Origin of the sequence: Mycolicibacterium vulneris (genome assembly GCF_002104765.1) — a bacterium.
GTDB lineage: Bacteria > Actinomycetota > Actinomycetes > Mycobacteriales > Mycobacteriaceae > Mycobacterium > Mycobacterium vulneris.
In genome coordinates this window covers 1-42,547 of record NZ_NCXM01000042.1, presented here as the reverse complement: position 1 = coordinate 42,547, position 42,547 = coordinate 1, and the positions used below count along the sequence as shown (strand labels likewise).

The 42,547-nt window shown below is 67.9% G+C and carries 39 protein-coding genes and 4 pseudogenes; 26 read left to right on the top strand and 17 right to left on the bottom strand.

Annotated elements, in window-relative coordinates; genetic code table 11:
- The 3 genes from B8W69_RS27100 to B8W69_RS27090 all read left to right on the top strand — a co-directional run.
- Window positions 1-834: hypothetical protein (locus B8W69_RS27100; protein ID WP_181447496.1), on the top strand; the 834-nt coding region annotated here is incomplete at its 5' end.
- A gap of 83 nt (window positions 835-917) precedes the next feature.
- A complete protein-coding gene (locus B8W69_RS27095; protein ID WP_085292773.1) occupies window positions 918-4,253 on the top strand; it encodes a transglutaminase family protein in 3,336 nt (1,111 codons plus the stop codon).
- Window positions 4,253-6,910 (top strand): circularly permuted type 2 ATP-grasp protein, encoded by a 2,658-nt coding sequence (locus tag B8W69_RS27090; RefSeq protein WP_085292772.1) that lies wholly within the window; start codon window positions 4,253-4,255, stop codon window positions 6,908-6,910. The genes B8W69_RS27095 and B8W69_RS27090 overlap by 1 nt, the downstream gene beginning before the upstream one ends.
- A gap of 250 nt (window positions 6,911-7,160) precedes the next feature.
- On the opposite strand, the gene B8W69_RS27085 is transcribed toward B8W69_RS27090, so the two are convergent.
- Together B8W69_RS27085 and B8W69_RS27080 are read right to left on the bottom strand one after the other, a co-directional pair.
- A complete protein-coding gene (locus B8W69_RS27085; RefSeq protein WP_085292771.1) occupies window positions 7,161-8,216 on the bottom strand; it encodes a zinc-binding metallopeptidase family protein in 1,056 nt (351 codons plus the stop codon).
- Window positions 8,209-9,180: a transglutaminase family protein gene (locus tag B8W69_RS27080; protein WP_085292770.1), complete on the bottom strand. Its 972-nt coding sequence runs from the start codon at window positions 9,178-9,180 to the stop codon at window positions 8,209-8,211. Before B8W69_RS27080 ends, B8W69_RS27085 begins: the two co-directional genes overlap by 8 nt.
- Window positions 9,181-9,278: 98 nt before the next feature.
- On the opposite strand from B8W69_RS27080, the gene B8W69_RS27075 reads away from it, so the two are divergent.
- A complete protein-coding gene (locus B8W69_RS27075) occupies window positions 9,279-9,668 on the top strand; it encodes an MmcQ/YjbR family DNA-binding protein (protein ID WP_085292769.1) in 390 nt (129 codons plus the stop codon).
- Between the two features lie 5 nt (window positions 9,669-9,673).
- On the opposite strand, the gene B8W69_RS27070 is transcribed toward B8W69_RS27075, so the two are convergent.
- The 3 genes from B8W69_RS27070 to aspS are packed head-to-tail and all read right to left on the bottom strand — an operon-like array spanning window position 9,674 to window position 13,016.
- Entirely contained in the window at window positions 9,674-10,753 is a 1,080-nt protein-coding gene (locus B8W69_RS27070) for an FUSC family protein (protein WP_085292768.1), read from the bottom strand.
- A gap of 3 nt (window positions 10,754-10,756) precedes the next feature.
- On the bottom strand, window positions 10,757-11,194 hold the full coding sequence (locus tag B8W69_RS27065; RefSeq protein WP_085292767.1) for a nitroreductase family deazaflavin-dependent oxidoreductase: 438 nt from the start codon (window positions 11,192-11,194) through the stop codon (window positions 10,757-10,759).
- A gap of 55 nt (window positions 11,195-11,249) precedes the next feature.
- Window positions 11,250-13,016, bottom strand: a complete 1,767-nt coding sequence (gene aspS, locus B8W69_RS27060) for an aspartate--tRNA ligase (protein ID WP_085292766.1) — start codon at window positions 13,014-13,016, stop codon at window positions 11,250-11,252.
- A gap of 62 nt (window positions 13,017-13,078) precedes the next feature.
- Here aspS and B8W69_RS27055 point away from each other — a divergent pair, with 62 nt between their 5' ends.
- The 4 genes from B8W69_RS27055 (at window position 13,079) to B8W69_RS32050 (ending at window position 15,797) form a co-directional block, all read left to right on the top strand.
- On the top strand, window positions 13,079-13,978 hold the full coding sequence (locus B8W69_RS27055) for an oxidoreductase (RefSeq protein ID WP_181447498.1): 900 nt from the start codon (window positions 13,079-13,081) through the stop codon (window positions 13,976-13,978).
- A 9-nt stretch (window positions 13,979-13,987) separates the two neighbouring features.
- On the top strand, window positions 13,988-14,497 hold the full coding sequence (locus B8W69_RS27050) for an SRPBCC family protein (protein WP_085292764.1): 510 nt from the start codon (window positions 13,988-13,990) through the stop codon (window positions 14,495-14,497).
- A gap of 9 nt (window positions 14,498-14,506) precedes the next feature.
- Complete coding sequence (gene ypfJ, locus B8W69_RS27045) at window positions 14,507-15,385, top strand: KPN_02809 family neutral zinc metallopeptidase (RefSeq protein ID WP_085292763.1); 879 nt, start codon at window positions 14,507-14,509, stop codon at window positions 15,383-15,385.
- A 127-nt stretch (window positions 15,386-15,512) separates the two neighbouring features.
- The gene (locus tag B8W69_RS32050; protein ID WP_342744722.1) at window positions 15,513-15,797 is read left to right on the top strand and encodes a helix-turn-helix domain-containing protein; all 285 of its coding nucleotides are present in this window, start codon (window positions 15,513-15,515) and stop codon (window positions 15,795-15,797) included.
- Here B8W69_RS32050 and B8W69_RS27035 read toward each other — a convergent pair whose 3' ends face one another.
- A complete protein-coding gene (locus tag B8W69_RS27035) occupies window positions 15,798-16,226 on the bottom strand; it encodes an Rv2576c family protein (protein WP_085292762.1) in 429 nt (142 codons plus the stop codon).
- An 88-nt stretch (window positions 16,227-16,314) separates the two neighbouring features.
- Between B8W69_RS27035 and B8W69_RS27030 the strand changes: the two genes are divergently transcribed.
- Window positions 16,315-17,916: a purple acid phosphatase family protein gene (locus B8W69_RS27030; RefSeq protein ID WP_085292776.1), complete on the top strand. Its 1,602-nt coding sequence runs from the start codon at window positions 16,315-16,317 to the stop codon at window positions 17,914-17,916.
- A 101-nt stretch (window positions 17,917-18,017) separates the two neighbouring features.
- Here the strand turns inward: B8W69_RS27030 and B8W69_RS27025 are convergent, their stop codons facing one another.
- Window positions 18,018-19,046 (bottom strand): Rv2578c family radical SAM protein, encoded by a 1,029-nt coding sequence (locus B8W69_RS27025; protein WP_085292761.1) that lies wholly within the window; start codon window positions 19,044-19,046, stop codon window positions 18,018-18,020.
- Window positions 19,047-19,158: 112 nt separating this feature from the next.
- Between B8W69_RS27025 and B8W69_RS27020 the strand changes: the two genes are divergently transcribed.
- Window positions 19,159-19,644 (top strand): SRPBCC family protein, encoded by a 486-nt coding sequence (locus B8W69_RS27020; RefSeq protein ID WP_085292760.1) that lies wholly within the window; start codon window positions 19,159-19,161, stop codon window positions 19,642-19,644.
- 119 nt (window positions 19,645-19,763) lie between these two features.
- A complete protein-coding gene (locus tag B8W69_RS27015) occupies window positions 19,764-19,988 on the top strand; it encodes a deoxyribodipyrimidine photolyase (RefSeq protein WP_065026686.1) in 225 nt (74 codons plus the stop codon).
- A 3-nt stretch (window positions 19,989-19,991) separates the two neighbouring features.
- On the opposite strand, the pseudogene B8W69_RS31665 reads toward B8W69_RS27015, so the two are convergent.
- Window positions 19,992-20,351 (bottom strand): annotated as a pseudogene (locus B8W69_RS31665) (hypothetical protein); the annotation flags it as partial.
- A 29-nt stretch (window positions 20,352-20,380) separates the two neighbouring features.
- Between B8W69_RS31665 and B8W69_RS27005 the strand changes: the two are divergent.
- The 13 genes and pseudogenes from B8W69_RS27005 to B8W69_RS26950 all read left to right on the top strand — a co-directional run bounded on the left by B8W69_RS27005 (window position 20,381) and on the right by B8W69_RS26950 (window position 28,680).
- Entirely contained in the window at window positions 20,381-21,766 is a 1,386-nt protein-coding gene (locus B8W69_RS27005; protein ID WP_085292758.1) for a recombinase family protein, read from the top strand.
- A gap of 169 nt (window positions 21,767-21,935) precedes the next feature.
- Window positions 21,936-22,100, top strand: a pseudogene (locus tag B8W69_RS32375) (helix-turn-helix domain-containing protein); the annotation flags it as partial.
- Window positions 22,101-22,157: 57 nt separating this feature from the next.
- Window positions 22,158-22,259: pseudogene (locus tag B8W69_RS32370) on the top strand (hypothetical protein); the annotation flags it as partial.
- A gap of 114 nt (window positions 22,260-22,373) precedes the next feature.
- Window positions 22,374-22,778, top strand: coding sequence for a hypothetical protein (locus B8W69_RS31660; protein ID WP_085292756.1), 405 nt, complete (start codon window positions 22,374-22,376; stop codon window positions 22,776-22,778).
- A 231-nt stretch (window positions 22,779-23,009) separates the two neighbouring features.
- Entirely contained in the window at window positions 23,010-23,246 is a 237-nt protein-coding gene (locus B8W69_RS26990) for a hypothetical protein (RefSeq protein ID WP_085292755.1), read from the top strand.
- Window positions 23,243-23,704: a hypothetical protein gene (locus B8W69_RS26985; RefSeq protein ID WP_085292754.1), complete on the top strand. Its 462-nt coding sequence runs from the start codon at window positions 23,243-23,245 to the stop codon at window positions 23,702-23,704. Before B8W69_RS26990 ends, B8W69_RS26985 begins: the two co-directional genes overlap by 4 nt.
- A complete protein-coding gene (locus tag B8W69_RS26980) occupies window positions 23,697-24,128 on the top strand; it encodes a hypothetical protein (protein ID WP_085292753.1) in 432 nt (143 codons plus the stop codon). The genes B8W69_RS26985 and B8W69_RS26980 overlap by 8 nt, the downstream gene beginning before the upstream one ends.
- The gene (locus B8W69_RS26975; protein ID WP_085292752.1) at window positions 24,115-24,408 is read left to right on the top strand and encodes a hypothetical protein; all 294 of its coding nucleotides are present in this window, start codon (window positions 24,115-24,117) and stop codon (window positions 24,406-24,408) included. Before B8W69_RS26980 ends, B8W69_RS26975 begins: the two co-directional genes overlap by 14 nt.
- 418 nt (window positions 24,409-24,826) lie before the next feature.
- On the top strand, window positions 24,827-26,044 hold the full coding sequence (locus B8W69_RS26970) for a phage major capsid protein (protein ID WP_165762706.1): 1,218 nt from the start codon (window positions 24,827-24,829) through the stop codon (window positions 26,042-26,044).
- A complete protein-coding gene (locus tag B8W69_RS26965) occupies window positions 26,041-26,277 on the top strand; it encodes a hypothetical protein (RefSeq protein ID WP_085292750.1) in 237 nt (78 codons plus the stop codon). Before B8W69_RS26970 ends, B8W69_RS26965 begins: the two co-directional genes overlap by 4 nt.
- Window positions 26,270-26,449 (top strand): hypothetical protein, encoded by a 180-nt coding sequence (locus B8W69_RS26960; RefSeq protein ID WP_085292749.1) that lies wholly within the window; start codon window positions 26,270-26,272, stop codon window positions 26,447-26,449. Before B8W69_RS26965 ends, B8W69_RS26960 begins: the two co-directional genes overlap by 8 nt.
- 620 nt (window positions 26,450-27,069) lie before the next feature.
- Window positions 27,070-27,771 (top strand): hypothetical protein, encoded by a 702-nt coding sequence (locus tag B8W69_RS26955; RefSeq protein WP_085292748.1) that lies wholly within the window; start codon window positions 27,070-27,072, stop codon window positions 27,769-27,771.
- A 57-nt stretch (window positions 27,772-27,828) separates the two neighbouring features.
- A complete protein-coding gene (locus tag B8W69_RS26950; protein WP_085292747.1) occupies window positions 27,829-28,680 on the top strand; it encodes a hypothetical protein in 852 nt (283 codons plus the stop codon).
- Between the two features lie 37 nt (window positions 28,681-28,717).
- On the opposite strand, the gene B8W69_RS26945 is transcribed toward B8W69_RS26950, so the two are convergent.
- From B8W69_RS26945 to B8W69_RS26930, 4 genes and pseudogenes are all read right to left on the bottom strand, one after another.
- Window positions 28,718-29,827, bottom strand: coding sequence for a hypothetical protein (locus tag B8W69_RS26945; RefSeq protein WP_085292746.1), 1,110 nt, complete (start codon window positions 29,825-29,827; stop codon window positions 28,718-28,720).
- 62 nt (window positions 29,828-29,889) lie between these two features.
- Window positions 29,890-31,029 (bottom strand): annotated as a pseudogene (locus B8W69_RS26940) (HNH endonuclease signature motif containing protein); the annotation flags it as partial.
- 32 nt (window positions 31,030-31,061) lie between these two features.
- Window positions 31,062-32,342, bottom strand: coding sequence for a histidine--tRNA ligase (hisS, locus tag B8W69_RS26935; RefSeq protein ID WP_085292744.1), 1,281 nt, complete (start codon window positions 32,340-32,342; stop codon window positions 31,062-31,064).
- A 3-nt stretch (window positions 32,343-32,345) separates the two neighbouring features.
- Window positions 32,346-33,002 carry an MBL fold metallo-hydrolase gene (locus tag B8W69_RS26930; RefSeq protein ID WP_085292743.1) on the bottom strand — a complete coding sequence of 219 codons (657 nt, stop codon included), beginning with the start codon at window positions 33,000-33,002 and terminating at the stop codon, window positions 32,346-32,348.
- Window positions 33,003-33,112: 110 nt separating this feature from the next.
- Between B8W69_RS26930 and B8W69_RS26925 the strand changes: the two genes are divergently transcribed.
- Window positions 33,113-34,006, top strand: coding sequence for a peptidylprolyl isomerase (locus tag B8W69_RS26925; protein WP_085292742.1), 894 nt, complete (start codon window positions 33,113-33,115; stop codon window positions 34,004-34,006).
- Window positions 34,007-34,081: 75 nt separating this feature from the next.
- Entirely contained in the window at window positions 34,082-35,839 is a 1,758-nt protein-coding gene (locus B8W69_RS26920; protein ID WP_085292741.1) for a protein kinase domain-containing protein, read from the top strand.
- A 7-nt stretch (window positions 35,840-35,846) separates the two neighbouring features.
- Here B8W69_RS26920 and B8W69_RS26915 read toward each other — a convergent pair whose 3' ends face one another.
- From B8W69_RS26915 to secD, 5 genes are all read right to left on the bottom strand, one after another.
- On the bottom strand, window positions 35,847-38,225 hold the full coding sequence (locus tag B8W69_RS26915; RefSeq protein WP_085292775.1) for a RelA/SpoT family protein: 2,379 nt from the start codon (window positions 38,223-38,225) through the stop codon (window positions 35,847-35,849).
- Between the two features lie 87 nt (window positions 38,226-38,312).
- Window positions 38,313-38,855, bottom strand: coding sequence for an adenine phosphoribosyltransferase (locus tag B8W69_RS26910; RefSeq protein WP_085292740.1), 543 nt, complete (start codon window positions 38,853-38,855; stop codon window positions 38,313-38,315).
- Window positions 38,856-38,862: 7 nt separating this feature from the next.
- The gene (locus tag B8W69_RS26905; protein WP_181447497.1) at window positions 38,863-40,512 is read right to left on the bottom strand and encodes an ABC transporter substrate-binding protein; all 1,650 of its coding nucleotides are present in this window, start codon (window positions 40,510-40,512) and stop codon (window positions 38,863-38,865) included.
- Between the two features lie 49 nt (window positions 40,513-40,561).
- Entirely contained in the window at window positions 40,562-41,836 is a 1,275-nt protein-coding gene (gene secF, locus B8W69_RS26900; RefSeq protein ID WP_085292738.1) for a protein translocase subunit SecF, read from the bottom strand.
- 3 nt (window positions 41,837-41,839) lie between these two features.
- Window positions 41,840-42,547 (bottom strand): protein translocase subunit SecD (gene secD, locus B8W69_RS26895; protein ID WP_085292737.1); only part of this gene is annotated, 708 nt, incomplete at its 5' end.

Genomic DNA, 42,547 nt, shown 5'->3' with positions numbered 1-42,547 from the left:
GGCTACGGCGGACCCCCGCCGCCTCCTCCGGGTTACGGACCGCCCCCGGGATATGGCGCGCCCCCTCCCGGCTACGGACCACCGCCCGGCTACGGCGGCCCGCCCGCGTTCAGCATCGGGGACGCGTTCGGCTGGGCCTGGAACACGTTCACCAAAAACGCTGTGGCACTTATCGTTCCGACCCTGGTGTACGCGGTGCTGTTTGCCATCGCGTCCACCCTGATCGGCCTGAGCCAGAACATGGGCACCACGACGAGCAACTCCGACGACGACTACTTCACCTTTACCGCGAACCTCAACGGCGGCGGGATGGCGCTGCTTATCCTCGGCTATCTCGCCGCCTACCTCGTGGGCGCGTTCGCCCAGTCCGCGTTCCTGTCCGGCTGCCTGGATCTGGCCGACGGTCGCCCGGTGACCATCGGGTCCTTCTTCAAGCCGCGCAACTTCGCCATGGTGTTTCTGGCGGCGCTGCTGGTCGGGATTCTCACCTCGATCGCCTCGGTGCTGTGCTTCCTGCCCGGCCTGATCCTGGGGATCTTTGCCCAGTTCACCATCCCGTACGCGATCGATCGGTCCGAGCAGCCCGTCAAGGCGCTCACCTCCAGCTTCTCCACCGTCGCGTCGAACTTCGGCAACGCCCTGCTGGTGTGGCTGGTCGAGGTGGCCGCCGTCGTGGTGGGTTTCCTGGCGTGTGGCGTCGGCGTGTTGGTGGGGGTCCCGGTCGCCGCCTTGGTCGGGATCTACGCGTACCGCAAGTTTTCCGGTGGCCAGGTGGCCGCGCCGCGGCAGGCGGGGTACGAGGCCGGCCCGCCGCCGGGACACGCACCGGCCTAGCGCTGCGCGCAAGGATTACGGCGGGGGAAGCCGCGATTGCGGCGCGCTGCGCCGTGTCCGCGGGTGTGATGGGATCAGCGATTATGAGCATCAAAGTTGCGCTGGAGCACCGCACCAGCTACACCTTTGACCGGCTGGTCCGGGTGTATCCGCACATCGTGCGGCTGCGCCCGGCGCCCCACACCCGCACGCCCATCGAGGCGTACTCGTTGCGCATCGAGCCCGACGAACACTTCATCAACTGGCAGCAGGACGCGGTGGGCAATTTCCTTGCCCGGCTGGTGTTTCCGACTCCGATGCAACAACTGAGCATCACCGTCGGGCTGATCGCCGACCTCAAGGTCATCAACCCGTTCGACTTCTTCATCGAGGACTGGGCCGAACGGTGGGTCCCAGGCAAGGGACGGGCCGGGCTGACCTACCCCAAGGAGGTGGCCGAGGACCTGGAGCCCTACCTGCGGCCGGTCGACGAAGAGGGCGACGGCTCGGGCCCGGGCGAGCTGGTGCGGGCCTGGCTGAGTAATTTCTCGGTGCGCGACGGCACTCGCACCATCGACATGCTGGTCGAGCTCAACCGTGCGATCAACGCCGACGTCGCCTACAGCCTGCGGATGGAACCCGGTGTGCAGACGCCGGACTACACGCTGCGCGCCGGGGTCGGCTCGTGTCGCGACTCGGCGTGGCTGCTGGTGTCGATCCTGCGCCAGCTGGGGCTGGCCGCCCGCTTCGTGTCCGGCTACCTGGTGCAGCTGGCCTCCGACGTCGAGGCGCTCGACGGGCCGTCGGGACCAGCCGCGGACTTCACCGACCTGCACGCCTGGACCGAGGTGTACATCCCGGGGGCAGGGTGGATCGGGCTCGATCCGACGTCCGGGCTGTTCGCGGGCGAGGGCCACATTCCGCTGGCGGCCACGCCGCACCCGACGTCGGCGGCGCCGATCAGCGGGGGCACCGAACCCTGTGCCTCGACGCTGGAGTTCTCGAACACCGTCACCCGGGTGCACGAGGATCCGCGCGTCACACTGCCGTACTCCGACGATGCGTGGCGGACGATCCGCGACGTCGGCCGGCTCGTCGACGAGCGGCTGGCCGCGGCCGACGTCCGGCTGACCGTCGGCGGTGAGCCGACCTTCGTTGCGGTGGACATCCACCCCAAGTCGGCGAAGGAATGGACCACCGCCGCCGACGGTCCGCACAAGCGGCAATGCGCCTCCGATCTGGCCGCCCGCCTGAAATCCGTGTGGGCGCCGGGCGGTGTGATCCAGCGCGGTCAGGGTCGCTGGTATCCCGGAGAACCGTTGCCCCGCTGGCAGATTGCGCTGCATTGGCGCACCGACGGGCGTCCGCTGTGGACCGACGAGGCCCTGCTGGCCGACCCCTGGAGCGACCGGCAGCGGCGCCCCGTCGACGGCGAGGCGGCCCATCGGGTGCTCGCCGGGATCGCCGACGGCCTGGGGCTGCCGGCCTCGCAGGTGCGGCCGGCCTACGAGGACCCGCTACATCGGCTGTCCGCCAAAGTCCTTGAGCCCGAAGGGGTTCCGGTGGACGCCGCCGACGACCTGGAAACCGACTCCCCCACGAGCCGCGCGGCGCTGCTGGCCCGTTTGGACGAATCCGTCACGGCCCCGGCGGCGTTCGTGCTTCCGCTGCACCGGCGAGACGATGACCTCGGATGGGCCAGCGCCGACTGGCGGCTGCGCCGCGGCCGTATCGTGTTGCTGCCCGGGGATTCTCCGGCGGGGCTGCGACTGCCGCTGGACTCGATCAGCTGGACACCGCCGCGCCCGTCGTTCGAGGCCGATCCCCTGTCAGTAAGACCCGAGCTGGCGGCGAAAGCCGCCGCGAGCGCAGTAGTCGTCGACGCCGACGGCGCGCCGCCGACCGCGCTGGTCACCGAGATTCGGGACGGGCTGCTCTACGTCTTCCTGCCGCCCACCGAGGCGCTGGAGCACTACGTCGATCTCATCGCGCGGGTCGAGGCCGCGGCGGCGAAGGCGGACTGCCCGGTGGTGATCGAGGGTTACGATCCCCCGCCGGACCCGCGGCTGCGCTCGACCACCATCACCCCGGACCCCGGCGTCATCGAGGTCAACGTCGCGCCCACCGCCAGCTTCGACGAACAGAACCAGCAGCTGGAAACGCTGTACGCGCAGGCCCGGCTGGCCCGCCTGTCCACCGAGTCCTTCGAGGTCGACGGCACGCACGGCGGCACCGGCGGCGGCAACCACATCACCCTGGGTGGCGTGACGCCCGCGGACTCACCGTTGCTGCGCCGCCCCGACCTGCTGGTGTCGCTGCTGACGTACTGGCAGCGCCACCCGTCGCTGTCATACCTGTTCGCCGGCCGGTTCGTGGGCACCACGTCGCAGGCGCCGCGGGTGGACGAGGGCCGCGCCGAGGCCCTCTACGAGCTCGAGATCGCGTTCGCCGAGATAGCCCGGCTGGGCGGCGGTGGCGCCACCAAGCCGTGGGTGATCGACCGCGCGCTGCGGCACCTGCTCACCGACATCACCGGCAATACCCACCGCGCCGAGTTCTGCATCGACAAGCTCTACAGCCCCGACAGCGCCCGCGGCCGGCTCGGCCTGCTGGAGCTGCGCGGCTTCGAGATGCCGCCGCACCTGCGCATGGCCATGGTGCAGTCGCTGTTGGTGCGCTCTTTGGTCGCGTGGTTCTGGGACGAGCCGCTGCGCGCGCCGCTGATCCGCCACGGAGCCAACCTGCACGGCCGATACCTGTTGCCGCACTTCCTGATTCATGACATCGCCGACGTCGCGGCGGACCTGCGAGCGCACGGCATCGCGTTCGAGACCAGCTGGCTGGATCCGTTCACCGAGTTCCGGTTCCCGCGCATCGGGACCGCGGTGTTCGACGGCGTGGAGATCGAACTGCGCGGGGCCATCGAGCCGTGGACCACGCTGGGCGAGGAGTCGACCGCCACGGGCACCGCGCGCTACGTCGACTCCTCGGTCGAGCGCATCCAGGTCCGCATCATCGGGGCCGACCGCCACCGTTATGTGTTGACGGTCAACGGCTATCCGGTGCCGTTGCTGGCCACCGACAATCCCGACATCCACGTGGGCGGGGTTCGGTTCAAGGCCTGGCAGCCGCCCAGCGCGCTGCACTCCACCATCTCGGCCGACGGGCCGTTGCGGTTCGAACTGATCGACCTCACCACCGGCACGTCGCGCGGGGGCTGCACGTACCACGTCGCCCACCCCGGCGGGCGGGCCTACGACACGCCGCCGGTCAACGCCGTGGAGGCCGAGGCACGCCGCGCCCGCCGCTTCGAGGCGACCGGCTTCACCCCCGGCAAACTCGACCTGTCCGGCATCCGCGAGAAGCAGGCCCGGATCCTCACCGATGTCGGCGCGCCAGGCATCCTCGACCTGCGCCGCGTGCGTACCGTTGCGCAGTAATGGCGTTTGCGGACATGACATTCGGGACCGGTGCACCGTCAGCGGCCGGCACCGCGCGCTATGACGCCGACCGCCTGCTCGCCGGTTACCGCGCCGCGCGGGCCCAGGAAGCGCTCTTCGACCTGCGGCACGGCCCGGCGAGCGGCTATGACGAGTTCGTCGACCAAGACGGCAACGTGCGCCCGGCGTGGGCGGAGCTGGCCGACACCATCGCCGAGCGCGGGCGCGCCGGGCTGGACCGGCTGCGCTCGGTGGTGCACGACCTCATCGACAACGACGGCATCACCTACACCGACGTCAAGCCCGGCGGTCGCGGGCAGGAGCCCCGGCCTTGGCAGCTGGACACCCTGCCGATCGTGCTGTCCGCGGCCGACTGGGAGGTGCTCGAGGCCGGCCTGCTGCAACGTTCGCGGGTGCTCGACGCCGTGCTGGCCGACCTGTACGGTCCGCGCAGCCTGCTCACCGAAGGCGTCCTGCCCCCCGAGTTGCTGTTCGGCCACCCCGGGTACGTGCGCGCGGCCAACGGCATCGAAATCCCGGGCCGCCACCAGCTTTTCATGCACGCCTGCGACGTCAGCCGGCGACCGGACGGCGAATTCGTCGTCAACGGCGACCGCACCCAGGCGCCCTCGGGAGCCGGGTACGCGCTGGCCGACCGGCGCGTGGTCGCGCACTCGATTCCCGAGCTCTACGAGCGCATCGCGCCGCGGCCGACGACGCCGTTCGCCCAGGCGCTGCGGCTGGCTCTGATCGACGCGGCACCCGATGACGCCCGGGACCCGGTCGTAGTGGTGCTGTCCCCGGGCATCTACTCCGAGACCGCGTTCGACCAGGCGTATCTGGCCACGCTGCTGGGTTTTCCGTTGGTGGAAAGCGCCGATCTGGTGGTGCGTGACGGCATGTTGTGGATGCGCTCGCTGGGCACGCTGAAGCGCGTCGACGTCGTGCTGCGCCGGGTCGACGCCGAGTACACCGACCCGCTGGATCTGCGCGCCGACTCCCGGCTCGGGGTGGCCGGTTTGGTGGAGGCCCAGCACCGCGGGACGGTGACCGTGGTCAACACGCTGGGCAGCGGAATTCTGGAAAACCCTGGGCTGCTGCGCTTCCTGCCCGCGATGGCCGAGCGCCTGCTGTCGGAAACGCTGCTGCTGCCCACCGCCCAGGTCTACTGGGGCGGCATCGCCAGCGAGCGCGCACACCTGCTGGCGAACCTGTCGTCGTTGTTGATTAAGTCCACTGTCGGCGAGAAAACCCTTGTCGGGCCCACACTTTCGGCTCAGCAACTGACACGGGTGGCGGCCCGCATCGAGCAGACGCCGTGGCAGTGGATCGGCCAGGAACTGCCGCAATTCTCGTCCGCACCCACTGACCACGCCGGCGTGCTGTCGTCGGCGGGTGTCGGCATCCGGTTGTTCACCGTGGCCCAGCGCGGCGGCTACGCACCGATGATCGGCGGCATCGGCTACGTGCTAGCGCCCGGATCCGCAGCATACACACTGAAAACCATTGCGGCAAAAGATGTCTGGGTGCGGCCCACCGAGCGGGCCCGCGCCGAGGCGATCAGCCTGCCGACGCCGGAGCCGCCGGCCAAGACGGCCGCGGGCACCTGGGGCGTCAGCTCCCCGCGCGTGCTGTCCGACCTGTTCTGGATCGGCCGCTACGGCGAGCGCGCGGAAAGCATGGCGCGGCTGCTGATCGTCACCCGCGACCGGTTCCACGTCTACCGCCACCACCAGCACAGCGAGGAAAGCGAATGCGTGCCGGTGCTGATGACCGCGCTGGGCCGCATCACCGGAACCGACATCGCGGCCGACAGCGGCGGCGACCACGCCGAGATGATCGCGATCGCCCCCTCCACGCTGTGGTCGCTCACCTTCGATCCGCACCGGCCCGGCTCGCTGGTGCAATCGGTGGAGGGTTTGGCGCTGGCCGCGCGGGCGGTGCGCGACCAGATGTCGAACGACACCTGGATGGTGCTGGCCGCGGTGGAACGCGCGCTGGCACTGGAAAGCGAACCGCCGGAATCGCTTTCCGAGGCCGACGCCCTGCTCACCGGGGCCCAGGCCCAGACGCTGGCCGGCATGCTGACCCTGTCCGGGGTGGCCAGCGAGTCGATGGTGCGCGACGTCGGCTGGACGATGATGGACATCGGGAAACGGATCGAACGCGGCCTGTGGCTGACGGCGTTGCTGCAAGCCACACTGACCGTCGGCCGCGGCGCCGCGGCCGAGCAGACCGTCATCGAGTCCACCCTGGTGGCGTGCGAGTCCTCGGTCATCTACCGGCGCCGCACGGTGGGCAAGATCAGCGTGGCCGCCATGGCCGAGCTGATGCTGTTCGACGCGCAGAACCCGCGGTCGCTGCTCTACCAGTTGGAACGGCTGCGGATCGATCTCCGGGACCTGCCCGGCTCGTCGGGTTCGTCGCGCCCCGAACGGCTGGTGGACGAGATCGGCACCCTGCTGCGGCGATCCCATCCCGCGGAGCTCCAACGGGTCGGCGGCGACGGCCGGCGTGCCGAGCTGGCGGCGCTGCTCGCTGCGGTGCATGGCGAGCTGCACAACCTGGCCGAGGTCATCACCACCACCCAGCTGGCGCTGCCCGGTGGCATGCAACCGATTTGGGGTCCCGACGAACGACGCGTCATGCCGGCCTAGCCGCACGACGATGCAGCCCGCGAAGCGGGGTGCGGAGGAGTGCGGCAATCCGGCCGAGCCGCACGACGATGCAGCCCGCGAAGCGGGGTGCGGAGGAGTGCGGCAATCCGGTCTAGCCTCACGCGTTGGATGTCGCCCGGTGCACCACAGCGACGCGAACGCCTGCGTGTAGAGGATCGCGACCGCGATCAGCCCCACCAGGTTCGCCAGCCACCACCAGGTCCGCCGTGATCGAGAAGCACACCGTACTCTAGCCGGCTACCGAGGCGCGACCGCGGGCCTCCGAGGTCACCTCGTCGATCACGGTGTGAATGAACCTCATCTTCTCCAGCACCGCGACCGGCAGCACGAACGGGTACAGGTCGTCGTGGCCCATCGACCGGTTCACCATGTTCAGCGACCACGACAAGGGCAGCCACATGTCGATGATCGTCTGAAAAGCGCTGGGGCCCAAGGCGGGCCGGTCGAACGTGGCCGACGCCGGCGCCAGTCCGCACCACGCCGAGGTGTCCAGAGTGTCGCGGATGTGCAGGTAGTGGGCGAACGTCTCGGCCCAGTCCTCGGCGGGATGCATGGTGGCATAGGACGATACGAAGTCCTCCTGCCAGCCCTCGGGAGCGCCCTCGCTGTAGTGGCGGTCGAGCGCCTCCTGATAATCGGCTTCGTGGTCACCGAACAGCTCGTTAAACCGCTCCACGTAGTCGTTGAACGGCGCGATCAGCCGGTAGTAGTAGTAATGCCCGATCTCGTGGCGGAAGTGCCCCAGCAGGGTGCGGTAGGGCTCGTCCATCTCGACCCGCAGCTGCTCGCGGTGCGCGTCGTCACCCTCGGCCAAATCGATGGTGATGACCCCGTTTTCGTGTCCGGTCATCACCTTCTCGTGCGCGCTGGACAACAGCCGGAACGCCAGGCCGTAGTCGGGGTCCCTGTCCCGCCCGACGATCGGCAGCTTGAGCTCGTTCAGCTCGGCGATCAGCCTGCGCTTGGCGGCCTCGGCCCGGGCGAACTCGGCCATCCCAACGGTGTCGGCGTCGTTCGGCCGTTCGATTGTCAGCGCGCACGAGGGGCACAGCAGCCGGGGGGTATTGACCGGGACCAGCCAATTGCATTCGGCGAGAAGTAAATTGGCGCACAGCTGATACTCGCTGGCGTGCACGAAGCCGGCGTGCTCGCCTGTGTCGTCCTCCGAGATCACCAGCAGCGCCATCTGGTCCAGCGAAAACCCCAGCGCGCTACCGCAATTCAGGCAGGTGGAGTTCTCGAAGGTGAGGCGCTGGCCGCAGTTGGGGCAGGTAAAGTCACGCATGCAGCACTTCGCCTTCATAGGGCACCACGTCGACGGCGACGTCGATCACGCTGTGCTCGGAGTTGGTGTAGATGATGCCCCGCAGCGGCGGGACGTCCGCGTAGTCACGACCCCGGCCCACGACGATGTAGCGCTCGTCGACCATCTGGTCGTTGGTGGGATCGAGCCCCAACCACTCAAATTGGCCGGCCTGCTGCGGAGTCCACACCGCGGCCCAGGCGTGGGTGGCATCGATGCCGATCATCCGATCCTTTCCGGGTGGCGGATCGGTGGCCAGGTACCCGGATACGTAACTGGCCGCCAACCCGTTGGCTCGCAGGCAGGCGATCGCCAGCCTGGCAAAGTCTTGACATACCCCCTCGCGGGCGGCCAGAACCTCATTGACCCCGGTGGAAATCGTCGTCGACCCGGACCGGTAGGTGAAATCGGTGAAGATGCGCGACGTCAGATCGCCCAGCACCTCGATCAGTGGGCGCCCGGGGGTGAAGCTGAGCGCCGCGTAGTCGCGGACGTCGTCGGTGATCTCAGGCGGATTGAGGTCCAGGGTGAACTCGGTCGCCAGCGCTCCGCCGGACCCGGCCGGCCGGGCCTTCTCCCAAGGCTGCGCCGCCGGCCCGCCGGTGTAGAGATCCGGGCCGGGCGGATAGACGTCGACGATCGAGTCGCTGGTCACCTTCAGGAGCCCGTGCGGCTCGGTCACGTGGAAATAGGAGCTGATGTTGCCGTAGCTGTCCTGGCTGGTGGAGCTGTCGGCGGGGGCCGGGTCGATGATCAGCCGATGCGCGACACAGCGCTGCCGCAGCGAGTCGCGCGGGGTGAGAAATCCGCGGCCGTAAGAGCTGGTCACGACGTCGGAGTAGCGGTACTCGGTGCGGTGGGTTACCCGGTGGCGGCGTGCGAACCCGGTCCCCGGTTCGCCTGATTCTGCTGGCAAGCGCTTACTCCTCCTCACCGCTGATCTCATCACATGCCGGACGGTTGCGTGGGGTGCGCAGGACGCCCCGTCGCGTACCGTTTGCCCATCCGACGGCATTCGCGCCAAAACGGGAGCACAATCGTGTTGTGGCCACGTGGGGCGACGTCGCCCGCATCGTTGGTGAGCTGGCACTCACCTCCGAGCCGTCACCGCATGACTGGCGGGTCGGCAAGAAATTGCTGGCCTGGGAGCGGCCGCTGCGGCCCTCCGAGCGCGAGGCGCTGGAGCGCGACGGCCCCCAGCCGCCGCAGGGCGAGATCCTCGGCGTTCGGGTGTCCGACGAGGGCGTCAAGTTCGCGCTGATCGACGACGAGCCCGGGACGTACTTCACCACACCGCATTTCGACGGCTATCCCGCGGTGCTGGTCAACCTGTCCGAAATCTCGGTGCGTGATCTCGAGGAGCTGATCACCGAGGCGTGGCTGACCCAGGCGCCGCGAAAGTTGGTTCAGGAGTTCCTGGCCGACTCGCGCTGAAGCGCTCAGACGTGCCGAAGATCGATGACCCGTTGCAGGTCGTCGACGCAGGCGCTGACGACGTCAGCGAGGATCACCTGCGTCTTCTCGCGCGCGCCGGACTGCAGTTCCGCGGCGTGGTGACGCGCCGAGGCCACATATGCGCACGCGCCGGCGGGATCGGTGTCGGCCAGCGCCGTCGCGGCCGCCAGCACCACCAGCACAGTGGGCACGGGCTCCGCAAGGCGCTCGCGGCCGCTATCCGAGGTGAGATCGGGGCCCGGCGAGACGGCGCGGGCCAGTTGCAACACCGAGCCGGCCAACAGTGCCACGTGCACGGCCTGATGGTCCGCGGCCTGGATCGCGGTCCGCAGGCCCCATCGTCGCGGCGCGATGGTGACGACCTGGCGCGCGGTGGTGCGCGCCTCGAGTAGCCCGCTGAGCTGTTCGTGCACCCGGTCGACGGCCGTCAGGGGCCAGTCCGGCGGCGGCTCCTTGCGTCCGGCGGCGACGTCCGCGGCCCCGGACAGCACGTCGTGCAGCACCCCGAGCACGCCGACGCGGGCGTTGCGCAGCACCGTCAGCGGGTCGGCTGGAAACAGCAGGATGGCGGAGACGATGGCCACCGCACCGCCGATCAGCGCGTCGAAGATGCGTTCCACGCCGACGCCGCCGCGGTAGAGGGCCAGCACCAGGATCGCCGACACCACGGTCTGGTTGGCGAACATCATGCCGTGACCGATGAAGCCGCCCCCGATGAACACCGCGGCGCCCAGCGCCACCAGCGCGGCCACCGCGATGGGCACCTCGCCGGGACCGAGCAGGCCCTGCACCAGCGAGCCCACCCCGATCCCCAGGGTCACCCCGATCATCATCTGGACGGCGCGTTGCGCGCGCAGCACATTGCTGGTCGACAACGACACCGCGGCCGCGATCGGCGCGAAGAACGGCTGCGGGTGGTCCAGGACATCGTGCGCCAGGTACCAGGACAGGCCCGCGGCCACCGCAGTCTGCACCAGGTTGAACCAAACCAGCCGCAGCCGTTTGCTGCCTGCGCGCGCGGCGGCGAGAACCAGCGATGGCACCGCCCGCCGCGAAGCGCCCACCGGCTAGGTCCGGTTTAACTCGAAGAGCGGAATCACCCGGGTGGTCTTGGCCTGATACTCGGCGAAGCCGGGCGCGGCGGCGGTGACTTTGTCGAAGAGCGCGGCGCGCTCGTCGGCGGGCAGCTCGCGGGCGGCGACGTCGAACGTGTCGGTGCCGATCTCCACCCGCGCCTGCGGGTTGGCCCGCAGGTTGTGCACCCAGGCCGGGCTGACCGGGGCGCCGGCGAAGGAGCCGATGACGATGAGCTTGCCGTCGATGCGGAAGTAGGCCAGCGGCGATACCCGGGGTTGGCCGGATTTGGCGCCGGTGGTGTGGAGCAGCAGCAGGTCGGCGTTGGCGAACTGGCCGCCGACCTTGCCTTCGTTGGCGCGGAACTCCGCGATGATCTTCTCGTTGAAATCGTTGACGAATGCGGGGTCGAGGCTCTGTTCCTCAGTCATGAGCGCTCCTCCTCATCGCTGCGCTCTGCATCGTCGTCAGCGCGCGTCATGCAAGTCAAACCTTCTCGGGCTTGGCGTCTATTCCGGATTCCTTGCGCTGCTGGGCGGTGATGGGCGCCGGCGCGTCCGTGAGCGGGTCGACGCCGCCGCCGGTCTTGGGGAAGGCGATGACCTCGCGGATGGAGTCGACCCCGGACAGCAGCGCGTTGATCCGGTCCCAGCCGAACGCGATCCCGCCGTGCGGGGGTGCGCCAAAGGTGAAGGCCTCCAACAGGAATCCGAATTTCTCCTGGGCCTCCGCGTGGTCCAGGCCCATCACCGCGAACACCCGCTCCTGGATGTCGCGGCGGTGGATACGGATCGACCCGCCGCCGATCTCGTTGCCGTTACAGACGATGTCGTAGGCGTCGGCGAGCACGTTGCCGGTGTCGGTCTCGATGCCGTCCTCATGGCCGGGCTTGGGTGAGGTGAACGCGTGGTGCACCGCGGTCCACGCCCCCGACCCGACGGCGACGTCGCCGGCGGCGGTCGCGTCGCCGGCGGGCTCGAACAGCGGCGGGTCCACCACCCAGACGAACGCCCAGGCGTCGGGGTCGATCAGGTCCAGCCGGTGGGCGATCTCGCCGCGGGCGGCCCCGAGCAGTGCCCGCGACGGCTTGGCAGGGCCCGCCGAGAAGAAGACGCAGTCCCCCGGCTTCGCCCCGACCTGCGCGGCCAGCCCGTCGCGTTCGGCGTCGGACAGGTTCTTGGCGACCGGACCGCCCAGCGTGCCATCGTCGGCGATCAGCACGTAGGCCAGTCCGCGGTGGCCGCGCTGTTTTGCCCACTCCTGCCAGCCGTCCAGCGTGCGCCGCGGCTGCGAGGCCCCGCCGGGCATCACCACGGCGCCGACGTACGGTGCCTGGAAGACGCGAAATGTGGTGTCGTTGAAGAACTCTGTGCAGTCGACGAGCTCGAGCCCGAAGCGCATGTCGGGCTTGTCGGAGCCGAATCGCCGCATCGCGTCGGCGTAGCTGATCCGCGGGATCGGCGTCGGGATCTCATACCCGATCAGCGCCCACACCGCGGACAGGATCTCCTCCGAGATGGCGATGACGTCCTCGGCGTCAACGAAGCTCAGCTCCATGTCGAGCTGGGTGAACTCCGGCTGGCGGTCGGCGCGGAAATCCTCGTCCCGGTAGCAGCGGGCGATCTGGTAGTAGCGCTCCATGCCTGCCACCATCAGCAGCTGCTTGAACAGCTGCGGGCTCTGCGGCAGCGCGTAGAACGAGCCGGGGTGCAAACGGGACGGCACCAGGAAGTCGCGCGCCCCCTCCGGGGTCGACCGGGTGATCGTCGGGGTTTCGATCTCGACGAAATCATGTTGCGCGAGCACCGATCGCGCGGCGGCATTCACCTTGGAGCGCAAGCGGATTGCCTCGGCCGGGCCGTCGCGGCGCAGGTCCAGGTAGCGATACTTCAGCCGTAGCTCCTCGCCGGCCGGCTCGTCGAGCTGGAACGGCAGCGGCGCGCTCTCCCCCAGCACGGTCAGCGTGGTGGCGTTGACCTCGATGTCACCGGTGGCGATCTCCGGGTTGGCGTTGCCCTCGGGCCGGATCTCGACCACACCGGTGACCGCGACACAGAACTCGGCGCGCAGCCGGTGCGCCTGGGCCAGCACGTCAGCCTCGCGGAACACCACCTGGGCGATTCCGGAGGCGTCGCGCAGGTCGATGAAGATGACGCCGCCGTGGTCGCGGCGACGAGCCACCCAGCCCGTTAGCGTCACCTGCTGCCCGGCGTCGCTACTCCTCAGCGAACCCGCGGCGTGACTGCGCAGCACAAAAGACTCCTACTCACCCGGCTTGAACGAATGCCCAGTCTAAAGGAGGTAATTTCGATGGCATCGTCACAGACGCTGCTACCAACATCGCCCTGGTCGGTCCGGGCGCCGTCGGCACGACGGCCGCCGCGCTGCTGTACCGGGCCGGTCACCCGGTCATGGTGTGCGGGCGCACCCCGCGCGACACCATCGAACTGCGGCCCGACGGGGCCGACCCGATCGTCGTCCCCGGGCCGGTGCACACCGATCCCGCCGAGGTGACCGGGCCGGTGGACGTGGTGCTGCTGGCCGTCAAAGCCAACCAGAACGAGGCGGCGGCCGGCTGGCTGGCCCGGCTGTGCGACGTGCACACCATCGTCGTGGTGCTGCAAAACGGCGTCGAGCAGGTCGAGCAGGTGCAGCCGCACTGCCCGCTGTCCCCCGTCATTCCCGGCATCGTGTGGTACTCGGCCCAGGCCCAGCCCGAGGGCTGGGTGCGATTGCGCAGCGAGGCGGCCCTGGTCCTGCCCAGCGGGCCGTCCGGAGAGACCGTCGCCGACCTGCTGCGCGGCGCCGACTGCCGGGTCGATTGCGACCCCGACATCATCACCGCGGCCTGGCACAAGCTGCTCACCAACGCGCTGGCGGGGTTCATGGTGCTGGCGCGGAGGCGGTCCGGGATGTTCCGCCGCGACGACGTCGCCGCGCTGTCGCGGCGCTATGTCGCCGAGTGCCTGGCGGTCGCGCGGGCCGAGGGCGCCCGGCTGACCGACAAGGTGGTCGACGAGTTGGTCGACATGTTCCGCAACGTCGTCGAGGACATGGGCACGTCGATCCTGACCGACGCGGAACACCAGCGCGCGATGGAATGGGACATCCGCAACGGCGTGATCATCCGCAAGGGCCGAGCCCACGGCCTGGCCACGCCGATCAGCGACGTCATAGTGCCGTTACTGGCCGCGGCCAGCGACGGCCCCGGCTAAGTTGTTGTCATGTTCCCCTGCGAGCGCGTCGATACCAGCTTCATCGACGCTGATTCTGTTGAGGGCCGTTACCGGTTCCGCAACAGCGTCGACCTGGCCATCACCCCCGAGCAGCTGTTCGAGGTGCTTTCCGATGCCCAGTCCTGGCCGCGGTGGGCGAAGGTGATCACAAAGGTGACCTGGACCAGTCCCGAGCCGCGCGGCGTCGGGACCACCCGCGTCGTCGAGATGCGCGGCGGACTCGTCGGCAACGAGGAATTCCTCGCCTGGGAACCGTTCACGCACATGGCATTCCGGTTCAATGAATGCTCGACGCGATCCGTGGCGGCCTTCGCCGAGGATTACCGGGTGGAGGTCATCCCGGGTGGCTGCCGGCTGACGTGGACAATGGCCCAGAAGCCGGCCGGACCGGCCAAGCTGGCGATGGTCGTGGTGGGACCGTTGCTGAACCTGGCCCTGCGCCGCTACCTGCGCAACCTGCGCAGCTACACCGACTCCCTTGCGGCCCGGCAACGTTAGGAGAGCGTCATGACCTTCAACGAGGGCATGCAGATCGACACCAGCACGGCGTCCTCGTCCGGTGGGGGCGGCATGGGAATGGCCGTCGGGGGTGGGGGCCTCGGGCTGCTCATCCTCATTGGCGCGCTGTTCTTGGGCGTCGATCCCGGCCGCGTGATGAACTCCCAGCAGACGAACACCGGTGGCTACTCGGCGCCCGGGTTCGACCTGAGCCAGTGCAAGACCGGCGCCGACGCCAACAAGTACGTGCAATGCCGCGTCGTCGCCACGGGCAACTCGGTGGACGCGGTGTGGCATCAGCTGCTGCAGGGTTACACCCGTCCCCGTGTGCGGCTGTTCACCGGATCGGTGGAGACCGGCTGCGGGCACGCGACCACCGCGGTCGGGCCGTTCTACTGCCCGGTGGACAAGACGGCGTATTTCGACACCGACTTCTTCAAGGAGCTGGTCGATCGATTCGGTTCCAGCGGTGGGCCGTTCGCCCAGGAGTATGTGGTCGCCCACGAATATGGTCACCACGTGCAGAACCTGCAGGGCCTGCTGGGCCGCTCGCAGCAGGGTGCGCAGGGCGCCGGCGGCAACGGCGTGCGCACCGAGTTACAGGCCGACTGCTACGCCGGGATCTGGGCGCACTACGCCTCCACGGTCAAGCAGGAGAGCACCGGCGTCCCCTACCTGGAACCGTTGAGCGACAAGGACATTTCCGATGCCCTCTCTGCCGCGGCGTCGGTGGGCGATGACCGCATCCAGAAGGAATCCACCGGCCGGGTCAATCCCGAGTCCTGGACGCACGGTTCGTCGGAACAGCGGCAGAAGTGGTTCACCACCGGCTACCAGACCGGTGACCCGAACAAGTGTGACACCTTCTCCGCGCCCGACCTGGGTTAGCCGCGCGCCTTTTAGGCGAGCAAGCCCCGCAACTCGGCGCGGCCCTGCTCATCCAGCGGCACGAGAGGGCGGCCCATGTCCGCACTGCTGCGCGGTCCGCAAGCAACGCGGCCTCACCCTGGAGGAGTTGGCCCGGCGGACCGGACTGACCAAGAGTTACCTGTCCAAGATCGAACGTCGTTGCAGCACAACGTCGATCGCGGTCGCCCTCAAGGTGGCCAAGGCCCTTGACGTCGACGTCGGGCGGCTGTTCTCCGAGGAGGCGGCGCAGGAGAAGATCACCGTCGAGCGTGCCACCGGCGACGCGGAGGGTGAGCCGGCCGCCGATGAGTACGAGGTGGACGCCTACCGCCGCATCGAGGTGCCGCTGCGATCCGGCGCGACCGCGTGGGTGTACGTCTTCGCCGGCTGACTAGCTGGGTCGGCAGGTGACCGTGGTGGTGGCGTCCTGCTGCGCGACCACCTGGCCGTCCACGGCGATCTCGCAGTGGAATTGGGCGGGGCCGTTGCCCGAATCCGGCCAGTGCAGCATGCCGCTGGCGGTGATGCTCGCAAACTGGTTCGGGTTCGCCAGGGTGGCGGTGTAGGTGACCGGCGTTCCGCCGCTGAGCGGGGTCTGCACGCTGGTCGAGTACTTCGACGGGTCCGCGCTGAAAGCGGCCTGGCTGGGCGGGTCGGCGTTCACGTAGGAGACGTTGGCGGTCAGGTTGTTGGGGCTCGTGACGGTGTAGGTCACCTGGTGGCCATCCGCATGCGCCGTCGCCGGCGTGAGCACCGCCCCCGCGGCCATTGCCAGCGTTACCGCTGAGATCGCGCTCGCTGTCCTTTGCACGTTCGTCATATCGAAAACGCTACCGGATTCGTTAGCGGCGGTTCGCTGTTTACCGGCAGCTGTGCCGGCGGTTGCCCGGTTCCGGTATGAAGCAAGCATGACCGATGAGACGCATCCGGCCCCGAAACGGACCGATAGCGCCGCAGCGCGGGTGACCCGCCGCCGGCTGCTGACGACCGGGGCGGTGTCGGCCGCCCTCGGGGTGGGTTTCGGGGGCGGTGCCGTGCTGCTGTGGTCACGCCCACGGGGCCCGATGGCCTGGCTGCAGCCCGATCGCCGCGGCGCACCGCCGGTCGGCGGGCTGCACCTGCAGTTCGGGAAGAACGCCGGCACCGAGGTGGTGGTGTCGTGGCACACCACCGACGCGGTCCGCAATCCGCGGGTGCTGCTCGGAACGCCGACGTCCGGCTTCGGCCGCACCGTCGCCGCGGAAACCCGCACTTACCGGGACGCGAAGTCGGGCACCGAAGTCCGCGTCAATCACGCCCGGCTGACCAACCTCACCCCGGACACCGACTACGTGTACGCCGCGGTGCACGACGGCGCGGAACCGGAGCAGGGCACCGTGCGCACCGCGCCGACGGGCCGAAAACGACTGATGTTCACAAGCTTCGGCGACCAGTCCACACCGGCATTGGCGAAGATGCCCGACGGCAGCTACGCCACCGACAACATCGGCTCGCCGGCCGCGGCCGACACCACGATGGCGATCGAACGGATGGGGCCGCTGTTCAACCTGATCAACGGCGACCTGTGCTACGCCAACCTGGCCCGCGACCGGGTGCGCACCTGGTCGAACTGGTTCGAGAACAACACCCGCTCGGCACGATACCGGCCATGGATGCCGGCGGCCGGCAATCACGAGAACGAATTGGGTAACGGGCCAATCGGTTACGGCGCCTATCAGGCCTACTTCGCGGTACCCGATTCCGGGTCGAGCCCCGAGGCCCGCGGCATGTGGTACTCGTTCACCGCCGGCTCGGTGCGGGTGATCAGCCTGAGCAACGACGACGTCGCCTTCCAGGACGGCGGCAACTTCTACGTGCACGGCTATTCCGGCGGCGAGCAAAAGCGCTGGCTTGCAAATGAACTCGCCGCAGCACGGCGCGACCCGGATATCGACTGGATCGTCGTGTGCATGCACCAGACGGCGATCTCCACCGCCGACAAGACCAACGGCGCCGACCTGGGCATCCGCGAGGAATGGCTACCGCTGTTCGACCAGTACCAGGTCGACCTGGTGGTGTGCGGTCACGAACACCACTACGAACGCTCACACCCGTTGCGCGGCACGCTGGGCACCGACACCCGCACCCCGGTACCCGTCGACACCCGAAACGATGTCATCGACGCCACGCGCGGAACGGTGCACCTGGTCATCGGTGGCGGCGGGACCTCGGCCCCGAGCAACGCGATGTTCTTCCCCGATCTCCGGTGTCGCGTGGTGACCGGCGTGGGCGCATTCGATCCCGGACTGGGTCGCAAGGCACCGATCTACGTGCTGGAGGACGCGCCGTGGTCGGCGTTTCGCGACCGCGAGAACCCTTATGGTTTCGTGGCTTTCGACGTCGACCCGGGCCAACCCGGCGGCAACACCTCGATCAAGGCGACGCACTACGCGCTGCGGGGCACGTTCGGTGAGGTAGCCGTGATCGACGAATTCACGCTCACCAAGCCGCGCGGTGACAAGGCCGGCTAGCCCGGCCCAGCAACATGGCCACAGCGGATTTATCCAACGCACCCGGAATTTCATCGCGTTCCCCCGGAGGCGGCCACGACGGGTCGCCGAGCTCGACTAGCTCAAAACAGCGTCGCCTGAACGGGTTCCGGCGGCAGCGCGACCGAGACCGCTCGCGAGAACGGGCGGTGGTCGCCGGCCAGTCGATGCTTGGCGATTAGCGGGGCGGCCCGCTCCCGCAACATGTCGCGATAGCCCTGCGGCAGGTAGGCACCGCGCCGGTACAGCTCACGATAGCGGCCCACCAGCTCGGGATGCGAGCGTGCCAGCCACGCCATGAACCAGCCCCTGGTCGAGCCGCGCAGATGCAGGCCGAAGACCGTGACGCTGCTGGCGCCGGCCGCCGCGATCTGGCCGAGCAACCCGTCGAGATGCTCGACGGAATCGGTGAGATGCGGCAGCACCGGCGCGACCATCACATGACAGTCCAGCCCGGCGGCACGGATCGCACCGATTAGGCCCAGCCGCGCCTGCGGTGTGGGCGTGCCGGGCTCGACGTCCTTGTGCAGCTCGGGATCCCCGACGGCCAGCGACACCGCGACCGAGACCGGAACCTGCGCCGCGGCTTGGGTGATCAACGGCAGGTCGCGCCGCAGCAGCGTCCCCTTGGTCAGGATCGACAGCGGCGTGCCCGATTCCGCCAGGGCGCCGATGATGCCGGGCATCAACGCGTAGCGCCCCTCGGCCCGCTGGTACGGATCGGTGTTGGTGCCCAGGGCGACGGTCTCACGCTGCCAGGACGGCCGCCGCAGCTCGCGACGCAGCACCTCCACGACGTTGGTCTTGACCACGACCTGAGTGTCAAAGTCGTTGCCGCAGTCCAACTCCAGGTATTCGTGGGTGGGCCGGGCGAAACAGTATCGGCAGGCGTGCGAGCAGCCGCGGTAGCCGTTGACGGTGTAACGGAACGGCAGCGCCGAAGCGTTCGGCACTTTGTTCAGCGCGGACTTGCACATCACCTGGTGAAAGGTGATCCCGTCGAACTGCGGCGAGCGCACGCTGCGCAGGAAGCCGATGCGCTGCAGCCCCGGCAGCGCCCCGTCCTCGACCGGCGTCCCGTTGACCGCGACGGCCTGGTTTGCCCACCGCATGCACCTATTCGAACATTAGTTCGAGTGTCAGTCAAGTGTGGCACCACGCGGCGTGTTCGCGGGTCTACAGTTAGCGGCGAACGTGTCGTATCAACGCCGGCCGCGAGGAAAAATGACCGAACGCATCGAGACTTCCCGCACCATCGCCGCGCCCGCCCCGACCATCTTCGCCGTGCTGTGCGAACCGCAGGGCCACGTGGCGATCGACTCGTCCGGAATGCTGCAAGACGCCGAGGGTGATCCGGTGCGCGCCGCCGGTGACCAGTTCGTCGTTCACATGGACCGCGAATCATTGAATGATTTCCCGGAATTGGGCAAATACGACGTCACCGTCGACATCAAGGAATTCGAGCAGGATCGGCTGATTTCCTGGACGGTTCTCGGCCAGATTCAGCCGCCGATCGGCCATGTCTACGGCTACGCGCTCACACCCACCGAGGACGGCTCGGCCACGATCGTCACCTCGTTCTACGACTGGTCGAACATCGACCCGAAGTGGCGGGAAGCCGGAATTTTCCCGATTCTGTCCGAGGGTGCGTTGCGCGCGACGCTCGGAATTCTCGACCGCACGGTGCGCCGCGGTTATCCGGGCGGGTAAATACCAGCGCCACACGCCGTGTTGCTCATCGACTTTCGAGTGAGCGAGCCAACGGGAGCGCGGTTTCACGCGACATTTGTTGGGGTATTACCTCGGGGCCCCTCACGAAAGGACCTGTCATGTTGCACTCGGTGATCTTGGCGAGTTCGGACCCCGTCGCGGCCGGCTTTATCCTCCGTGGCATCAAGGGAATTTTCGTCGCCATCGGCAGCATTATCGCCGCAATAGTCTGCGGCATCATCGCTATGATGAAGGGCCGAAATCCGCTGGGCTGGGGAATTCTCGGGCTGTTCTTTTCGATCCTGACGTTGATCGTCGTCATCATCATTCCCAGCAAAAAATGACCCTTAGAACGGCGGTGGCTCTCCGTCGCCAACGGCATGGGTTAGTTCGGATGCCCAAATAGGCGGAGGCTTTTCGCCGTTTCGAGCCATTCGATTGTGGTGGCGTTCGGTGGTGATGCGAGCGGCGCGGTTTTGGGCCCGGGTGCGGCGACGTTTGGGCATCATCGCCGCCCGGTCACCGCACGGCTCGGCGTTGGCTGCCGGGGGTAGAGGGCTCGTGCCAGTGGACACGCCCAAGTTGGGGAACAGCAGCGCGCTGCCCGGAGTGGTGACGTACGTGTGTCCCGACGGGGACGTCAAGATCAGTGTCCCGTCGCGCAATTGGGTATCACGCCAGCCCCAGAACGTTTTCACCAAATGATGGCGTCAGCCCCCTTAAGTACGTTTAGGGCATGCAAGCAGCGATTTACCTCCGAATCTCATCTGACCCAACCGGCGAGCAGCTGGGCGTAACGCGCCAGCGCGAGGACTGCGCGCGGCTATGCACCGACAAGGGCTGGACCGCGGTCGAGTACATCGACAACGACGTGAGCGCATCGAGCCTCAAGCGTCGACCGGCCTACGAGCGGATGCTCGCCGACATCCGCGCCGGCCGCATCAGCGCAGTCGTCGCTTGGGACCTCGACCGGCTGCACCGCCGTCCGGTCGAGCTTGAGGCGTTCATGGCACTGGCCGACGACAAGCAGCTGGCGCTGGCCACGGTGAGCGGCGATGTCGACCTGTCGACGCCGCAGGGTCGCCTGGTGGCCCGGCTCAAGGGCGCGGTCGCCCGTCATGAGGTCGAACACAAGGTCGCCCGGCAACGCCGCGCCGCCCAGCAGAAGGCCGAGCGCGGCCTGCCGCAGTGGACCCGCGCGTTCGGCTACCTGGGCGACACCCGCCAGCCCGACCCCGAGACCGCGCCACTGGTCGCCGAGGCCTACCGGACCGTCCTGGCCGGTGGGTCCATCACCGACGTCACGCGGGCCTGGAACGCGGCCGGGGTGCTGACGATCAAGGGCAAGCCCTGGACCCCCGCGCAGCTGTCCTCGTTTCTACGGAAACCCCGTAACGCTGGCCTGCGCGCGCACAACGACCAGATCGTCGGTGCGGGAACGTGGCCCGCGCTGATCGACGAGGAGACCTGGCGGGCGGTGCGGGCCAAGCTGGACGCGCGCAACAGGGGGCGTCGCGCAATTCGCTGCCACACCATGACCGGCATCCTGCAATGCGGCAAGCCTGGCTGCGGCGGCTACCTGTCGGGGCACCGCACCATCGACAAGCGAATTGCGTACGCGTGCAAGACCTGTCGCGGTGTCAGCGTGCGAGCCGACCAGGTCGAACCGATGGTCTTCAAGCTGCTGGCGGGACGCCTGGCCCAGGCCGACGCCGTCGACCTGCTGCGGGCCGAGCTGCACGACACCGAACTGGCCGAGCAGCTGCGCGGCGAACGGGCCACGCTGCTCGCGCGGCTCGACGAGATCGCCGACGCCGTCGCCGACGGCGACCTGACACCGCCGCAGGCCAGGCGGGCGACCGAACGGGTGAACGAGAAGCTGGCCGCGATCGACGGCCGCCAGCAGGACCAGGAGCGGCTGCGGGTGTTCGACGGGCTCCCGTTGGGGCGGCCCGAGGTCGCCGAGACCATCGAGAAGCTGTCGCCCGATCGGCTGCGCGCCGTCCTGGCGGTCGTGGCGACCATCACGGTCACACCTTGCGGCAAAGGCGGCTACCTGGTCGACCCGGTCACCAAGGAGAAGCTCGTCGACCCCGACCGGCTACAGGTGACCTGGCTGTAGACGACTGTTCGACATCGGCCGGTGACGGCGCGTCCTGCGAGGAGTGCGTCGTCACCGCTTGCTATTTTTGATCTCCCGATAGCAACCCAGTCATAACCAGACCCGTAGGGCCGTCCGCTAAGGGGACACAGGCAAATCGAGGTCGCCCGACCGAAGGGCGAACCCTGCCGTGCCTCCCACCAGTACCGACGCGCGCCCCGCGCTCTCTATACGCAAGACCGCCAACAAGCTCGACCTGAGCTACAGCACCGTGTACCGGCTCATCAAGGCCGGGAAGCTGCCGGCCTACCGGGTTGGTCAGCAGCTGCGGATCGACCCCGACGCCTTGGACGCGTTCATAGCCAACGGCGGCAACGACGCATCCGAGTCCGACGCCGTCGACCAGTGGGTAGAGCGCACGCTGGCGACCGCGCCGCCACTGACCGACGAGCAGCGGACCCGGCTCGCGGAACTCCTTCGCCCAGTACGCAAGACAGGCGGCGATGGCCGGTGACCGACCAGACAGAAAGATGGGGGCCGGGGCTCGTTTCTGAACCCGCGACCCGCACCCACTTCAAACCCGTACGGACACAGTACATTGCGGCGCTGACAAAGGCGGTGCGCTGATATGTGGTCGAAGCTCGACGACAAGCTGCACAACCACCAGAAGGCGCGCAAAGCTGCGACCAACGGCCAGGGCAAGCCCGACCTCGAACCGCTGGGCTTGTGGGTGGTCTGCCTGTCCTACTGCGGGGACCAGCTGACCGATGGATTCGTGCCCGCCTGGTACGTCGCCACCTGGGTTCCGGGCCGCAAAGGCGTTGCGCTCGCTGATCGTTTGGTCGCTGCTGGGCTATGGGAACGGGCCGAACTTGACGGTGAAAAAGGCTGGCAATTCCATGACTTCCTGGCGTTGAACCCGTGCCGGGAGAAGGTCCTTGCGGACCGCGAAGCGTCGGCCAAACGTCAAGCGGCCTGGCGCGCCAATAAGGCGCTTGAGCAGGCACAAGGGGTCAGCGATGCCGGTGGCTGAGAAGTGTTGTTACAGCGTGACATACGACTTTAGTCACGGCGTTAGTCACGCCATCAGTAACACAACCCCGACCCGACCCGACCCGACCCGACCCGCTTCTAGCCCATCACGAACTCCTTCGGAGTCCGCGATGGATGTAGGAGGGTGGTTACTTCAAGCAGCTGGTAACCCAAACGGGTCTAGACGCGTAAGTAACCACAGACCGCGCGCGCGGGGAACAAGGTGCGCGTCATGACGTTTGAGCCGCCCAAGGGCAAGGGCCGCTGCGAGCAGTGCGGCTGGTTCGTTCGCCTGCAAGGCCATCACGCCGGTTGTACCCGTGGCCGGTGTCGCCGCTGCGACCGCTTCACGAAGCTGCCGGGGCGGCAGCTGTGCATGTGGTGCGCGGCGACCGATGACGATGCCCGCCGCGAGATTCGCCGCCAGGCCGTCGCCGACCGGCTGGCCGAGTTGGACGGCGACCGATGACCTCGGAATCGCGCGATCCCAGCGCCCTGCGGGCCGCTGACGGGCGATCCCTGGCGCGCTCGGGGGATCGTGCCCCCGATTCCGTAGGCGGGCGTACAGCGCGAAATCCGGTGCCCCGGCTGAGGTTCCCCAGCTGCGAACGCTGTCAGGAGCCGATCACGACGCGGAAGGCCTACGCGCGGACCAGCATCGCCGCGGCGCGCGACCGCGCCCGCCGGCGTCGCCGGGGCCAGGAGCAAGGACCGCTGATCGAATGGCACTTCATGCACGCCGCCTGCGATCCCGACGTTGCCGACCCCGCCGCGTACTTCATCGGTGCGGGCGCGGCACGGACCGCGCGCGGGCTGCTCGTCGAAGTGCTCAAGCTGACCGGCCGCGACTGGGCCGAGGACACCGATTGGCGACGCATGGTCGCCGCGATCCTGGCAGAAAGCAGACCGCAACCTGGTGATGACTGACGACGACGACCTGGCCGACGACCTGGCCGACCTCGACGACGAGGACGAGGACGGCGGCGACCTGGGGACCGGCCAGGGCCACGCCGCGGTCCTGCATTGGGTCGAAAGCCTCGGTGCGCGGTTCGATTTCACCGACAGCGTTGACGACGCGGTGCGCCTGGCCGCGCAGCAGCCATGCCCTATCGCGGGCTGCCTCGGCGGGCACTCTGTCCTGGCCCGCGACGCTCGCGGACACCTGCGGACCATCGCCAGCACCGACGGCGACGACCAGGTCGTCGACCGGTTAAACCACCTGCTGCGGATGCGGGAGCGTCGCCGCGAGCTTCGTAAACGCCTCGCCGACGCCGAACGCATGCGGCAGCGACGGGCGAGAAACCTTGCCGCCCTGGAAGAACGAGAGGACCCCGACGATGGACTTGAATGACCTGCCCGACCCGGCGACGCTGGGCGTGGAGTCGCTGCGCCAGCTGCTGACCCTGTTCCAGGACACCGCGACCACCGCGGCCCGCGCCGGGGACATGGCCCTGGCCAACTGGGCGCGCACGATCGCGGACTGCTACGCGGCCCGGTTGAACGAGAACGCCCGACACCGCCGCGAGCTTCAGCGCGCGATCACAGACAGCCGCCGCCGACGACCGCACGGCACACCTGGTGACGTCACCGGCATCCCGCCGTGGTCGCAGGCGAGCGGAGAGGACACATAGGACGCCGGCCTTTGCGTCCCTGCAATTGCGTGATGACGCAACCGGTTTGGATCGGGGACCGGCGAGCCTGCGGGCATCGTGTCGCCGAGCCGCGCTACAGTGGCCCTAGCGCTGCTGCGTCCCTGGCCTCCGATTCTGGGGAAGCGGCGGCGCTGCCCGGAAGCATCCCGGCGCTGCGGTTCGACAGCCAAGTTAACGGCAGCGGCGTTGGGGAACGGGTGGCAGCAGAGTGGTGGAAATCCGCCCCAGGCATCTACGCCTGGCCCGCACGGCGCGCCCGCTTCCACACAGGGCTCCTGGCAAGAGCGCCTGGCCGCAAGCCGGTGGCACACCGTGGACGGCGAACCCACACACTGATGTATTGCGTTGCGCGACAACGCTTGTGATGCCTTTGCGACGCCTGCCGAGAGGAATTCCCATGTCTGCGCTGAACGCGCAACTTTCCCGCCTGACCCAGCTGCGCGCCGACCAGGCTTCCCACCGCGACGCCCTGGTGCGCCGCGCTGAGGCCGATGGCCGCGACGAACTCGACGAGCGCGAAACCCGCCAGTTCCGCCAATTCACCACCGCGATCGACAGCCTGGATGAGCGGATCGCCGACCTGCAAGACGAGATCAAGCGTTCCGGTCGCGGCGACCGCGACGCCGACGCCGTACGCAAGGCCACCGCCAACGCGACCGGCGCTGCCCCGACCCTCGGTCACATCGCGCCGATCGCGTTCGACGTCGACGAGTTGCGCCGCGCGCACCAGGTGCTGTCCCAGCGCCAGTCGTATCGCTTGGAGCAGCGCGCGTTCTCCACGGTTGACCCGCTGCTGCCTCCGTATCTGTCGCCGAGCATCGTCGGGCCGCAGCACGAGAACCGGCTTTTGAGCCGGTTGCCGATCGCGCCGACCGATTCACCGTTCGTCGAGTATCTAAGGCACTACTCGACGACGGGTGCGGCTGCGATGGTCGGCGAGGGTCAGCCCAAACCAGAGCTGACCTTTAACACCGACAAGGTCCTGTTGCCGATGTTGAAGCTGGCCGCGCACATCGGCACCAGCTGGGAGTCGTTGCAGGACTTCGATTCGTGGCAGCAGTACACGACCGGCGAGCTGGCCCGCCAGATTTACGACGTCGAGAACGCACAGCTGCTGCTCGGGTCGGGTGCGGACGGTGAGCTGACCGGGTTCACGTCAGTCAGCGGCATCTTGACGCACGTCGCCGGTCAGGGCACCACGCCGATCACGCCGTTGGATGACATCGAGCTGGCGATCGCGCAGCTGCGGACCGGCGCGGCGCTGGCCGAGCCGCGGATCGCGGTGTTCCACCCGAACACCTGGTCGGCGATCCGCCGGCAGAAGGACCAGCTGGGCCGCTACCTGACCTCGCCCGATCCGACCGCCGACGAAGCGAATTCGGTGTGGGGAGTGCCGGTGCTGACCACCACCCAGTTCACCGCGGGCGACGGTTTGCTGATCGACACGACGAAGTTCGGACGCGTGTACTGGCGCGACGGCCTGTCGCTGCTGATGGGCTACTCGGGCACCGACTTCACCGACAACGTGGTGCGCTTCGTGGGTGAGCAGCGTTTTAACCTGGCCGTCGAGCGTCCCGCCGCGGTCTGCCACATCACCGGATTGCCGACAGCATGAGCGCCGCCAAGACGACGACAGTCGTTGTCCGACACCCGGTCAAGGTCACCCACGCCGGGGTCAGCTATTGGCCTGGTGACACCGCGGAGGTCCCGGCGACCGTCGCGGCCGAGTGGGTCAAGTTCGGCTACGTCGACCTGGTCGACGAGCCCGACGCCGAGGACGGCGACCAGGCCAGCCAGCCCGAGGCCAAGCCGAAACCGAAGCGTCAGCGGCGATCCAGCGATGCCTGACGAGTCGCCCTCGGCGTACGCCGAGGGCGACGTCTGGCGCTGGCGGTGCACCGATCCGCGCACCGGCCAGCAGCGCGACAGCGTGAGCCCTTACGCCAGCGAGCCGGCGGCGATCACCGCTGGCCGGTCGACGCTGGCCAACGCCACCCAGCTGCTCAGCAGACGCCGCTGATGCCGATGAGCTTGCCGTTCGCGACCGGACACGCGACCGGCGAGAGGGCGGCGGCGTCGTGTGCCCGATCCACGCGACGCCGCCGGCCCCTGCCTGATTTCCCATCACAGACGTCCGTGCCGAGCAGCACCCTGTAACAGCATCGAACAAGTGGCGTTTTTGGTTATTTGCAACGCTGCTCGGCACGGACCACCAGCGCCAGCGCGCGGACGGTTCCCATAGCGATCCCCGCCGCCAATCCCCCTCGGGTACCACCCATCCGCAGCGGACGGTCAGCAGTTCACCACCCATCCAGCGACGGTCGGGCCGTCCCGACGAAGGACAGCTACCCCGTCCGACCATCCGACCACCCCCATGCCCGGTCGAAATGTTGAAGGGGGGGTCAAATTTGCCTGACCGCCCGGAAAGGTGACTTCTACCCCCGCACACCCTGAACGACGCTTCAGTGCCGAAAATGCTTCGATTTGGCCGGGAACGGCCTGGTGGGGAACTGTCTGGACCGGTTTAGCTTTGGGGCCTGGGAGGGGCGCTGTTTACGTTGAATGTGAACGCCGCGGCCCGGGTTCCTCAGCCCGTGGTGGTGCAGATCCCGAGGTCGCAGCGCGCTTATCCTGGGCGGCGTGTTGATGCCACCTAAGCCGATCGAACTCGATGCGCCCGGCACCTTTCATTTCGCTGCTGGCGACTCTAACGGCTTGCGTTCACTGACATGGACGGTAACGGGCCACTCTAACCAGCAGGGCCTGGACGAGATCTACATCAGCAATCGCCAGACGCGACCTCAGATCAAACTGAGCCTCCATCAGGCTGACGCTCGGGGGCGTGACGCGGCATCTCGTCTGGCATTCACAACAGAGTTTTCGCAGCAGGGCGGTTTCGCTGATAAGCGGGAGATCTACCGCATGGCCGAAGCGCCCGAGTTTGCTCCTGGCTGGCGACAGGCCGCGGTGATCCTGACTCCGTCGACCACCTTCGGCCAATTCACCGAGAAACGGTTGAGAAACCGCGAGACGATCCAATGGTTCCCCGCGCCGCCGTCGCCTGAACACCTCAAGTTTTATGTGGTGGTCGGCGAGGGCGGGGGTTCCACGCTCACCTTGACTGACCACGTCGGCGAGGTCGGGCACATGAGGCTGACGAACGGGCGGTTTGTTGGGGTGGTCGCCGACTCGCGTCCGGCCGTCGAGCAGGACCTCGAGCTAATCCGCAACGACTTTGAGAAGGCAAGCAGTACACCAGGTGCCTATCCGTTCACCTGGCAGGCCGTGAACAACTTCATGATCTTCCTCGACCTGGCGGTAATGCTAACGCCGCAGCCCTAGCGCGCGGTAGCGGCAAATCTCGTAGCGCACCGCAATTTTCGCGCTATCGTCTGCACCGTGTCGAATGGCGACGAGCCGACGGTCGAGGATGGTTATGGCTGGTTAGAAAACCGTGTTCGGCTTGCGTTGGAGAGGGTGCTCGAGTTGGAGGTCGCGGCCACGTCCGAGATCGCGGCTGATGACGCCTACCTACACCCGATCTACCGCACCTTCCATCAAGACGTCGTTCAGTGCTTGCTCACCGCACTCGACCATCTCCGGTTCTTGAGTTGGTCGCTGCGGAACCGCGAGGAGCCGTTTCCCTATGCGCAGTTCTCACTGATTCGAACGGCAATCACCGCGGGTGCGACGGCGTTGTGGCTGCTGAGCGGGAGCACGCGCGATGAACGACGAGTCCGCGCACTCGAATTCAGCTTCAGGGACATCAGGTCCGAAGTGGCATGGGTTGATACGGTCAGGACCTTCCCGCAGAACCAGGACCTCCACGGCGAAGGCCACCAGGAGTGGGCTGACGAAATGGGAAGGCGACAGGACTGGATCGTCGAACAGGCCAATACGCTGCTCAACCCGACGAAGCCGTTCACGCGCCGAACCTTCGCCCAGCACTGCACCACAGATACCGACATGGTGAAGCTCGCTGGCACCGTCATACCTGCGGGCGCTACGGGCAGCTATAACCCGGCGATCACGCTTCTCAACACCTGGCAGTCGATGAGCGGCTTCGCGCATGCGCGTCCCTGGGCCGCCCTACCCGGCAGGGAGATAACGGGCACCGACCCTGGTACGGGTCGGTGGAAGGTCATCCAGAAGGGCGATCAAAACCGGCTGCTGGATGCCGCATTTCGTGGGCTGCCTGCGGTCGAGGAGGCGGTGCGCAGGCTGGTCGCATTGTCGTCGGCGGCACCTTAATCACCGGCGGGCGTATTACCCCAAAGTTGTTGTTGTGCTAAACGGAATTGTCATTTGCGTCGGTGTCTGGATTTGCCGCGATCCACGCGGACAACATCTGGTCAACGGCCTCGTCCTTGGCGATACCAATGCGATCGGCCGTTTCTTCGAATCTGCGCACCAGGTCGGGCGTCGCGTTGGCCGGAATGGGTTTGCGCTGCACGGGCGGCACCGGTTTCGGTTGAAGCAGTTCCTCTTTGGGGAAATCGGCTAGCAGCTGCTCGTAGTTAGCTTGAGTGGGAATCATGTTGTCTCCCTTCGCATACCACTTCAGCACCTTGTTCTTGGCAGAATTGCGGGAGATGCCGCGCATCTTGTGGACGTAGTCTTGGCGCATCCGCTTCAGGTCGGCGAAGTAGTCGCTGCGGACCGCTTCAACGTCACAGCCCAGTGCCGCGGCGAGCGCGGGGCGATAGTGCTCTTCCCACTCGGTGTATACGTGCACCACCCATTGCGCCGCGAACCGCTTCATGATCTCCGGTTGATCCTCGACCGGTTGCTTCATGGCTTCTGCGAACGTCGCCATGCGGGGCGTGACCATCGACACGAACACCGACAACGGCAGAGTCGTCTTGGAAGGCTGGTCACCCCAACGCATCGTGTTGAGGTCGAGGTAGGTCGCCGGTCGGTCGGTCGCCCTATTCACCGACTGGTTCCGACCCTGTCGCTCCGCGTCCGCGATCGCCAGAGCGCCCTGGTGACCAACGCGCGCAACCAAGACCGACACCTTGAGCAGGGTCTCCAAATCCGCCACCACCTCCTCGGCGGTCGGTTGGCTGAGGTCGTCCTCGGCGAGCCTGCGCCGTGCCTCAGCGACCACGCCCATGAACTCATCGACCTGGGGTTCGGCGGATTGCGTGAAATCCCAGTCGTCGATGACCGCGGCGACCGGTTCGAGAACTTCGAAGAGCGCCGACCCGTCGGCTGGACGATCCGTCTGCCAGGCGTCGCGGAACGCCCTGGTGATCGCATTGACGGTTAAGCGGAAACCTTGGTCAAGCTGCTTATACCCAGGCACCAACAGGTTGATAAACGGGGAACCCTTACGGGTCTTCTCAACCTCGTCAAGGACGTGATCCCACCGCTCGATGGTCGCTTCTGTCGCCATGGTTAGCAGGCTATCGGGGCGGCCTGTTCGCCCTGGTCGATGAAACGTACTTTGGCGTTCCGGTGATGTGTGCGGCAATAACACTTGAGATTCGACGCGTGCGTGGGGCCGCCGTCGGCGTACGGGATCGTATGGTCGAGGTCGCAGTCCGTGGCCGGGCGGTCGCAGCCCGGCCAACGACACGTCAGATCACGGCAGCGTACGAAATCGGCCAGCGCCTTGGACGGCGCATAACCGGGCTCCGGCGGCGCATCCCCGGGATGAACCAGTGGCGCCAGCTTGGCCGAGGCGGCCAACTCGGCGAGCAACTCCGGCGGGACCAAGCCTTCAGCACCTATCTGAGCGACTGCCGTTGAAGCGTGGCCATCCAGCGCGGCCTGCTCGGCGATCACATGAATCACCACCGGGCCCGCTGCGGGTCGTTTGCCGGCCGCGCAATCCGATCGCCCGCACCGACACCCCAATCGATCTGCGTCGGCCGCCAGCGCCCCCAACGCGTCAGCGCGGCGCTGCTCACGGGTGCGCGGATCATGCTCACACACCGTGGCCGCCAACGCATTCAACCGCTTATCCAACGCATGCGCGTCCGGACTCATCAGGCTGCCTTCGATATGCGACATGCCGTCGCCCGCATCGGCGATCCAGATCTCGCGATCGGCCATGCGCTCCTTGCGGCGGCGTACCGCGTCCGCGTCGGCCTGCGCGACGATCTTGTCCACCTGCGCGGCCAACCGGCCCTGGCTCAATGAAGGCCACCTGGTGACCTTGGCGGCCAGCGCGGCGTCCACGGCGCTCAACACGTCGGGGTTGGTGATCAGATCGGTGCGGAACACGATCGTCTGAAACATTCGGTAGTCGATATCGCCGGCCGCGAAGACCGCACCCACTTTCGGGAGCCGCTCGCGCATCGCGCGGGAATAGCGCACGCGACTCCCGGCCAGTCCCTGGCCAATCCGCAACTCGGCGGCCACCTCCGCACTCACCGCCGCCTCCGTGTCGACGGCCCACTCCTCGGTCTCCGAACACCGTGACAGCCGGTAAGAAAACAATTCGGCAATGGCTGCCAACTGTGCGGCAGCAGCCCGATTTTCCGCCCGCGCGGCGACCCCGATCCGCTCTAGCAGACCCGCCGACGCCCGCGTCGTCGACGGATAGCAACGCTCGAACTCCTCGTTGAACTGAGCCCGGACCTCTTCGAACATGTGTTCGAGTTTACCAGTCGCGGGCGACAACCTCAGCGGCCGAGCCGCTCGAACACCTGGGCGACAACGGAATCCAGCGCGACGGGGACCTGCTCCCCGGTCCCGAGATCCTTCACCCCGATGGTGCCGGCCTCGATGTCGCGGTCGCCGAGGACCAGCGCGATCCGGGCCCCGGAACGGTCGGCGGCGCGCATCGCGCCCTTGAGCCCGCGGTCGCCGTAGGCCAGGTCGACGCCCACGCCGCCGGCGCGCAACTGCGCGGCCAGCACCGCCAGCCGCAGCTTGGCCTGCTCGCTCAGCGGCACGCCGAACACCTCGCACCGCGCGGTCTCCCCCACGCTCTTGCCCTCCGCGCGCAGCGCCAGCAACGTGCGGTCCACGCCGAGCCCAAACCCGATGCCGGACAGGTCTTGTCCGCCGAGCTGGCGCATCAGGCCGTCGTAGCGGCCACCGCCGCCGATACCGGACTGCGCGCCCAGGCCGTCGTGCACGAACTCGAACGTGGTCTGGGTGTAGTAGTCCAGCCCGCGCACCATGCGGGGGTTGATGACGTAGGGCACCCCCATCGCATCCAGATGCGCCAACACGGTGTCGAAGTGCTGCTTGGCCGCATCGGACAGGTGATCGAGCAGCACCGGAGCGTCGGCCGTCATGGCGCGCACCTCGGGCCGCTTGTCGTCGAGCACCCGCAGCGGGTTGATCTGCGCCCGCCGTCGCGTCTCCTCGTCCAGGTCGAGCGCAAACAGGAAGTCCTGCAACAGTTCCCGGTACTGCGGCCGGCAGCTGTCGTCGCCCAGCGAGGTGATCTCCAGGCGGAATCCGTCCAGCCCGAGGGAGCGGAAGCCAGCGTCGGCGATCGCGATCACCTCGGCATCCAGAGCCGGGTCGTCGACGCCGATCGCCTCCACGCCGACCTGCTGCAGCTGGCGATAGCGGCCGGCCTGCGGACGTTCATAGCGGAAAAACGGCCCCGCGTAACAGAGTTTGACCGGCAACGCGCCGCGGTCAAGGCCGTGCTCAATGACCGCGCGCACCACGCCCGCGGTGCCCTCGGGCCGCAGCGTCACCGAACGATCGCCACGGTCGGCAAACGTGTACATCTCTTTGGACACCACGTCGGTGGATTCGCCGACGCCGCGGGCGAACAGGGCGGTGTCTTCGAAGATGGGCAACTCGATATCGCCGTAGCCGGCCAGGCGGGCCGCGCCGAGCAGGCCGTCGCGTACCGCGACGAACTGGGCCGAATCCGGCGGGACGTAGTCCGGCACGCCCTTGGGCCCAGAAAACGACGAAAACGCGGAGAACTCGCTCACGGGCTACAGGCCTTCGAGGAACGGGTTGAGGCGCCGCTCGGCGCCGATGGTGGTGGAGTTGCCGTGCCCCGGCAGCACCACGGTCTTGTCGTCGAGCACCAGGAGTTTGTCGACGATCGAGGTCAGCAGGTCGCGGCCGCTGCCGCCGAACAGGTCGGTGCGGCCCACCGCGCGTTCGAAGAGCGTGTCACCGGTGAACACGACGTCCTCGTCCCCGGCGACCCGGAACACCACCGACCCGCGGGTGTGTCCGGGCGTGTGGTCTACGTTGACGGTCACACTGCCCAGGTCCAGCTTGTCGCCGTCGCGGTCCAGCTCGACGACCTGCTTGGGCTCCCGCCAGAAGGCGCCCGCCACCATCTGCGCCAGGCGCGGGCCCAGGCCGTAGATCGGGTCGGTCAGCATGAACCTGTCCTCGGGGTGGATGTAGGTCGGGCAACCGTAGGCGTCGGACACCTTCTGCGCCGACCACATGTGGTCGATGTGCCCGTGGGTCAGCAGTACCGCGGCCGGCGTCAGCCGGTTCTTGTCCAGGATGTTTCGCAGCGGGCCCATCGCCCGCTGGCCCGGATCCACGATGACGGCGTCCGTTCCTGGCCGCTCGGCCAGCACATAGCAGTTGCACTGCAACATGCCGGCGGGAAATCCGGTGATCAACACGGTTCCCAGTTTCCCATGGGCCCCACTTGACACGAGTCGCGGCGCCCACATTAGCCTGAGCTGGCACCTCTCCCCAGGGGCTCCGATCCAATCATGGAGGCATAGCGGCCGTGCCGACCAACGAACAGCGACGTGCCAACGCCAAGCGCAAGCTCGAACGGCAGCTGGAGCGGCGCGCGAAGCAAGCCAAGACGCGCCGGATGGTGCTGATTGCGGCCGCCTCGATCGTGGCCGTGGCCGTGATCGCGGCGGTGGCGATCACGATCGTCAACACCAAGCACGACGACCACAAGAGCAACACCGCGGCGTCGACGACCACCAGCCGCAGCTCGCCGGAGACGACGGCTCCCGGCCAGCCGGGTCAGGTTCCGCCACTGCCGCCGTTCAAGCCGTCGGCCAACGTGGGCGCCAACTGTCAGTACCCGGCCTCACCGGAGCCGGCGGCCAAGCCGGTCAAGCCGCCCCGGACCGGCAAGGTGCCCACCGATCCCGCCCAGGTGAGCGCCAGCATGGTGACCAACCAGGGCCACATCGGCCTGATGCTGGCGAACAACGAATCACCTTGCACCGTCAACAGTTTCGCGAGCCTGGCCGGCCAGAAATACTTCGACAACACCAAGTGCCACCGGCTGACCACCTCGCAGGGCCTGGGCGTCCTGCAGTGCGGCGACCCGAAGGGCGACGGCACCGGCGGCCCGGGCTATCAATTCGCCAACGAATACCCGACCGACCAGTTCCCGCCGAACGACCCCAAGGCGCAGGAGCCCGTCGTCTATCCGCGCGGCACCCTGGCCATGGCGAACGCCGGGCCCGGTACCAACGGCAGCCAATTCTTCTTGGTGTACAAGGACTCCCAGTTGCCGCCGCAATACACCGTCTTCGGCACCATCCAGGCCGACGGGCTGGCCACCCTGGACAAGATCGCCAAAGCCGGCGTCGCCGGCGGCGGTGAAGACGGCGCTCCCGCCACCGAGGTGACCATCACCTCGGTAGCGCTCGACTAGGCCGGATCGACGCGAAACTCCCTCTGATCGGCGGGATTCGCCCGACGCGCACCGCCGAGAGCTTATGGTCGTTGGGTGAATCTGGATCCGGACTCATTCGGTCATTACCGAATATTGGATTTGTTGGGGCGCGGCGGGATGGGACGCGTATACCGTGCCTACGACACAACCACGGACCGGGTAGTCGCTCTGAAAGTGCTTCCGCCGCATCTGGCTGAAGATCAAGACTTTCAGCAGCGTTTCCGCCGAGAGGCCCGCGTAGCGGCGGCCCTGAACGACCCGCACGTGGTGCCCATCCACGGTTTTGGCGAGCTCGACGGTCGGCTCTATGTCGACATGCGGCTGATCGAGGGCCGCCACTTGTCGCAGTACATCAACGAAAACGGCGACCGACTCAGCCCCGAGCAAACGGTCGCGGTGATCGAGCAGGTAGCGGCGGCGCTGGACAGCGCCCGCCAGGCGGGGTTGATCCACCGCGACATCAAACCGATGAACATCTTGATCACCAGCGCACACAATTTCGTCTATCTGATCGATTTCGGTCTTGCCCGCACGGAGGCCGACACTCAACTCACTCAGACCGGTGCCACCATGGGCACCGTCGCGTACATGGCGCCCGAGCGCTTCAAGGGCAAAACCGATCACCGTGCCGACGTCTACTCGCTGGCCTGCGTCTTACACGAGTGCCTGACCGGCAAGCGCCCCTACGCGGGAGAGAGCCTCGAAGAACAGCTCAACGCGCACCTGAACGCCCCGCCGCCGCGACCGTCCGCGACCGCACCCGGTGTCCCCCCGGGCTTCGACGCTGTTGTCGCCCGCGGCATGGCCAAGGACCCAGAACAGCGGTATCAGACGGCAATCGAGCTCGCCGAGGCCGCCAGAGCGGTGCTGGTCGGCGGTGGCACGGCTACCGCGTCGGGACCTCCGGGAGCGGCACCGCCGGGGCCCGCGGCGCCCCGGCCGGGCGGCAAAGCCGATCCGCCGTTGCAGCCCGGCCGCCCAACGCATTCGCGGCGTTTGCTGGTCGGCATCGTCGGCGCATCGGCGCTGGCGCTGGCCGCGGTGGCGGCTCTGGTCATCGCGCTGGTGACCCAGAGTCACGGTTCGGCCGACAGCGCAGGATCGTCCAGCCAGCCCCGGCTGCGGGCGCCCGGCAGGACCGGATCCAACCCCGGTTCCAGTGCGTCGGCGACGGTGTCGCCGTTGCCGGCGTTCGCGCCGCCGGCCGATCTGGGCGCCAACTGCCAATACCGTTCGGTGCCGGACCCGGTCACCCGGCCGGTGAACCCGCCGCAGTCGGGCCGGGTGTCCACCACTCCCCCGCAGATCGGTGCGGTCATCTCCACCAACTTCGGCGACATCCCCATTCAGCTCGCCAATTCCGAGTCCCCGTGCACGGTGAACAGCTTCATCAGCCTGGCCAAGCAGCAATTCTTCGACAACACCCAGTGCGCCCGGCTGATCAGCTCCCAAGACGGCGGATCGCTGTTGTGTGGCGGACCCGAGGTGGACGGCTCGGGCGGTCCCGGTTACGAATTCGGTGACGAGTACCCCACGGACCAATACAAGCCCGACGATCCCGCGCTGCGCGCGACGGTGGTGTACCCGCGCGGCACCATCGTGATGGCCACCGAGGGACCCAACACCAACGGCAGCCAATTCGCCTTGATCTACAAGGATTCCGAGATGGAGCCGCAGAGCACGGTGCTGGGCACCATCGACCAGGCCGGGCTGGAGACCCTGGACAAGATCGCCCGGGCCGGCATCGCCGGCAATCGTCAGAGCGGCGCGCCCACCAACCCGGTCAAGATCACCTCGGTGCGACTGAGCTAGGGCGGCTTCACGCCGCGGACGTGACGCGGTAGACGTCGTAGACGCCTTCGACGTTGCGCACGACGTTGAGCAGATGACCGAGATGTTTGGGGTCGCCCATCTCAAAGGTGAAGCGGCTGATCGCAACTCGGTCACCGGACGTGGTGACCGACGCGGACAGGATGTTGACCTTCTCGTCGGCCAGCACCCGCGTGACGTCCGACAGCAGCCGGTGCCGGTCGAGCGCCTCGACCTGGATGGCCACCAGGAACACCGACGACGGCGACGGCGCCCAGTGCACTTCGATGATGCGCTCGGACTGCTGCTTCAGCGAGGCCGCGTTGGTGCAGTCGGTGCGGTGCACGCTCACCCCGCCGCCGCGGGTGACGAACCCCATGATCTGGTCGCCGGGCACCGGGGTGCAGCATTTCGCCAGCTTGGTCAGCACGCCGGGGGCGCCGGGGACCGACACGCCGACGTCGTCGCTGCTGCGCGGGCGGCGCAACATCGTTGTCGGCGTGGACCGTTCGGCGAGGTCCTCCTCCGCCTGGTCGATGCCGCCGAGTTCGGCCAGCAGTCGTTGCACGACGTGCCGGGCCGACACATGCCCCTCACCGATCGCCGTGTAGAGCGCGGACACGTCGGCGTAGTGCAGCTCGCGCGCCACCGCCGCCAGCGTCTCGCCATTGACCAAGCGCTGCAACGGAAGTCCGCCGCGACGCACCTCGCGGGCCATGGCGTCCTTGCCGGATTCGAGCGCCTCCTCGCGGCGCTCCTTGGCGAACCACTGCCGGATCTTGGCCTTGGCGCGTGGCGAGACCACGAACTGCTGCCAGTCCCGCGACGGCCCGGCGTTGGCCGCCTTGGAGGTGAAAACCTCGACGACTTCCCCGTTTTCCAGCTTGCGCTCCAGCGCCACCAGCCGCCCGTTCACCCGGGCGCCGATGCAGCGGTGCCCGACCTCGGTGTGCACCGCATACGCGAAGTCCACCGGCGTTGAACCGTTGGGCAGGGTGATCACGTCGCCCTTGGGGGTGAACACGAAGATCTCTTGTACCGCAAGGTCGTAGCGCAGGGACTCGAGGAACTCGCCCGGGTCCGCGGCCTCCCGTTGCCAGTCGAGCAACTGGCGCATCCAGGCCATGTCGTCGATCTCGGCGGCGGCGTGCGGATGCGGAAGGCCGTTGCGCCCCTTAGCCTCCTTGTAGCGCCAGTGCGCGGCGATGCCGTATTCGGCCGTGCGGTGCATGTCGCGGGTGCGGATCTGCACCTCCAGCGGCTTGCCCTCCGGCCCCACCACGGTGGTGTGCAGCGACTGGTAGACGCCGTACCGCGGCTGGGCGATGTAATCCTTGAACCGCCCCGCCATCGGCTGCCACAGCGAGTGCACCACGCCGACAGCGGCATAGCAGTCGCGGATCTCGTCGCACAGGATGCGGATGCCGACCAGGTCGTGGATGTCGTCGAAGTCGCGGCCCTTGACGATCATCTTCTGGTAGATGGACCAGTAGTGCTTGGGGCGGCCCTCCACCGTCGCCTTGATCTTCGAGGCGCCCAGGGTGTTGACGATCTCGGCGCGCACCTTGGCCAGGTAGGTGTCCCGCGACGGCGCGCGCCCGGCGACCAGCCGCACGATCTCCTCGTACTTCTTGGGATGCAGGATGGCGAACGACAGGTCTTCCAGTTCCCACTTGACGCTGGCCATACCCAGCCGATGCGCAAGGGGCGCAATGACTTCCAGCGTCTCGCGGGCTTTGCGCGCCTGCTTCTCCGGCGGCAGGAACCGCATGGTGCGCATGTTGTGCAGCCGGTCGGCGACCTTGATCACCAGCACGCGCGGGTCGCGGGCCATCGCGGTGATCATCTTGCGGATGGTCTCGCCCTCGGCGGCGCTGCCCAGCACCACCCGGTCCAGTTTGGTGACGCCATCGACCAGATGGCCCACCTCTTCACCGAATTCCTCGCTCAACGCGTCCAGGGTGTACCCGGTGTCCTCGACCGTGTCGTGCAGCAGCGCGGCCACCAAAGTCGTGGTGTCCATGCCCAATTCGGCCAGAATGGTCGCGACGGCCAGCGGGTGGGTGATGTAGGGGTCACCGGAATGGCGTAGCTGGCTGGCGTGCCGCTGGTCGGCGACCTCGAAGGCGCGCTGCAGCAGCGACACGTTCGCCTTCGGGTAGATCTCCCGGTGCACCGCCACCAGCGGTTCCAGCACCGGGTTGAGCGTGCTGCGCTGAGCGGTCATCCGCCGGGCCAGCCTGGCCCGGACCCGACGCGACGCGCTGCTGGACGTTTTGAGGGATTCGGTCGGTGGCTCCGGAGCCTCCATCGGCTGCGTGATGGCCGGCGGCTCTGGGACTTCAGTGGGCGCGTCGAGCGCTTGCGCCGCGCTGTTTTCCTCCGCCACGTTGGTCACCTCCGAAATCGAGGATATCTCTTCTCGATCCGATTACCCGGCTCCTCCTCACGCACATCGTCGCCGGAGGCGAGAGCACTACTCGCAAGTCAGGCTGTGTACCGCCAACGGCGCGACCGCTTCCCGGCCGCGCAGCGCGCCGAGTTCGAACACCACCGCCGCCGCCATCACGTTGGCCCCGGCGCGCCCGAGCAGCCGCGCCGACGCGGCCAGGGTACCGCCGCTGGCCAGCACGTCGTCGATGATCGTGATGTTGCGCCCGCGCAGGTCCATGCCGTCAGCGGGGATTTCCAGCGTCGCGCTGCCGTACTCCAGGTCGTAGCGCTCGGCGTGTACCGGCGGCGGCAGCTTGCCGGCCTTGCGAATGGCCAGGACGCCGGTCTGCAGCCGATCGGCGACGGCCGCGGCCAGCAGAAAGCCCCGGGCCTCGATGCCGGCCACCAGATCCGCACCGGACGCGATCTCAGCCAACGCGCCGGTGATCGCCGTCATCGCCGTCGCGTCCGCGAACACCGGGGTGAGGTCCTTGAACTGGATACCGGGCTTGGGGAAATCGGGCACCTTGCGCGTCAGCGACGCGATCAGCTCGGCGACCCGCGCCCGCTCGCCGGCGCTCGTCACCGGGGCCTCACTGGATCAGCGCCCATCGGTCCATGTTCCAGCCCGCACCCCACCGCGTCGGGTTCTTGCTGACCGCGTACATCTTCTTCGAGGTCAACAGCGTGCGCTGCTGCCGGTACAGCGGCAGGGTGGGCATGTCGCCCCACAGTACCGGGGCGGTTTCGGTCAGCAGCCGGACTCGTTCGGCGGCGTCGGCCGAGACGGCCAGCGCGCTGATTGCGTTGTCGACCTGGGGATTCGAGTACCCGGACAGGTTGTTGCCGTTGCCGGTGTGCAGGGCGTAGGCATCGAGCGCCGACGACCCCGTCGACCCGCTGCCGGTGGCGCCGCCGGTGCTGGCCAGCAACGCGTCGATCTTGCCGTCCCGCAGCGCCTGCGGACCCGGGCCGTCCAGGATGACGCCGGCGACGGTGACGCCGGCCGCGGCGCACGCCTTGGTGATGACGCCGACGTTGACCGCGAGCCGCGCGTTGGGCCCCTGATAGCCGATCCGCACTGTCAGGGGCGCACCGCCCAGCGCGTTGCGCGCGGCGACCGGATCGGCCTTGCGGAACGGTTCGGCCTCGGCGGCCCCGTCAGCGGCCGACACGGCGTCATCGGTGGCCGGGTCCAGGCGCGAGTTGGCGATCGACGTCCCCGCGTCCTTTGCCAGCGAATCGCGGGGCGTGCACAGCGCGACCGCGCGCCGGGCCTTGGGCGCCGCCAGCGGGCCCTGTGGGGCGAAGATCAGCTGCTCGACGCCATCCGACGGCCCGTCCGAGCGCTCGTAGTTGTCCGGCGTGGTCAGCGCCCCCGACGAACCCGCGGCGACGTCGACGACGTCGACGCTGCGGCTGTTGACCCGGTCCTGGATGTCGGGCCCCTGCGACCACACGGTGACCCGCTTCGTGATGGCCTTGGGCCCCCACCAGCGGTCGTTGGCGACCAGCACCACGGCGCCGCCGTCCAGCACGGATTCGATCTTGTACGGACCCGACGACGGGAAACGCTTGAGGTCGATCCCGGGCTTGAGGTCCCAGATGGTGTTCCACAGCTTCGCGATCTGCTGCACCAGCGGCCCGTTGTTGCTGAGCAGGGCCGCGGTCACGTCGACGTTGAGCTGGTCGGCGATGACGTGCGACGGCATCAGCGTGGTCGCGGTGAACAGCTGGGTGTAGTCGACGATGCCGCGGTCCGGGATGAAGGACACTCGGGCCTTCTTTTGCCCGGGCATGCATTCGACGTTGGCGATGTCGAGGTAGCCGGCCTGGGTGGCGGCATGGAAGTCGGGGAACTTGCCGGACTGAGCCGCCCAGGCGAGCACGATGTCGTCGCAGGTCACTGGTTTGCCGTCGGAGTAGACCGCGTTGTCGGCGATCTGGTAGTCCAGCACCAGCGGCGTGCCGCCGACCACCGACACGGTGCCGAAGTCGCGGTCGGCGACGGTTTGCCCGTCCGGGCCGTGATAGCTGAAACCGGTGAGCGTGCGGGCGAACGCCTGCGCTCCGGCCGAAGCGGCGCCGGCCACGGTGTTGGTGTTGTAGGTGGACAGCGGGCCGTCGACCACGTAGTCGATCTGGGACGCGGCGCTACCCGCGCAGGCGGTCAGCGTGACACCGGCCGCCAGCACTACCGCCAATCCGGCGCCGATCCACCCCGCGAGGGCCCGACGGCCGATGAGCGCGCCACGATCGGCCCCAGTTCCCCGGTACCCGATGGCCACGGGCCTACCGCCGGCCGACGTTCCGCTTGCCGGTGGGACGACGGGTCCCGGTCGGCCGCACGGGACGGGCACCCGGCGCCGGCTTGCTCGGCGCGGACTTGGACGGCTCGGCCGGCGCCGCGTCTTCCGCCTCTTCGGAGGTGTCGGCCTCGTCGTCGCCGGCGTCGGTCTCGGCGCGCGAGCCGGCGCTGCGCCGCCGCATCACGCGTCGGGTGTGGGTGCGCACCAGCTCGGTGCGCTCGCGCAGCGTGACCAGCAGCGGGGTGGCGAAGAAGATCGACGAGTAGGTGCCGACCAGGATGCCGACCAGCTGCACCAGCGCCAGGTCCTTCAGCGTGCCGACGCCCAGCAGCCACACCGCCACGACCATCAGCGCCAGCACCGGAAGCACGCTGATCAGGCTGGTGTTGATGGAACGCATGAACGTCTGGTTGATCGCCAGGTTGGCCTGCTCGGCGAAGGTGCGCCGGGTGGTGTGCTGGAAGCCGTGCGTGTTCTCCTCGACCTTGTCGAACACGATGACGGTGTCGTAGAGGGAGAAACCGAGAATCGTCAGCAAGCCGATGACGGTGGCCGGCGTGACCTCGAAACCGACCAGCGAGTACACGCCGGCGGTGACGCTGAGGTCGAAAACCATGGTCGTCAGCGCGGAGATGGCCATGTACCGCTCGTAGCGGATCATGATGTAGAGGCCGACCAGCACCAGGAAGACGGCGAGCGCGGTCAGCGCCTTGTCGGTGATCTGGTCGCCCCAGGTCTCGGAGACAGCCGCGTCGCTGATGGCCTGCTTGCTGGGCTTACCGTCGGCGCCCTTGGGGTGGAACGCGTCGAACAGGGCGTTGCGCAGCTTCGTGGTCTGGTCGTTGGTCAGCGTTTCCGAGCGGATCTGCACCGTCGCGCCCGCGCCGTTGCCGACGACGACCACCGACTCCGGGTCGTGGCCGAGGGCCTTGCGGAACACCTCTGACACCTGCGAGGTCTGCACAGTGCCGGCCTGCCCGGCGGCGGGCATCGACACCGTCGTGCCGCCTTTGAAGTCGATGCCGAAGGTGAAGCCCCGCAACAGGATGGACAGGACGGCGATGGCGACGATCGCGCCGCTGATGCCGAACCACAACCGGCGCCGGCCGATCACCTCGAACGCGCCGGTGCCCGTGTAGAGGCGCGACAGGAAGCCGTGGCGCGGCCGCCCGGCCACGCCGCTATCGGTCAATTCCGTTGCGCCTTCCGATGTTTCGGTGATCTCGGTTGCGTCTTTGGAGGCTTTGGAGGGAGTCATGCGTTATCCCCGTCCCGTCTTGACCTGCGCCGAAGCCCGGCGTTCGCGCGCGACCTGCTGAACGGCACCCAGGCCGTTGTAGGCCGGCTTTGCCAGCGTCGGGGACTTGGACGCCAGGTATACCAGCGGCCAGGTCACCAGGAACACCACCACGATGTCGAGGACCGTGGTGAGGCCCAACGTGAAGGCGAATCCGCGCACCTGGCCGACGGCCAGCGCGTACAGCACCGCGGCGGCCAGGAAGGTGACGGCGTTACCCGACACGATCGTCTTGCGGGCCCGCACCCAGCCTCGTGGCACCGCCGAGCGGAACGAACGGCCCTCGCGGATCTCGTCCTTGATGCGTTCGAAGAAGACGACGAACGAGTCGGCGGTGGTGCCGATACCGATGATCAGACCCGCGATGCCGGCCAGATCCAGTGTGTAGTTGATTTGGCGGCCCAGGATCACCAGGATCGCGAAAACCATTGCGCCGGAAGCACCCAGCGACAGGGCCGTGAGCAATCCCAGCACCCGGTAATAGAGCAGCGAATACAGCAGCACCAGGATCAAGCCGATCGCACCCGCGACCAGCCCCGCTCGCAGCGAAGTCAATCCCAGTGTCGCCGAGACGGTTTGGGCCTCCGACGCCTCGAACGACAGCGGCAGCGAGCCGTACTTGAGGACGTTGGCCAGCTGCTTGGCGGTCGCCGCGGTGAAAGGCGGGTCGCC

What these genes read in the sequence shown, in the direction of transcription:
- B8W69_RS27095 (WP_085292773.1), top strand. Translation starts at nt 918, where the DNA reads ATGAGCATCAAAGTTGCGCTGGAGCACCGCACCAGCTACACCTTTGAC.
- B8W69_RS27090 (WP_085292772.1), top strand. Translation starts at nt 4,253, where the DNA reads ATGGCGTTTGCGGACATGACATTCGGGACCGGTGCACCGTCAGCGGCC.
- B8W69_RS27085 (WP_085292771.1), bottom strand. Translation starts at nt 8,216, where the DNA reads ATGCGTGACTTTACCTGCCCCAACTGCGGCCAGCGCCTCACCTTCGAG.
- B8W69_RS27080 (WP_085292770.1), bottom strand. Translation starts at nt 9,180, where the DNA reads ATGAGATCAGCGGTGAGGAGGAGTAAGCGCTTGCCAGCAGAATCAGGC.
- B8W69_RS27065 (WP_085292767.1), bottom strand. Translation starts at nt 11,194, where the DNA reads ATGACTGAGGAACAGAGCCTCGACCCCGCATTCGTCAACGATTTCAAC.
- B8W69_RS27050 (WP_085292764.1), top strand. Translation starts at nt 13,988, where the DNA reads ATGTTCCCCTGCGAGCGCGTCGATACCAGCTTCATCGACGCTGATTCT.
- ypfJ (WP_085292763.1), top strand. Translation starts at nt 14,507, where the DNA reads ATGACCTTCAACGAGGGCATGCAGATCGACACCAGCACGGCGTCCTCG.
- B8W69_RS27035 (WP_085292762.1), bottom strand. Translation starts at nt 16,226, where the DNA reads ATGACGAACGTGCAAAGGACAGCGAGCGCGATCTCAGCGGTAACGCTG.
- B8W69_RS27030 (WP_085292776.1), top strand. Translation starts at nt 16,315, where the DNA reads ATGACCGATGAGACGCATCCGGCCCCGAAACGGACCGATAGCGCCGCA.
- B8W69_RS27025 (WP_085292761.1), bottom strand. Translation starts at nt 19,046, where the DNA reads ATGCGGTGGGCAAACCAGGCCGTCGCGGTCAACGGGACGCCGGTCGAG.
- B8W69_RS27020 (WP_085292760.1), top strand. Translation starts at nt 19,159, where the DNA reads ATGACCGAACGCATCGAGACTTCCCGCACCATCGCCGCGCCCGCCCCG.
- B8W69_RS27015 (WP_065026686.1), top strand. Translation starts at nt 19,764, where the DNA reads ATGTTGCACTCGGTGATCTTGGCGAGTTCGGACCCCGTCGCGGCCGGC.
- B8W69_RS27005 (WP_085292758.1), top strand. Translation starts at nt 20,381, where the DNA reads ATGCAAGCAGCGATTTACCTCCGAATCTCATCTGACCCAACCGGCGAG.
- B8W69_RS31660 (WP_085292756.1), top strand. Translation starts at nt 22,374, where the DNA reads ATGTGGTCGAAGCTCGACGACAAGCTGCACAACCACCAGAAGGCGCGC.
- B8W69_RS26990 (WP_085292755.1), top strand. Translation starts at nt 23,010, where the DNA reads ATGACGTTTGAGCCGCCCAAGGGCAAGGGCCGCTGCGAGCAGTGCGGC.
- B8W69_RS26985 (WP_085292754.1), top strand. Translation starts at nt 23,243, where the DNA reads ATGACCTCGGAATCGCGCGATCCCAGCGCCCTGCGGGCCGCTGACGGG.
- B8W69_RS26980 (WP_085292753.1), top strand. Translation starts at nt 23,697, where the DNA reads ATGACTGACGACGACGACCTGGCCGACGACCTGGCCGACCTCGACGAC.
- B8W69_RS26975 (WP_085292752.1), top strand. Translation starts at nt 24,115, where the DNA reads ATGGACTTGAATGACCTGCCCGACCCGGCGACGCTGGGCGTGGAGTCG.
- B8W69_RS26970 (WP_165762706.1), top strand. Translation starts at nt 24,827, where the DNA reads ATGTCTGCGCTGAACGCGCAACTTTCCCGCCTGACCCAGCTGCGCGCC.
- B8W69_RS26965 (WP_085292750.1), top strand. Translation starts at nt 26,041, where the DNA reads ATGAGCGCCGCCAAGACGACGACAGTCGTTGTCCGACACCCGGTCAAG.
- B8W69_RS26960 (WP_085292749.1), top strand. Translation starts at nt 26,270, where the DNA reads ATGCCTGACGAGTCGCCCTCGGCGTACGCCGAGGGCGACGTCTGGCGC.
- B8W69_RS26945 (WP_085292746.1), bottom strand. Translation starts at nt 29,827, where the DNA reads ATGGCGACAGAAGCGACCATCGAGCGGTGGGATCACGTCCTTGACGAG.
- secF (WP_085292738.1), bottom strand. Translation starts at nt 41,836, where the DNA reads ATGACTCCCTCCAAAGCCTCCAAAGACGCAACCGAGATCACCGAAACA.